At 72.9% G+C, this 57,671-nt stretch carries 44 protein-coding genes and 2 pseudogenes (1 of these 46 running past the window's edge); 18 read left to right on the top strand and 28 right to left on the bottom strand.

Annotated features, from left to right (window positions below; all coding sequences use genetic code 11):
* Positions 1–236 carry the 3' portion of a DNA-formamidopyrimidine glycosylase family protein gene (locus ACYVID_RS05390; RefSeq protein ID WP_460735172.1) on the top strand. Its footprint begins 565 nt before the window's first position, so 236 of the gene's 801 nt are visible here — the last part of the coding sequence; the start codon falls outside the window, past its left edge; its stop codon occupies positions 234–236.
* Between the two features lie 21 nt (positions 237–257).
* Here the strand turns inward: ACYVID_RS05390 and ACYVID_RS05385 are convergent, their stop codons facing one another.
* Positions 258–560 (bottom strand): helix-turn-helix domain-containing protein, encoded by a 303-nt coding sequence (locus ACYVID_RS05385; protein ID WP_300643084.1) that lies wholly within the window; start codon positions 558–560, stop codon positions 258–260.
* 48 nt (positions 561–608) lie between these two features.
* Positions 609–1,136, bottom strand: a complete 528-nt coding sequence (locus tag ACYVID_RS05380; RefSeq protein ID WP_460735170.1) for a CinA family protein — start codon at positions 1,134–1,136, stop codon at positions 609–611.
* A 32-nt stretch (positions 1,137–1,168) separates the two neighbouring features.
* On the opposite strand from ACYVID_RS05380, the gene ACYVID_RS05375 reads away from it, so the two are divergent.
* A complete protein-coding gene (locus ACYVID_RS05375; RefSeq protein ID WP_460735168.1) occupies positions 1,169–2,956 on the top strand; it encodes a glycoside hydrolase family 15 protein in 1,788 nt (595 codons plus the stop codon).
* Positions 2,957–3,026: 70 nt separating this feature from the next.
* Here the strand turns inward: ACYVID_RS05375 and ACYVID_RS05370 are convergent, their stop codons facing one another.
* From ACYVID_RS05370 to ACYVID_RS05335, 8 genes are all read right to left on the bottom strand, one after another.
* Positions 3,027–5,864, bottom strand: coding sequence for an ExeM/NucH family extracellular endonuclease (locus tag ACYVID_RS05370; RefSeq protein ID WP_460735166.1), 2,838 nt, complete (start codon positions 5,862–5,864; stop codon positions 3,027–3,029).
* A gap of 185 nt (positions 5,865–6,049) precedes the next feature.
* Positions 6,050–8,356, bottom strand: a complete 2,307-nt coding sequence (locus ACYVID_RS05365) for a bifunctional metallophosphatase/5'-nucleotidase (protein WP_460735164.1) — start codon at positions 8,354–8,356, stop codon at positions 6,050–6,052.
* Positions 8,357–8,563: 207 nt separating this feature from the next.
* Positions 8,564–9,187, bottom strand: a complete 624-nt coding sequence (gene pgsA, locus ACYVID_RS05360; RefSeq protein WP_460735162.1) for a CDP-diacylglycerol--glycerol-3-phosphate 3-phosphatidyltransferase — start codon at positions 9,185–9,187, stop codon at positions 8,564–8,566.
* A complete protein-coding gene (gene rimO, locus ACYVID_RS05355; RefSeq protein ID WP_460735488.1) occupies positions 9,184–10,605 on the bottom strand; it encodes a 30S ribosomal protein S12 methylthiotransferase RimO in 1,422 nt (473 codons plus the stop codon). The genes pgsA and rimO overlap by 4 nt, the downstream gene beginning before the upstream one ends.
* Positions 10,606–10,713: 108 nt before the next feature.
* Complete coding sequence (locus ACYVID_RS05350; protein WP_460735160.1) at positions 10,714–11,109, bottom strand: universal stress protein; 396 nt, start codon at positions 11,107–11,109, stop codon at positions 10,714–10,716.
* Positions 11,106–12,668 (bottom strand): tripartite tricarboxylate transporter permease, encoded by a 1,563-nt coding sequence (locus ACYVID_RS05345; protein ID WP_460735158.1) that lies wholly within the window; start codon positions 12,666–12,668, stop codon positions 11,106–11,108. The genes ACYVID_RS05350 and ACYVID_RS05345 overlap by 4 nt, the downstream gene beginning before the upstream one ends.
* Entirely contained in the window at positions 12,668–13,171 is a 504-nt protein-coding gene (locus tag ACYVID_RS05340) for a tripartite tricarboxylate transporter TctB family protein (protein WP_460735156.1), read from the bottom strand. The genes ACYVID_RS05345 and ACYVID_RS05340 overlap by 1 nt, the downstream gene beginning before the upstream one ends.
* A complete protein-coding gene (locus ACYVID_RS05335; RefSeq protein ID WP_460735154.1) occupies positions 13,168–14,166 on the bottom strand; it encodes a Bug family tripartite tricarboxylate transporter substrate binding protein in 999 nt (332 codons plus the stop codon). Before ACYVID_RS05335 ends, ACYVID_RS05340 begins: the two co-directional genes overlap by 4 nt.
* A 148-nt stretch (positions 14,167–14,314) precedes the next feature.
* Here ACYVID_RS05335 and ACYVID_RS05330 point away from each other — a divergent pair, with 148 nt between their 5' ends.
* Both ACYVID_RS05330 and ACYVID_RS05325 read left to right on the top strand, forming a co-directional pair.
* Entirely contained in the window at positions 14,315–15,979 is a 1,665-nt protein-coding gene (locus ACYVID_RS05330; protein WP_460735152.1) for a sensor histidine kinase, read from the top strand.
* The gene (locus tag ACYVID_RS05325; protein ID WP_460735150.1) at positions 15,976–16,665 is read left to right on the top strand and encodes a response regulator; all 690 of its coding nucleotides are present in this window, start codon (positions 15,976–15,978) and stop codon (positions 16,663–16,665) included. The genes ACYVID_RS05330 and ACYVID_RS05325 overlap by 4 nt, the downstream gene beginning before the upstream one ends.
* Before the next feature lie 19 nt (positions 16,666–16,684).
* On the opposite strand, the gene ACYVID_RS05320 is transcribed toward ACYVID_RS05325, so the two are convergent.
* From ACYVID_RS05320 to gcvT, 13 genes are all read right to left on the bottom strand, one after another.
* Complete coding sequence (locus ACYVID_RS05320) at positions 16,685–18,544, bottom strand: helix-turn-helix domain-containing protein (protein WP_460735148.1); 1,860 nt, start codon at positions 18,542–18,544, stop codon at positions 16,685–16,687.
* Positions 18,545–18,558: 14 nt separating this feature from the next.
* Positions 18,559–21,207, bottom strand: a complete 2,649-nt coding sequence (locus ACYVID_RS05315) for a DNA translocase FtsK (RefSeq protein ID WP_460735146.1) — start codon at positions 21,205–21,207, stop codon at positions 18,559–18,561.
* 79 nt (positions 21,208–21,286) lie between these two features.
* A complete protein-coding gene (locus tag ACYVID_RS05310; protein ID WP_460735144.1) occupies positions 21,287–23,065 on the bottom strand; it encodes an ATP-binding protein in 1,779 nt (592 codons plus the stop codon).
* A gap of 73 nt (positions 23,066–23,138) precedes the next feature.
* Entirely contained in the window at positions 23,139–24,824 is a 1,686-nt protein-coding gene (locus ACYVID_RS05305) for a ribonuclease J (protein WP_460735142.1), read from the bottom strand.
* Positions 24,825–24,868: 44 nt separating this feature from the next.
* Positions 24,869–25,768 (bottom strand): 4-hydroxy-tetrahydrodipicolinate synthase, encoded by a 900-nt coding sequence (dapA, locus tag ACYVID_RS05300; RefSeq protein ID WP_460735140.1) that lies wholly within the window; start codon positions 25,766–25,768, stop codon positions 24,869–24,871.
* A 10-nt stretch (positions 25,769–25,778) separates the two neighbouring features.
* Positions 25,779–26,720, bottom strand: a complete 942-nt coding sequence (locus ACYVID_RS05295) for an LLM class F420-dependent oxidoreductase (protein WP_460735138.1) — start codon at positions 26,718–26,720, stop codon at positions 25,779–25,781.
* Between the two features lie 23 nt (positions 26,721–26,743).
* Positions 26,744–27,229, bottom strand: coding sequence for a dihydrofolate reductase (locus ACYVID_RS05290; protein ID WP_460735136.1), 486 nt, complete (start codon positions 27,227–27,229; stop codon positions 26,744–26,746).
* 10 nt (positions 27,230–27,239) lie between these two features.
* On the bottom strand, positions 27,240–28,064 hold the full coding sequence (locus ACYVID_RS05285) for a thymidylate synthase (RefSeq protein WP_460735134.1): 825 nt from the start codon (positions 28,062–28,064) through the stop codon (positions 27,240–27,242).
* Between the two features lie 54 nt (positions 28,065–28,118).
* Complete coding sequence (locus ACYVID_RS05280) at positions 28,119–28,934, bottom strand: S1 family peptidase (protein ID WP_460735132.1); 816 nt, start codon at positions 28,932–28,934, stop codon at positions 28,119–28,121.
* A 30-nt stretch (positions 28,935–28,964) separates the two neighbouring features.
* Positions 28,965–29,801, bottom strand: coding sequence for a PhzF family phenazine biosynthesis protein (locus ACYVID_RS05275; RefSeq protein WP_460735130.1), 837 nt, complete (start codon positions 29,799–29,801; stop codon positions 28,965–28,967).
* A gap of 50 nt (positions 29,802–29,851) precedes the next feature.
* Complete coding sequence (locus ACYVID_RS05270) at positions 29,852–31,330, bottom strand: hypothetical protein (RefSeq protein ID WP_460735128.1); 1,479 nt, start codon at positions 31,328–31,330, stop codon at positions 29,852–29,854.
* Between the two features lie 17 nt (positions 31,331–31,347).
* Complete coding sequence (locus ACYVID_RS05265) at positions 31,348–31,617, bottom strand: hypothetical protein (RefSeq protein ID WP_300643050.1); 270 nt, start codon at positions 31,615–31,617, stop codon at positions 31,348–31,350.
* Position 31,618: 1 nt separating this feature from the next.
* Complete coding sequence (gcvT, locus tag ACYVID_RS05260) at positions 31,619–32,728, bottom strand: glycine cleavage system aminomethyltransferase GcvT (protein ID WP_460735125.1); 1,110 nt, start codon at positions 32,726–32,728, stop codon at positions 31,619–31,621.
* A 69-nt stretch (positions 32,729–32,797) separates the two neighbouring features.
* Between gcvT and ACYVID_RS05255 the strand changes: the two genes are divergently transcribed.
* On the top strand, positions 32,798–34,309 hold the full coding sequence (locus ACYVID_RS05255; protein ID WP_460735123.1) for a leucyl aminopeptidase: 1,512 nt from the start codon (positions 32,798–32,800) through the stop codon (positions 34,307–34,309).
* Between the two features lie 14 nt (positions 34,310–34,323).
* Here the strand turns inward: ACYVID_RS05255 and ACYVID_RS05250 are convergent, their stop codons facing one another.
* Complete coding sequence (locus ACYVID_RS05250; RefSeq protein ID WP_460735121.1) at positions 34,324–34,716, bottom strand: hypothetical protein; 393 nt, start codon at positions 34,714–34,716, stop codon at positions 34,324–34,326.
* 127 nt (positions 34,717–34,843) lie between these two features.
* On the opposite strand from ACYVID_RS05250, the gene lpdA reads away from it, so the two are divergent.
* The 9 genes from lpdA to ACYVID_RS05205 all read left to right on the top strand — a co-directional run bounded on the left by lpdA (position 34,844) and on the right by ACYVID_RS05205 (position 47,635).
* A complete protein-coding gene (gene lpdA, locus ACYVID_RS05245; RefSeq protein WP_460735119.1) occupies positions 34,844–36,259 on the top strand; it encodes a dihydrolipoyl dehydrogenase in 1,416 nt (471 codons plus the stop codon).
* 76 nt (positions 36,260–36,335) lie between these two features.
* Complete coding sequence (gene sucB / locus ACYVID_RS05240; RefSeq protein WP_460735117.1) at positions 36,336–38,228, top strand: 2-oxoglutarate dehydrogenase, E2 component, dihydrolipoamide succinyltransferase; 1,893 nt, start codon at positions 36,336–36,338, stop codon at positions 38,226–38,228.
* A gap of 240 nt (positions 38,229–38,468) precedes the next feature.
* Positions 38,469–42,044 (top strand): ATP-binding cassette domain-containing protein, encoded by a 3,576-nt coding sequence (locus tag ACYVID_RS05235; RefSeq protein ID WP_460735115.1) that lies wholly within the window; start codon positions 38,469–38,471, stop codon positions 42,042–42,044.
* 25 nt (positions 42,045–42,069) lie between these two features.
* Positions 42,070–42,984: a TIGR01777 family oxidoreductase gene (locus ACYVID_RS05230; RefSeq protein ID WP_460735113.1), complete on the top strand. Its 915-nt coding sequence runs from the start codon at positions 42,070–42,072 to the stop codon at positions 42,982–42,984.
* A 40-nt stretch (positions 42,985–43,024) separates the two neighbouring features.
* The gene (gene lipB, locus ACYVID_RS05225) at positions 43,025–43,777 is read left to right on the top strand and encodes a lipoyl(octanoyl) transferase LipB (RefSeq protein WP_460735111.1); all 753 of its coding nucleotides are present in this window, start codon (positions 43,025–43,027) and stop codon (positions 43,775–43,777) included.
* 66 nt (positions 43,778–43,843) lie between these two features.
* Positions 43,844–44,812 carry an ABC transporter ATP-binding protein gene (locus ACYVID_RS05220; RefSeq protein ID WP_460735109.1) on the top strand — a complete coding sequence of 323 codons (969 nt, stop codon included), beginning with the start codon at positions 43,844–43,846 and terminating at the stop codon, positions 44,810–44,812.
* The gene (locus tag ACYVID_RS05215) at positions 44,809–45,783 is read left to right on the top strand and encodes a hypothetical protein (RefSeq protein WP_460735107.1); all 975 of its coding nucleotides are present in this window, start codon (positions 44,809–44,811) and stop codon (positions 45,781–45,783) included. Before ACYVID_RS05220 ends, ACYVID_RS05215 begins: the two co-directional genes overlap by 4 nt.
* Positions 45,784–45,833: 50 nt before the next feature.
* Positions 45,834–46,814: a lipoyl synthase gene (lipA, locus tag ACYVID_RS05210; RefSeq protein ID WP_460735105.1), complete on the top strand. Its 981-nt coding sequence runs from the start codon at positions 45,834–45,836 to the stop codon at positions 46,812–46,814.
* A 62-nt stretch (positions 46,815–46,876) separates the two neighbouring features.
* Positions 46,877–47,635, top strand: coding sequence for a DUF4191 domain-containing protein (locus tag ACYVID_RS05205; protein ID WP_460735103.1), 759 nt, complete (start codon positions 46,877–46,879; stop codon positions 47,633–47,635).
* A gap of 40 nt (positions 47,636–47,675) precedes the next feature.
* Here the strand turns inward: ACYVID_RS05205 and ACYVID_RS05200 are convergent, their stop codons facing one another.
* Positions 47,676–48,515: a hypothetical protein gene (locus ACYVID_RS05200; RefSeq protein WP_460735101.1), complete on the bottom strand. Its 840-nt coding sequence runs from the start codon at positions 48,513–48,515 to the stop codon at positions 47,676–47,678.
* 52 nt (positions 48,516–48,567) lie between these two features.
* Positions 48,568–48,984 (bottom strand): RDD family protein, encoded by a 417-nt coding sequence (locus ACYVID_RS05195; RefSeq protein WP_460735099.1) that lies wholly within the window; start codon positions 48,982–48,984, stop codon positions 48,568–48,570.
* A 211-nt stretch (positions 48,985–49,195) separates the two neighbouring features.
* On the opposite strand from ACYVID_RS05195, the gene glnA reads away from it, so the two are divergent.
* Positions 49,196–50,614: a type I glutamate--ammonia ligase gene (gene glnA / locus ACYVID_RS05190; RefSeq protein ID WP_460735097.1), complete on the top strand. Its 1,419-nt coding sequence runs from the start codon at positions 49,196–49,198 to the stop codon at positions 50,612–50,614.
* Between the two features lie 181 nt (positions 50,615–50,795).
* Here the strand turns inward: glnA and ACYVID_RS05185 are convergent, their stop codons facing one another.
* Together ACYVID_RS05185 and ACYVID_RS05180 are read right to left on the bottom strand one after the other, a co-directional pair.
* Positions 50,796–52,082, bottom strand: coding sequence for a TIGR02679 family protein (locus ACYVID_RS05185; protein WP_460735095.1), 1,287 nt, complete (start codon positions 52,080–52,082; stop codon positions 50,796–50,798).
* Complete coding sequence (locus ACYVID_RS05180) at positions 52,079–55,303, bottom strand: SbcC/MukB-like Walker B domain-containing protein (protein WP_460735093.1); 3,225 nt, start codon at positions 55,301–55,303, stop codon at positions 52,079–52,081. Before ACYVID_RS05180 ends, ACYVID_RS05185 begins: the two co-directional genes overlap by 4 nt.
* 132 nt (positions 55,304–55,435) lie before the next feature.
* Between ACYVID_RS05180 and ACYVID_RS05175 the strand changes: the two are divergent.
* The 3 genes and pseudogenes from ACYVID_RS05175 to ACYVID_RS05165 form a co-directional block, all read left to right on the top strand.
* Positions 55,436–55,773 (top strand): annotated as a pseudogene (locus ACYVID_RS05175) (transposase); the annotation flags it as partial.
* 71 nt (positions 55,774–55,844) lie between these two features.
* Positions 55,845–56,084: pseudogene (locus ACYVID_RS05170) on the top strand (transposase); the annotation flags it as partial.
* 122 nt (positions 56,085–56,206) lie between these two features.
* Positions 56,207–57,538, top strand: coding sequence for an ISL3 family transposase (locus ACYVID_RS05165; protein ID WP_300401845.1), 1,332 nt, complete (start codon positions 56,207–56,209; stop codon positions 57,536–57,538).
* Positions 57,539–57,671 lie beyond the last annotated feature (133 nt).

The raw sequence follows: 57,671 nt of genomic DNA, 5'->3' as shown, positions 1-57,671 counted from the left end.
CCGCCCTGCCGCGGATGCTGCGCCGCGGCAAGCAGATGCTCGAGCTGAACAAGCAGCGCGCGGTCCAGTCGACCACCGGGGACCTGCGCGAGCGGGAGCGGATGTGGGTCTACCGCCGCGACCGCTCCCCGTGCCGACGCTGCGGCACCCCGGTCCGGGTGGACATGCAGGGACCGTCCGGTCTGGAGCGGGCGATCTACTGGTGCCCGCGCTGCCAGCCCGAGCCGCAGGCCTAGCCCAGGGCGGCTGAGCGGCGGCTAGGCCGCCGAGGCCACCACGGGGGGCTTGATCGGGACCACCGGGATGGGCGTGGGCGCCATCGCGGCCTCCTCGAGCGCCACGGCGTCGGAGACCGAGCGCAGCACCGAGGAGAGCGGGACGTCGAGGGCGCTGCACAGCGAGGCGAGCAGCTCGGAGGAGGCTTCCTTCTGGCCGCGCTCGATCTCGGAGATGTAGCCGAGGCTGACGCGGGCCTCCGCGGAGACCTCGCGCAGGGTCATGCCGCGGTCCACGCGGTGGGCGCGGAGCACCTCACCCAGGAGACGACGGAACAGCACCATGGGTCAACGCTAGCGGACGCCGTGACCTTCCCGGGTGACTATCCCCGCTCACGAACCCGCGTTCGCGCTCAGCAGAACCTCGCGCAGCAGCGCCAGCGCCTCCCGCACGGTGCTGGCGCGCACGGCGGCCCGGTCCCCCGGGAGCTCCAGACGCCGCGCGACCACGGTCCCCTCCGGCCCGGCGAGGCCCACGTGGACCGTTCCAGCCGGGTGCCCCTCCTGCCGGTCCGGGCCCGCCACCCCGGTGGTGGCCAGCGCCCAGTCCGCGCCGGTGCGCTCCCGCGCCCCCACCGCCATCGCCCGCGCGCACTCCGCGGACACGACGCCGTGCTCGGCCACCAGCGACTCCGGCACGCCCAGCAGGCGCACCTTCAGCGGCGTCGCGTAGGTGACCAGCCCACCGGCGTACGCCGCGGAGGAGCCGGGGACGGACGTCACCGCCCCCGAGAGCAGTCCGCCGGTCAGCGACTCGGCGGTGCCGAGCACCTCCCCGCGCTCGCGCAGCAGGCCCACGACCTCGCGCGCCAGGTCGAGCACGCCCACAGCCGGCTCAACGTCCCTGCCGTCGTCCACCACGGGGGTGAGACTGGCACACGTACGTTCGACGCATGGCCCTGCGCATCGAGGACTACGCCCTCATCGGCGACCGGCGCGGTGCCGCCCTGGTGGGCAACAACGGCTCGATCGACTGGTTGTGCCTGCCCCGCTTCGACTCCCCCGCCTGCCTGGCGGCGCTGCTCGGCACCGAGGAGCACGGCTGCTGGCAGCTCGAGCCGGTCGACGACTACACGGTCGAGCGGAGGTACGTCGGCGACACCGCGGTACTGGAGACGACCTTCCGCACCGAGAGCGGCGAGGCCACCCTCACCGACCTGATGCCGCGCCTGGACGGTCGCGCCGACGTCGTGCGCGTGCTGTGGGGGGTGCGGGGCCGGGTGCGGTTCCGCCACGTGTGGCGGGTGCGGATGGACTACGGCAGCGTCCGTCCGTGGGTGCGTCGCGACGAGGTCGACGGTGAGCCCGTCATCACCGCTACTGCGGGACCCGACCTCCTGGTCCTGCGCGGCCCCGAGCTCCCGGTCGCCGTCGACCACGTGCACGAGGGAGAGGTCGAGGTGCGCGAGGGCGAGGAGAAGCGCTTCTCCATGGCCTGGCTGCCCTCCCACCGGACCCTGGACGACCTGGCCGCGCACGACGACGTCATCAACCGCACCGTGGAGGACGACGAGGACTGGGCGCAGATCTGCCGCGACGACCTGCCGCACCTCGAGGTCGTGCGGCGCTCCCTCATCACCCTGCGGCTGATGACCCACGAGGAGACCGGCGGCATCGTCGCGGCGCCCACCACCTCGCTGCCCGAGTGCTTCGGCGGGGCCCGCAACTGGGACTACCGCTACTGCTGGTTGCGCGACGCTGCCCTCACCCTCGGCTCGCTCCTGGAGGCAGGGTTCACCGAGGAGGCGATGCTCTGGCGCGACTGGCTCCTGCGCGCGGTCGCCGGGGACCCCCAGGACCTGCAGATCATGTACGCCGTCGACGGTGCGCGCCGCCTGCCCGAGGAGGAGCTCGACCACCTCCCGGGCTACGAGGGCTCGCTGCCCGTCCGGATCGGCAACGGGGCGGTCGAGCAGCTCCAGCACGACGTGCTCGGCACCGTCATGGAGGCACTCACGCGGGTCCGCGAGCAGGGCGACGACCCCGACGGCAACGCGTGGTCCCTCCAGCGCGCGCTCGTGGACAACCTGGCCGAGCACTGGGACGAGCCCGACAGCGGCATCTGGGAGATCCGGGGCGAGCCGCAGCACTTCACGCACTCCCAGGTCATGGTCTGGGTCGCCTTCGACCGTGCTGTCCGTGCGGTCGAGGAGTACGGCCTCGAGGGCGACGTGGAGCGGTGGCGGGAGATCCGTGACCGGGTGCGCGAGCAGGTGCTCGAGCGCGGGTACGACGAGGAGCGCGGCACCTTCGTGCAGGCCTACGGCAGCACGGAGCTCGACGCCGCCCTGCTGCAGATCCCCGCTGTCGGCTTCCTGCCCGGCGACGACCCGCGCGTGCTCGGCACCATCGCCGCCGTGGAGGAGGACCTCGTGCGCAACGGGCTGGTCCTGCGCTACCGCACCGACTCCGGTGTCGACGGCCTCGACTGCGACGAGAACCCCTTCCTCGCCTGTGCGTTCTGGCTGGTCTCGGCGTACGCCGGCGCCGGCCGCCTCGACGACGCCCACGCCCTCTTCGACCGGCTGGTGGGCCTGGTCAACGACGTCGGCCTGCTCTCGGAGGAGTACGACCCCGACGCCGGCCGGATGGCCGGCAACTTCCCGCAGGCCTTCAGCCACCTTGCCCTGGTCCAGGCGGCCTTCGACCTCGCCGACGCGACCGCCCCGGCCACCGGCTGAGCAGCCCACGCGCGACGGCGCCGGCCGCACCGCGAGGGTGCGACCGGCGCCGGTGCTGCGGAGCGCCGCGTCAGCCGCGGACCCGGACCTCCACGGTCTCCTCCGAGGCAGCCGTCGCCTCGTCACCGGAGTAGCGGACGGTCACCGGGTAGGTGCCGGCCTGCTCGAACGGGTTGCGCATCGTCACGACGACCTTGCCCGAGCGCTTCAGCTCCGCGGCGACCTCCTCGCCACCGGCGGTGGCGGTGACGGTGCCGGACGGGGTGCCGGCCGCGCTGTCCACCTCGACCCGGAGCACCAGGCGGCCCTTGCCGGCCTTCGGCTCCCGCGGCCGCACCTCGACCTCGACCGACGAGGGGGCGAGCTCGGGTGCGTCGTCGACCAGGTCGAGACCGATCTTCACCGGGTCGTGGTCGCTGGAGCGGAACGGACCGGACTGGTGGAAGTCGGTCGCGTGGACGTTGAATCGGCTGTACTCCAGGGCCACCGACTCACCGGAGTTGATGTTCCAGGTGTCGACGCCGGTCAGCGCCTCCATCGCAGCGCCGTTGGCGAGGACGTGGTCCAGGGAGCCGGAGAGACCGCTGAAGGAGTAGGACCACTCCGGGGTCTCGGCGCTGTCGGTGGTGTTCTCGTAGCCCGCCTCGTAGAGGACCTGCATGGGGTCCTCCTGCGCGTAGCTGTTGAAGTCGCCGAGCAGGACGATCGCCTCGGTGCCGGTGTCGGCGGCGATGCCGGGCACCCAGTCGCGCAGGGCCGTGGCCTGGGCGACGCGGTCGGGGTTGGCGTTGCCCTGGCCGGTGTCGTCGTCCTCGCCCGAGCCCTTGGACTTGAAGTGGTTGACCACGACGAGGAGCTCCTCGCCGCCGCCGACCGGGGCGAAGACCTGACCCAGCGGCTCCCGGGCGTTGTCGAAGGCCTCGCCGGCTCCCGACTGCTCACCCAGGGCGCGCGACTCCCCCACCCGCTCGACCGCGGCGGGCTGGAAGATGATCGCGTTGGTGATGACGTCCTGCTCCGAGGTCGCGGGCAGCTCGCTCGAGGACGGGTTGGCCGCCCACTTCTCGAAGCCGGCCGCAGCGTTGAGCGCCGCGACGAGCGAGCGGGTCGCCTCGTCGGCCTCCTCGCCCAGGCGCGCGGAGTTCTCGATCTCCATCAGGCCGACCACGTCGGCGTCGAGGGCGTTGATCGCCGCCACGATCTTCTCCTGCTGGCGGGAGAAGTCCTGCGGGTCCCACGCGCCGCGCTGGTCGCAGCCACCGCGCACGTTGTTGCCGTCACCGGCACGGTCGGTGAAGGCGGTGCAGCCGCCGTCGCCGACGTTGTCGTCGTCGGCGTCACCGAGGGTGGTGAAGTAGTTGAGCACGTTGAACGAGGCCACCGAGACGTCCCCGCCGACCTGCTCGGGCGCCGCGGTGCGGGTGTCCTCGAAGACCGCCGGCGAGGTCGCGGTGTAGTCGGGCCCGCTGACGCTCACCGTCGGCTGGAAGCGGTACGTCGGGTTGCTGGGCGAGCCGCCCTCGGTCAGCACCACGGGCTCAGTGAAGGTGGCCGAGGCCCCGACCCGGACGGGCGCGGTGGTGGAGACGTACGGCGGGGTGAGGCTGCCGTTGCGGGTGTAGTCGGTGCTCGACCCGTCGTCGAGCACGATCGCGCGCGCGGCGTTGTCGGCCACGACCGCGGCGATCGCGGCGGTGTCCTGGGCGTCGGCGACCTCGGTCGGCTGCAGCAGCGGGGTGTCGCCCAGGGCCAGGCCGACCTCGCCGAACTGGTTGGTGGAGTAGGTGTTGGTGACGGTGAACTCCTCCGCCGACACGTCGACCAGCATCCCCTCCAGGGACTCCTTGGCCGCGTCGGTGGCGGGCCACTCCCCGGCGTACGCCGTCACCGGCTCGGCAGGGGTGTCGAGCCGCTCGACGTCGGCCTGGGAGCTGACGACCTGCGTGGCACCGGCGAACTCGGCGACCTCACCGGTGACCCGCACGTGCTGCCCCGGCTGCACGGTGACGTCGCCGGCGCCCCGCGGGAAGTAGACGAACACACCGTCGGAGGCCGCGCCCTGGGCGCGCTCGGCGCCACCGGTGCCCGGGGTCTGGAGGTAGAAGCCGAAGAGGAACTCGGGGACGGCGGTGACCACACCGGTGGTCACGACCTCGGTGCCCACGAGCGGGCTCTCCTCGCCGGTCCCCTGGATCTCGGGGATCGTCGCCGCGGTCGGGTCGGGGTCGGGCTCGGGCTCGGTGGGACCGCTGCTGCTCTGCGGCGTGAGCGTGCTCGAGGTCGTGAAGTCGGTGGCGTTCTGGTCGGTGTCGGCCCCGGCCGCGTCACGCGTCGAGGCTGCCGTCGCGCTCTGCGCGGGCGCGGGCCCGGTCCCCTCGTACGCCGCTGCGCTGCCGTAGCCGAGGTAGTCGATGAAGGCCGGGTTGCTCACGGTCCCGGCCGGGACCGGCGTGACGGCCGCGGTGCCCTGCACCAGGGCGAGCTGTCCGCTGCCCCCGGCCATGTTGATGCTGCTGGTCGTGTCAGGGGCTACCGGCAGCGGCGCGCCGTTGGTGCCGGACGCGCCGGCGACCAGGTACGTCGCTCCGGGCGCCAGGCTCACGTCGGGCAGGGCGAACACGTTGTTGCCGGTCGTGAATCCGCTGGTGTTGGAGGACGAGCGGTACTGCAGGCTCTTGCCCCCGAGCGAGATCGGAGCGGTCGAGGTGTTCCGCAGCTCGATGTAGTCGGTGGTGTACGTCGCGCCGGGGTTGCCCCCGGCACCGTAGACCTCGTTGATGACCAGGCCGGGCCCCGCGGCGTGGGCGGGGGCCAGGGAGAAGCCGGTGGCGAGGGTCGCGAGGCCGAGCGAGCCGGCGCCGAGCAGCGCGAGCGAGCGCCGGCGGGCGTCCCGAGAGGTGGTGGGCACGGGTGATGCCTTTCCGAGAGGGGGCCGAGATGGAGGCCGAGACGGGGGGGCCGAGACGGGGGGTGCGAGATGGGGGGTTCGCGCCCGAGGCTGCCAGCGCAGGTGCCGGGCCGCGGGAACGACGTGGGAACGCCTCCCGGACGTGGTGTGGACATCCGGGAGGCGTCCGGAGGAACAGCTGGGGCTCAGCGGACCTTGAAGCGGAGCGTGTCCGAGGCGTCGCCGTAGGAGACGGTGACGACCTGGGTGCCCTTGTCCTCGAAGGGACCGATGCGGGTCACCGCCCGGCCCTTCTCGTCGAGCTCGACGCGCTTGCGCACGTCCTCGCCGCGGAGCAGGACCTCGCCGGAGGCGGGCTCGCCGTCCAGGCGGACCTTGATGGTGACCTTCAGCTTCTTCGTGCCGGCCTTGAGCGGACCCTTCGGGTTGCGCTTGGCCGTGACGACGGCCTCGGCCTCGGGGAGCGGGGCCGCACCGACCACGGTGCCGCTCGGCTCCGCGACCACGCCGACGTCCCAGGTGCCGGTCAGCGAGGAGGGCGCGGTGAAGGCGACCTCGGCGATGCCGTCGGCGACCGGGAACTCCCCGATGTCGACCTGCTCCTCGCCCTGGCGCAGGTAGACCGAGACGGTCGAGTTCTGCGGCGAGCCGAGGGAGGTCAGGTCGAGGGTCTTGGCGTTGATCGGCACGACGGGGGCGGTGGTCTCACCGGCACCGAGGGTGAAGGCGACCTCCTCACCGGCGGTGACGCTCGGGTCGAACCCGGACTCGAAGACCTGCTGCCGACCGAAGTCGGGGCTCAGCGGGGCGTTGTCGGCGAGGTAGTCGCGCCACATCTGCGCGTCCAGCAGACCGGTGTCGACGAACTCGGCGTCGGTGAACGCGCGGAAGTTGTCACCGCCCTGGGCCAGGAAGGTCAGGGTCGAGACGGTGTACGTCGCCGCGGGGTCCAGCGGCTCGTCGTCGATGCGCACCGAGGTGATCCGCTCGCCGGCCGGCGCGGTCGGGTCGGCGGTGACCCGGACGTTGTCGGAGAGCCCGAGCTGGAGGTAGGGCCGGGAGGAGACGGTGCCGTCGGCCTGGGTCTGCCACTGCTGCTCGAGGACGGCCTCGATCTGGGCGCCGGTCATCTCGACGATGGCTACGGTGTTGTTGAAGGGCAGCACCCCGTTGGCCTCGGCGAAGGTGACCACACCGTCGGTGTTGGCGGGGTTCGAGGAGGTGTCGCCGGCGAAGAGCAGCTCGGCCCGCAGACCGCCGGGGTTGGTGATCCCCAGGTCGGGCTCGGCGAAGTCGCTGACGCCGTCGCGCAGCGCGTTGGCGACCAGGCCGCCCAGCGTGGACTCGCGGCTGCGGTCGTCACGCGTGCCGGCCTCACCGGCCACGTACCGGCCGTCGACGTAGCTGCCGCCGGCGAAGGCGGTCGTGATGTCGGCGGTGATCTCGCTGACCGGCCGGTTGCCGACCTCGGCCGCGAACGCCAGGGCGGCATCGGTGATCTCCTTGACCTCCGCGACGCGGGGCAGCGAGAGGTCCTCGGCGGCCGCCCGGGCCACGTTGCTGCCCTCGGCGGCGCTCACCTCGCCGGTGTCGGGGTCGACGGTGAGGTCGACGACGCCGACGTTGGCGCCGTAGGAGCCGGTCTGCACGACCGGGCGGCCCTCGATCTCCCAGGCGTACTCCTTGTGGGTGTGACCGGTGAAGATCACGTCGACCTCGGGGGCGGTCTGGAGCGCGATGTCGGCGAAGGCCCCGCCGGCCGCGACCTCCTCCTCCGGGGTCGACCCGTCGGGCGTGCCGGCGCCGGCACCCTCGTGGTACTCCGCGACGATGACCTCGGCCTCGCCGTTGCCCGGGTCGCCGTCGCTCAGCTGGGCGGCCACGCGGTTGACCGCCTCGACCGGGTCCCCGAACTCGAGGTCGGCGATGCCGCCGGGCGAGACCAGGGAGGGGGTCTCCTGGGTGACCGCGCCGATGACGCCGACGCTCACGCCGGCGACCTCGTAGACCTCGAACTCGTCCAGGGCGGGGGTGGTGGTGCCCTTCTCGTAGACGTTGGCACCGAGGATCTCGAAGTCCGAGGCCGGGACGACCCGGTCCTCGAGGTCGGCGAAGCCGCCGTCGAACTCGTGGTTGCCGACGGCCGAGGCCGCGAGCTCCAGCGCGTTGAGGACGTCGATGGTCGGCTGGTCGTCCTGGACGCTGGAGGCGAAGAGGGAGGCGCCGATGTTGTCGCCGGCGGAGAGGAAGAGCGTGTTGGCCTCGCCGCGGTCGGCCCGCAGCTGCTCGACGGTCGTGGCGAACTTGGTGGTGTTCGCGTCGATGCGACCGTGGAAGTCGTTGATGTTGAGCAGCGTGATGGTGACCGGGTCGGCGGCCTGGGCGGCGGGAGCGAGGGCGACGACGGAGGCCGAGGTGGCGGCGACCGCGAGACCGACTCCGATGGCCGCAGCGCGGCGGCGCTGCGGCGAGGACCCTGAGCGTGAGTGCACTGTGGGGGACCCTTCGGGTGTGTGAGGGGTGGTATGGACCGGCGCACCATAACCGCGCCAGGGGACGGTTCGGTCGCCTGGCACGTGAACGTCGGACGACCCCCGCGGGGCACTCCGGGATCCCGTGAAGGGTTGCCAACGCGCGCGCGTCGACCTCGACACGTTTCGCCACTGGCGGCCCCGGGTGGGCCGTGGTGAGGTGGCAGGTCAGCCGCGGAGCTGGTGCCGCTGGCGCCAGACGTCGCGGTAGAACTCCCAGCCCGACCACAGGGTCAGGGCCACGGCCACCACGAGGAGGGCCTGGGAGACGTAGAACAGCACCTCGCCCGGCGTCTGGAGCGCCTGGGGGAGGTCGGGGTCGCGCAGGGGCAGCACGAGACCGGCCAGCGCCACGCCCTGGACGGTCGTCTTGAGCTTGCCGAGGTCCTTGGCGGCGATGACCACCTTGGAGAGGATCGAGAGCCGCAGCAGGGTGACGCTCCACTCCCGCACGAGCACCACGATCGTGACCCACCACCAGATGTCGCCGACGATCGAGAGCCCGATGAAGGCCATGCCGGTGATGGCCTTGTCGGCGATCGGGTCGGCGATCTTGCCGAAGTCGGTGACCAGGTTGCGGGCCCGGGCGATGTCGCCGTCGATCTTGTCGGTGACCATCGCGACCGCGAAGAGCACCCACGCCACGGTCCGCCAGGTGCCGGACTCGCCACCGTCGACCAGCAGGGCCGCGCCGAAGAAGGGCACCAGGACGATGCGCAGCGTGGTCAGGGCGTTGGGGAGGTTCCAGTTGCTGGGCTTCTCCCCCGCCGGGACGGGCGTCGGCTCGCTCATGCGCGCTCCTCCAGGGCTCGGGCCACCAGGTCGATGCCCTCGGACGCGACGATCTCGGCGCGCACCAGGTCGCCCGGGCGGGCGCTCTCCTCCCGGACCTCCAGCCCCGTCAGCAGCGTCGTCCCGTCGACCTCGGGCCCCTGGAACGCCGTCCGTCCGACGACCTCGGGCCCGTCCGGGCCGTCCTCGACGTGCTCGACGAGCACCTCGACGAGCTCGCCGATCCGCTCCTCGGCACGCTCGGACGTGAGCTGCTCGACCAGCGAGGTGACGTGCTCGGCGCGGGCCCGCACCTCGTCCTCGTCCAGCTTGTCCTCGAAGCCGGCGGCCTCGGTGCCGTCCTCGTCGGAGTAGCCGAAGACGCCGGTGACGTCCATCCGGGCGGCGACCAGGAAGTCGCACAGGGTCTGCAGGTCCTCCTCGGTCTCCCCGGGGAAGCCGACGATGACGTTGGAGCGCACTCCCGCCTCGGGGGCGAGTCCGCGCACCTGCTCGAGCAGGCCGAGGAAGGAGTCGGGGTCGCCGAAGCGGCGCATCCGCCGCAGCACGGTGGCGCTGGCGTGCTGGAAGGAGAGGTCGAAGTACGGCGTCACGCCGGGCGTGGTCGCGATCGCCTCGACCAGGCCGGGCCGGGTCTCGGCGGGCTGCAGGTAGGACACGCGCACCCGCTCGACGCCCTCGACCGCCGCCAGCTCGGGCAGCAGCGTCTCCAGCAGCCGCAGGTCGCCGAGGTCCTTGCCGTACGACGTGGAGTTCTCGCTGACCAGGAAGAGCTCCTTCACGCCCTGGCCGGCGAGCCAGCGCGCCTCCTCCAGGACGTCGGTGGGTCGCCGGCTGACGAAGGAGCCCCGGAAGGACGGGATCGCGCAGAAGGAGCAGCGCCGGTCGCACCCGCTGGCCAGCTTGAGCGAGGCGGTCGGCCCGGAGTCCAGGCGCCGGCGCACGGACGCGGGGCCGGAGGCGTGGCCCGGGACGGCCGCGGTGGACAGCGTGCGCTCGACCGGGCTGATCGGCAGCAGCAGCCGCCGGTCGCTGGGCACGTGCGGCTGGTGGGCCTCCCCCGCCAGGATCGAGCGCAGCCGCTCGGCGATGTCGGGGTAGTCGTCGAAGCCCAGCACCGCGTCGGCCTCCGGCAGAGACTCGGCGAGGTCCTTGCCGTAGCGCTCGGCCAGGCAGCCCACGGCGACGACGGCCTGGGCCTTGCCGCCGTGCTCGGTCTTGAGGTCGGCGGCCTCCAGCAGCGCGTCGACGGAGTCCTTCTTGGCGGCCTCGACGAAGCCGCAGGTGTTGACGACGACCGTGTCGGCCTCCTCGGCGTCCTCGACGAGCGTGAAGCCGCCCGCCTCCAGGCGGCCGGCCAGCTCCTCGGAGTCGACGTCGTTGCGTGCGCAGCCGAGGGTCACCATCGCCACCGACAGCCGAGGGTGCCGGGGCGTGGTGGTGTCGGTCGACGCGTCAGTCACAACGCACGAGTATGGCGGCCGGGGCGGCCGGGGTGCGAACCCGCGACCGCCCCGCTCCTCGGCTCAGCGCGCCCCGCGGGCGGCCTTGACCGCCAGGACGGGGCACTCGGCCTCCAGCAGGATCCGCTGCGCGACGCTGCCCATGAGCAGCTTGCCGACCGGCGTGCGCCGTCGCAGGGCCACGACCACGAGGTCCGCGTCCAGCTCCTCGGCGACCGCCACGACTGCGTCGCCGACGTCCGGTGCGACCTCCTGGCGGACCTCGACGGCCAGGCCGGCGTCCTCGACCGTGCGCCGGGCGAGTGCCAGCTCGTCGTCGTCGGCCCAGCGCGGGTCGACGTAGGCGTCGCCGCGGGTGGCGTTGACGAGCACGACGCGCCCGCCGTGCCGCACCGCGGCCTCGACCGCCGCCCGGCCCAGCTCGCCGGGCGTCCAGGCCACCACGACCGTGCCGCTCATCGCAGCGCCTCCTCGTGCTCGCGCACCGGTCCGTCCGGTCGGGTCGGCCCCGACGCGGCCGCGGCCGAGGCCGGCGGGAGCAGGCGTCGCAGCACCGTGGGCACCACGACGACCAGGGCGGTGAGGACGTAGATGACGACCGCCAGCGGCTCGGACCACAGCCCGGCGGCCTCCCCACCGGAGATCGCCATGGCCTCGCGCAGCTTCGTCTCCAGGATCGGGCCCAGGATGACGCCCAGGACCAGCGGCAGGACCGGGATGCCGAAGCGACGCATCGCCAGGCCGAGCAGGCCGAAGACGACCAGCAGCGCGACGTCGAAGGGGTCCTGGTTGGTGGCGTAGGCGCCCAGGCAGGCGAAGAACAGGATGCCGGCGTAGAGCTGGGGCCGCGGGATGCGCAGCAGCCGGGCCCACATCGGCGCCAGCGGCAGGTTCAGCACCAGCAGCAGCGTGTTGCCGATGAGCAGGCTGGCCAGCAGCGTCCAGACCAGGTCGGACTGCTCGGTCATCAGCTGCGGGCCCGGCTGGATGCCGTAGCCCTGCAGCGCGGCGAGCATCACCGAGGCCGTCGCCGTGACCGGGACACCGAGCGCCAGCATCGGCACGAACATGCCCGCCGCCGAGGCGTTGTTGGCGGCCTCCGGGCCGGCGACGCCCTCGATGGCGCCGCGCCCGAACTCGTCCTCGCCCTGTCGCCGCCGTGCCAGCCGCCGCTCGGTGACGTAGGACAGGAACGTCGGGATCTCCGCGCCGCCCGCGGGCACCGCGCCGAAGGGGAAGCCGTACGCCGTGCCGCGCAACCACGGGTTCCACGAGCGCCGCCAGTCCGAGCGCCCCATCCAGGGGCGACCGACGGGGATGACCTGCAGCGGGCGCCGGCGCAGGTGGGCCGCGACCCACAGGGCCTCGCCGAGGGCGAAGATCCCCACGGCCACCACGACGATGTCGATCCGGTCGACCAGCTGCGAGACACCGAAGGAGAGCCGGGGCTGGCCCGTGTTGAGGTCGAGCCCGACCAGGCCGATCGTGAGCCCGAGGAAGAGCGCCACCAGCCCCCGCAACCGGCTGCTGCCCAGGACGGCGGTCGTCATCACCAGCGCCAGCACGATGAGGGCGGTGTACGACGGTGCGCCGATGTCCACAGCGACGCCGGCCAGAGCGGGGGCGAACAGGGCGACGAGCAGCGTGCCGATCGTGCCCGCGATGAAGGAGCCGATGGCGGCGGTGGCCAGCGCCTGGGCGGCGCGCCCGGCCTTGGCCATGGCGTTGCCCTCGAGCGCGGTCATGACCGACGCCGACTCCCCCGGCGTGTTCAGCAGGATCGAGGTCGTGGAGCCGCCGTACATCCCGCCGTAGTAGATGCCCGCGAACATGATGAAGGCCTGCGTGGGCTCCAGGCCGAAGGTCACCGGCAGCAGCAGGGCGACGGCCATGGCCGGACCGATGCCGGGGAGCACCCCGACGAAGGTGCCGAGCAGCACGCCGACCGCGGCGAAGAGGAGGTTCTCGGGCGTGGCGGCGGCCTGGAGGCCACCCCAGAGCAGTCCCAGGTCGCCCATCAGAGGATCCCGTCCAGGACGCCCGGCGCGAGGGGGACGCCCAGTCCGACGACGAAGGCGTACCAGCTACCGACGGCCAGTGCGAGCCCGACGAGGACGTCGCGCACGAGCGTGCGCGAGCCGAGGGACCAGGCGGCCCCGGCGAACAGCCCGGCACCGGTCAGCGCCCACCCCAGCCAGGAGACGGTGAGGACGGTCAGGACCAGCACGCCGACCAGCCGGCCCACGGTCTGCCAGTCCGTGGACTGGTCGAGGTCGACGTCCTCGCCGCCCTCGACCTCCCCGCGGGAGCCGGCCAGCGCGGCGACGCCCAGCGCGAGCCCGAGCAGCAGGCTGCCGGTGCCGACGACGTACGGGAAGGCCTGGGGCCCCACCGGGTCGGCGAAGCCGACCTCGAGCCGGGTGGTGTCCCAGAGGGTCACCACCCCGACCAGGACCAGGAACCCCGCCAGGCCCAGCTGGGCCAGGTCGCGGTCCTCGTGCACGATCTCGCGGGTCGTCACAGCAGACCCACCTCCTCCAGGGTCTGGGCGACGCGGGCGTCCTGCTCCTGCAGGAACTCCCCGAAGTCGTCGCCGGTGATGAAGGCGTCGATCCAGCCGTTGCGGGCCAGCGCCTCCTGCCACTCCTCGCTCGCGTGCATCTCCTCGACGTAGGCGATCAGCTCGGCCTGCCGCTCCTCGGAGATGCCGGGGGGCGCGACCAGGCCGCGCCAGTTGGTGAAGACCAGGTCGATGCCCGACTCCACCAGCGTCGGGACGGTGCCGAGCACGTCCCCGTTCAGCCGCTCCTCGCCGGAGACGGCCAGCGCGCGCAGCTCGCCGGCCTCGATCTGGCCCTCGAACTCCCCCAGCCCGGAGAAGCCCACGTCGATCTTCTCGCCGAGCAGCGCACTCGTGAGCGGGCCGCCGCCGTCGTACGGGACGTAGCGCTCCTGGACCTGCGACGGCTCGATCCCCAGCGCCGCGGCCAGCTGCATCGGGAAGAGGTGGTCCGGCCCACCCGGGCTGGAACCGCCACCGACGACGATGCCGCCAGGATCGGCGCGCCAGGCCTCGACGAAGTCGTCGATGGTGCGGAACGGCGAGTCCGCCGGGACCAGCACCGCCTCCTGGTCCTCGATGAGCTGGGCGATCGGCGTGGCGTCGCTGAGCGAGTACTCCTGGGCGAAGGAGTACGACGAGCCGACGACCCCGAGACCCACGGTCATCAGCAGGTGCTCGTCGCCCTCCTGGCCCATCAGCCGCGACAGCGCGACCGAGCCGCCCGCGCCCAGGATGTTGGTCACCTCGAAGGTCCCCCCGGTGACGTCCTCGGCCTCCATGACGCCCACCGCGGCCCGGCCGGTCTGGTCGTAGCCGCCGCCGGGGCTGTTGGGGATCCACATGGCCAGGTCGCGGTCGTCCTCGCCGCGGGTCACCCCGCAGCCGCTGGCCAGCAGCACCACGACGGCCGCCAACGAGGCGGCGAACCGGGTGCGGGTCAGGTGGGACACCATGACTCCCTCTTCCGACAGACTGGGCACCGGTCGCGAGGGCCGCGAGGCCCACCGCTGCCGGTGGCCGGGTCGACGACACCGGCCCGCCCACTGTGGCCGCCGTCACGTCGCGTCGTCACCGTTGAGGAAGCAAGGGAGGTTGTGGAACTTGTGGTCCCCGCGCCGACCGCGCCTGGCCCCCTCCACGCTGGTCCCCTCCACGCTGCGTCCCTCCACCCTGGCCGGGCAGCTGCTGCTCCTGCAGGTCGCCGTCCTCGTCGTCGTCCTGGCCGTCAGCGCCGTGGTCTCGGTCCGCCAGGCGGTCGCCGACTTCCGCGACACCCGCAGCACCCGCTTGACCGCGGCGGCCGAGGCGCTGGCCGGGATCCCCGCCGTCCAGGACGGGCTCGACGGGACCGTCGACCGCCGGGCGCTGCTGTTCTACGTCCAGCAGCGCAGCGACCAGGTGGGTGCCAGCGCCGTCCACCTGACCAGCCCCGACGGCACGGTGCTCGTCTCGACCGACCCGACCCGCGAGGGCGAGCAGGCCGACCTGGGCGAGGGTGACGCCCTGCGCGGGCGGCGATGGGTCGGCGACGTCCGCGAGCGCGACCGGCCCGCGCTCGCCGCGACCGTCCCCGTGCTGGCCAACAACGCCCCGGACGAGCCGGGGCCGAGGGCGGGCACGGTCGTGGGGGTGGTCAGCGTCGTGGAGGACGTGCCGCCGCTGCGCGAGCGCCTCGGGCGCACCTTCGGCGACCTGGTCCTCTTCCTCGGGATCGGTCTCGCGCTCGGGCTCGCCGGGTCCCTGCTCCTCTCGCGCCTGATCCGCCGGCGGACGCGAGGCCTGGAACCGGCCGAGATCGCGGCACTGGCCGACCAGCGGGAGGCGCTGCTGACCTCGATCCGCGAGGGACTGGTGGCGCTCGGCCCCGACGACGAGGTGGTCCTGGTCAACGACAGCGCCGTGCGGCTCCTCGGGCTCCCGCAAGGAGCCACCGGGCGCTCGGTCCGCGACCTCGACCTCCCGGACCGGGTGGTCGACCTGCTCGCGGGGCCGGGTGACGTGCTCGACGAGCCGGTCGTGGTCGACGGTCGCCTGCTGGTCCTCAACCGGGCGCACGTCCGGCAGCAGGGGCGCGACGCCGGCACCGTCACCACGGTGCGCGACCGCACCGAGCTGAGCGCCCTCCAGAGCCGGCTGTCGGCCCGCGAGAGCGTGACCGAGACCCTGCGGGCCCAGACCCACGAGTTCGCCAACCAGCTGCACACGATCTCCGGCCTGCTGCAGCTGGGTGAGCCCGAGGAGGCCGCGAGCCTCATCGGCACCCTGACCCGCAGGCAGGCCGAGATCTCCGACGCCGTCCGCTCCCGCGTCGCCGACCCGGCCGTCGCGGCACTCCTCGTGGCGAAGGTCAGCCTGGCCTCGGAGCGCCGCGTCTCCCTGGCCCTGGACCCGGGCTCCGCGCTGCCCCGGCTCCACCCCGGGCTGTCCGCGGACGTCCTGACCGTGCTCGGGAACCTGGTCGACAACGCCGTGGAGTCGAGCGCGGACCAGGTGGTCGTGCGGCTCACGGTCGAGGAGCCGGCCGGCGGGCCCTCCGTCGTGGTCGTCCAGGTCGCCGACACCGGCCCCGGCGTGCCGCCCGAGCACGTGCCCGACCTCTTCCGCCGCGGCTACTCCACCAAGCCCGCCGACGCGAGCGGGCGCGGCGTGGGGCTCGCGCTGGTGCAGCTGGTGTGCGAGCGTCGCGGGGGCTCGGTGTCGGTCCACAATGACGCGGGCGCCGTCTTCACCGCGCGCCTGGTCGACACGTGGGAGGAGCAGGCATGAGCGCCACCGGCGCCAACGGCGGACCGCTCCTGCGGGTCCTCGTCGTCGACGACGACTTCATGGTCGCCTCCATCCACACCCGCTTCGTCGACCGGGTCGAGGGGTTCGAGGTCGTCGGTGTCGCGGCCACCGCGAGTGCCGCGCGCGAGGAGGTCGCCCGGTTGCGTCCGGACCTGGTCCTGCTCGACGTGCACCTCCCCGACGCCAGCGGGATCGACCTGCTGCGGTCCTGGCGCGCCGCAGGCGAGGACGTCGGGGTGCTGGTCGTGACCGCCGCCCGGGAGGCCGACACCGTCCGGGCCGCCGCGGCCGCGGGGGCCGCGCACTACCTCGTCAAGCCCTTCGAGTTCGCCGACCTCGAGAGCCGGTTGCAGCTGTTCCGACGCACCCACGGCGCGCTGGGCGCCGTCACGACGGCCGACCAGGAGGTCATCGACAGCGTCTTCGCGCCGGTCGGCACCGGGCGCACCGCGCTGCCCAAGGGGTTGAGCGTCGAGACCGCGGCCGCGGTGCTCCGGGCCCTGAGGGAGTCGGAGCTCTCGGCCACCGAGTGCGCCGACGCGGTCGGCGTCTCCCGGGTCAGCGCCCGCCGCTACCTCGAGCACTTCGCGGCGACCGGTCAGGCGGTCGTCCGGCTGCAGTACGGCGGAGCGGGCCGGCCCGAACGTCGGTACCGGCCCGCGTGAGCCCTGCTCGGGGCCCGTCCTACTCGCTGACGAAGGTGTCCTGCGCCGCCCGCCCCGTGGCACCGAGGGCGCCGTGGTCGGTGTCGCCCACCTGCACCTCGAGGGAGCCGTCGGAGGACTGCACCCGCACCGGCTGGGAGACCTTGTCCAGGACCTTGACCTCGCCGAACGCGAGCGTGCCCTTGTAGACCAGCTCGTTGGCGCCGTCGCGGACCCACACCTCGGCCCCGCCCCCGGCTGCGGTGAGCACCACGGGGACCTTCGCCCCGCCGGTGGAGCCGCTGGTGGTGGTCAGGCTGGGCACCGGGTCGCGGAGCTGGACGGGGCTGTCGGTGACCAGGCGGGCCACCGACCAGGCCAGCACCAGCGCCATGACGGCGGCCACCAGCACCGACCAGTTCGGGCCGCCGCGGGTGCCGCGCAGGGCACCGCCCTGGCCGAGCTCGGCCTCGAAGACCCGGCGCGGGCTGACCGGCGCGTCGGCGTATCGCTCGTCGTAGGAGGCGACCAGCGGGGCGGCGTCGATGCCGAGGACCCGCGCCAGGGTGCGCAGGTGGCCGCGGGCGTAGAAGTCGCCGCCGCAGGGGGCGAAGTCGTCGACCTCGACGGCCTCGATGACGTGCGGGCGGATGCGGGTGCGGTCGGCCAGCTGGTCCACGCTCAGGCCGAGCCGGGTGCGGGCGGCGGCCAGCTCGGGCCCGATGACCGGGTCCGGGGCGGGCTCCTCGGCCTCCTCGAAGACGATCGGGTCGACGACCTGGCCCTCGCGCGCGATCGGGCGCACCCGCTCGCCCCAGACCTCGGTGTCCTCGACCAGGTCGACGCTGCCCGGGCGGCGCAGCTCGCGGGCCTCGGGCAGGCGGACGGCGGTCGCGTCGGTCTCCTGCTCCCCCGCGTCCAGGCGCAGGGCGGTGGCGCCGATGACGACGTCGCTGCGGATCTCCGCGCGGACGGCGGTGACCGGCTCGCGCAGGGCCGACGGGGTCGCGCTGGCCACGACGGTGGACGCGGTGGGCACCGGCCCGGCCGCGGACGCGGTCGCACCGGTCGCACCGGTCGCGCCGGAGCCGCCGGCACCGCGCTCGGGCAGGAACCGCGCCACGCTGTCGATGGCGTGCGCCAGCATCGGGCGCAGCCCGGCGGCCAGGCGCTCGGGCGCACGGGTGCGCGGCTCGTCCTGCATCACGGCCTCGGTTGAGCGGCTGGACCCGCCAGTGCCCCGGTCGTCGCCGTCCCGGTCGTCCCCGTCGCCGTCCCGGTCCTCGTCCCGGTCCTCGTCCCGGTCCGCGTCGGCGTGCTCCTCGACGACGTCGACGCGGACGTCGTGGGGCGCAGCGTCCTCGAGCCACTCCTCGTCGGCGACGTAGGTATAGCCGTCGATCTCGGCGACCTCGCAGCGCCCGGCCGCGAGCCGGTCCAGCGCGTCGACCAGGTCGCCGTCCTCGAGCCCGGTCACCCGGGTCGAGAGCGACAGCGGGACGCGCAGCGGCTCCTCGCCGCTCAGCACGTCGACGGAGCCGTCGCGCAGCACGCGGCGGCGCGGCAGCACCTCGACGGCGTCGATCTCGGTCCACGGCAGCCCGCGCCACTCCTTGCCGCGGCGCAGCCGCACGCCGAGCTCGTCGGCGACGAAGAGCGGGGCCCGCGCGTCGAGCACCCCGACCGCGTGCACGGCTGCGATGCCGAGCAGCACCACCGCGAGGACGCCGTCCAGCGCGGTGCCGCCGCCGAGCAGGCGCACGACGTACGCCGCTCCCACGAGGCCCGCGAGCACGCCGGTGCTCGCGGTGAGCAGCGTGTTGCGGTGCACCTCCACGGGCACCGGCCCTGCAGTCGCGTCCGACCCGTCCTGCCCGTCGATCATGTCCGTCCCGGGCACCTGCTCCTGAGCGTTCACATCTCCCCCTGCAGCACAGCGATGAGTCCATCGACCTCGTCGGGCTTGATCAGCACGTCGCGTGCCTTGGAGCCCTCACTGGGACCGACGACGCCTCGGGACTCCAGGATGTCCATGAGGCGTCCGGCCTTGGCGAAGCCCACGCGCAGCTTGCGTTGGAGCATCGAGGTGGAGCCGAACTGGGTCGACACGACCAGCTCCACGGCCTGGATGACCAGGTCGAGGTCGTCGCCGATGTCGTCGTCGAGCACCTTGTTGGAGGCCGCGGGCGCCGTGACGTCCTCGCGGTACGACGGCTCCAGCTGCCCCTTGCAGTGCTTGACGACCTGCGCGATCTCGGCCTCGGTGACCCAGGCGCCCTGCACGCGGATCGGCTTGGAGGCCCCCATCGGCAGGAAGAGCCCGTCACCCTGGCCGACCAGCTTCTCGGCTCCGGGCTGGTCCAGGATGACGCGGCTGTCGGTGACCGAGGAGGTCGCGAACGCCAGCCGCGAGGGCACGTTGGCCTTGATCAGGCCGGTGACCACGTCGACCGAGGGCCGCTGGGTGGCCAGCACCAGGTGGATCCCGGCCGCGCGGGCCAGCTGGGTGATCCGCACGACCGCGTCCTCGACGTCGCGCGGGGCGACCATCATCAGGTCCGCGAGCTCGTCGACGATGACCAGGAGGTAGGGGTAGGGCTGCAGCTCCCGCTCGGAGCCCAGCGGCAACTCGACCTTGCCCGCCCGCACGGCCTTGTTGAAGTCGTCGATGTGGCGGAACCCGAAGTTGGCCAGGTCGTCGTAGCGCAGGTCCATCTCGCGCACGACCCAGGCCAGCGCCTCGGCGGCCTTCTTGGGGTTGGTGATGATCGGGGTGATCAGGTGCGGCACGCCCTCGTAGGCGTTCAGCTCCACCCGCTTGGGGTCGACCATGATCATCCGGACCTCGTCGGGCGTGGCCCGCATGAGCACCGAGGTGATCATCGAGTTGATGAACGAGGACTTGCCCGAGCCGGTGGCGCCGGCCACCAGCAGGTGCGGCATCTTCGCCAGGTTGGCGACCACGAAGCCGCCCTCCACGTCCTTGCCTAGGCCGGCCACCATCGGGTGGTGGTCGGCGCGGGCACGGCCCGAGCGGAGGACGTCACCGAGGGAGACGATCTCCTTGTCGACGTTGGGGATCTCCACACCGACCGCGGACTTGCCGGGGATCGGGCTGAGGATCCGCACGTCGGCGCTGGCCACCGCGTAGGCGATGTTGCGCTGGATGTTGGTGATCTTCTCGACCTTCACGCCCGGGCCGAGCTCGACCTCGTAGCGGGTGACGGTCGGGCCCCGGGTGTAGCCGGTGACCTGGGCGTCGATCGAGAACTCCTCGAGCACCTGGGTCAGCCGCTCCACGACGTCGTCGCTGGCCTTGGACCGCGCCTTGTGCGGCGAGCCCTCCTTGAGGACCTCGTTGCCGGGCAGGGAGTAGGTGATGTCGCCGGACAGCGCGAGCTGCTCGACGCGCGGCGGCAGCGGCGTGTGCGGGGGAGGCTCCAGGTCGCTCTTCTCCTCCGTGCCCGCACCAGGGGCGGGCACGGCGGCCATCGCCTCGGTCGGCACGTCCTCGAAGATCGCCAGGCCGGCATTGCTCTCGTCGCTGACCTCCGAGGACTGCTCGAGCGCGACGTCGAGGGCGTCCTTGACCCGGCGCTTGCGGGTGCGCGAGGCGGTCTCCTCGACCAGGGGCGTGTCGTACGCCGGGTAGCCCTCCGGGTCCACGTCGAGGTCCTTGCGGCTGCCACGGCTGCCGGCGTCCTCCTCGTGGTGGCGGCCCAGCGCCCGGTCCCGCAGCGCGGCGAGCCGGTCGGGGACCTGGTAGACCGGCGTCGCGGTGATGACCAGCACCCCGAAGACGCCCAGGAGCAGCAGCAGCGGCACGACGAGGTACGACGTGCGCAGCAGGTCGAGCAGCAGCGAGCTGACGACGTACCCCACCGCTCCCCCGCCCTCCTGCAGCGGGGTGGCGTCCCCGGCGATCGGCTGGGGGCTGCCGTTGGCGACGTGCACGATGCCGAGCAGGCCGAAGGACAGGGCGGTCCAGCCGATGACCTGGCGTCCGGCGGGGCCGTGGCCGACCGGGTCGCGCATCGTGCGCCACCCCGCCCAGACCAGGGCCATCGGGACGAACCAGCCGATCTTGCCGACCGTGCCGGCGACCGCGACCCGCACCGGGTCGGTGACCGGGCTCTGCACCTGGAACCACACGGCAGCGGCCGAGACCAGCGCCAGCGCCACCAGCGCCAGGCCGGCCCCGTCGCGGCGGTGCTCGGGGTCCAGGTCGCGGGCGCCGCGACCGATCCCGCGGGCCACCGCGCCGATGCCGTGGGCGATCGCGAGCCAGAAGGCGACGACCCCGCGCAGCAGCGCGCCCAGCGCCAGCGCGACCGGGTTCGGCCCGCTGCGCACCGAGCGCGGGGCCGGACGCGCGCTCGAACCCTTGCGCGGCGCGGGCTTGCGCGCCGGGGGCCGCTTCGCTGCGGTCTTGGTGGTCGACGTCCTGGTGGACGTACTCCGTGGTCGGGTGCCCGTGCTCGATCCGGAACTGCTGCGGTTGCTGCCGCGGGTGGACGTGCTCGTGCTCCGCGACCCCGGCGGGGAAGACGTACGGGTCGCCATGGTCACGACCCTAGGTGACCGCCACACAGGTCACAGGGATTGACTCGTGTCCCACCCTCATCTTTTTGTTGAGGGTTGCTCAGGGAGCCTCGACCGGGACCACGAGGGTGAAGGTGCTCCCGCGGCCCAGCTCGGACTCCACGCGGACGTCGCCCCCGTGCAGCCGGGCGATCCGACGCGCGATCGCCAGCCCCAGGCCGGTGCCCGGGATGCTCAGGGCGTCGAGGTTGCTCGAGCGGTGGAAGGCGTCGAAGAGGTGGGCCTGGTCGGTGGCGGAGATCCCGATGCCGGTGTCAGTGACCGCGACGGTGGCCATGGCCCCGTGGCTGTCCACGACGACCTCGACCCGACCACCGGGGCGGGTGTACTTCACGGCGTTGCCACAGATGTTGTCGACCACCCGGCCCAGCTCCTCGCGGTCCCCCTCGACCACGACCGGGCCCTCGGCGCGTAGCGAGACCTCGAGGCCGCCCGCACGAGCCTGCATCGACAGCAGGTCGATACTGGCCCTGGCCAGCTCCACGAGGTCGACCGGACCCCGGACGATCTCGGGTCGCTCCTGCACGCGGGAGTAGCTCAGCAGCTCGGTGATGAGCCGGTCCAGCCTCCTGGCGCTGCGCATGATCGCGTCGGTGGACGCACCGCCCGTGCCGTCGTCCTGGAGCATCTCGGCGTGCCCGATGATCGTGGTCAGCGGGGTCTTGAGCTCGTGGCTGATGGTGGCGATCAGCTCGCCCTTGTAGCGGTCGAGCTGCTGCAGCTCGGCCAGCAGCCGGCGCTCCCGTTCCCGCACGCGGGCGTCCTGGAGGAGCCGGCCGAGCTCGCGGCCGACCGTCTGCACGGCGGCCACCTCCGCCTCGGAGAAGGCCGGGTCGCCGGCGCTGCGGGAGAGCCCGAGGTAGCCCAGGACCGCCCGTCCCATGACCAGCGGCGAGACCAGCCCCTCCTCCCAGCCGCGGCCGTCGAACATGACGCGCAACCGCTCGGCGGTGCGCCCCAGCAGCTGCCAGTCGTCGTGGTCGCGGCGCAGCCGCACTGGCCGCTCCCCCTCGCGGTCGACCAGGTCCGCGAGGTCGGCGAGCAGGTCGACCACCCAGTCGCCCCCGCGCGCGTCCCCGGGGTGGCCGACCGCCAGCTCGGAGCGGTCGCCGGACTCGTCGAAGCAGCGCAGCGTCACCTGGGTGACGCCCAGCCCGTCGTGCAAGGTGGCGGCGGCAGCGGCGAGGACCTCCTGCAGGTCGCGCTCGCCACCCAGCGCCGAGACCGCCTGCACGACCCCGCCGAGCCGCACCCGGTCGGCGAGCTCCTCGCGCTGCTGGGCGTTGGCGATGGCCAGTCCGGCCTGCACGACGAACATCTCCAGCAGCTCGCGCTGCGGGGCCGACGGCACCCGGCCCTCCGGCGGCAGGTCGACCGACATGTTGCCCAGCACCCGCCCGCTCGCGCTGAGCAGCGGGGCGTAGAGGGTGTCCATCGGGTGCCAGGCGTCCGGGTCGTCGACCGGCTCGTAGTCGGGCCGCCAGGCGTAGGTGGTGGTCTCGGGGTCGAGCCGGTGGTGCGGGACGTAGCGGAGGATCCCCCACTCGTCGGCGTGGGCGTACTCGTCGAAGACCTCCGCCATCGGCGTCCGGTAGCCCAGGATCGCCTCGCGCACGTCCTCGGGCCCGGCCACGGCCGTCATCACCAGCGTGTCCCCCTCGAGCACCGAGATCGCCGCCACGCCGTAGCCCAGCCCCTCCACGACGCCGTGGACGGCCTCGTGCAGGACCTCCGAGAGCTCGTGCTGGGAGTTGACCCGACGCATGAGCTCGTAGAGTCGCCGGATCCCGTCCGGGGACGCGGCGGTCGGGGTCGTCATGGGAACGGTCATACCCACTCAGGCTTGGTCTACCGGTCCTCGCCACGCGTGGGGGGGACCGGCGGAGCCGGCCTCAGGCCTCGATCACCACCGGGATGATCATCGGACGGCGACGGTGGGTGTTGGAGACCCAGCGACCGATGACGCGGCGCACGGTCTGCTGCAGCTGGTGGGCGTCGGTGGTGCCGTCGGCGACCGCACGGTTGAGCGCGTCGATGATCGCGGGCTTGACGTCCTCGAAGACCGAGTCGTCCTCGGCGAAGCCGCGCGCGTGGATCTCGGGCCCGCCGGCGACCTTGCCGCTGACCGAGTCCACGACCACGATCACCGAGATGAAGCCCTCCTCGCCGAGGATGCGGCGGTCCTTGAGGTCGGACTCGGTGATGTCGCCGACCGAGGAGCCGTCGACGAAGACGTAGCCGCACTCGACCTTGCCGGCCACCGACGCGACGCCGTCGACCAGGTCGACCACGACGCCGTCCTCGGCGATGACGACGTTCTCGACGCCGGTCGCGCGGGCGAGCGCGGCGTTGGCCTGCATGTGCCGGATCTCGCCGTGCACCGGCAGCACGTTGCGCGGCTTGACGATGTTGTAGCAGTAGAGCAGCTCACCGGCGCTGGCGTGGCCCGAGACGTGCACCATCGCGTTGCCCTTGTGCACCACGCGCGCGCCCCACCGGGCCAGGCCGTTGATCACGCGGTAGACCGCGTTCTCGTTGCCGGGGATGAGCGAGGAGGCCAGCAGGACGGTGTCGCCCTCCTCGATGTGCACGAAGTTGTGGTTGCGCTGGGCGATCCGCGACAAAGCCGACATCGGCTCGCCCTGCGAGCCGGTGGAGATCAGCACCTGGTGCTGCGGCGGCAGGTCCGCGAGCTCCTTGGCGTCCACGATCGTGCCGGGCGGGACCGTGAGGTAGCCCAGGTCCTTGGCGATGCCCATGTTGCGCACCATCGAGCGGCCGACGAAGGCGACCTGGCGCTCGTGGGCGTACGCCGCGTCAAGCACCTGCTGGACACGGTGCACGTGCGAGGCGAAGCAGGCCACGATGATCCGCTGGCTGGACTCGCGGAAGACCTGGTCGATGACCGGGGTGATCGCCTTCTCGGTCGGGGTGAAGCCCGGCGTCTCGGCGTTGGTGGAGTCGGTGAGGAAGAGGTCCACGCCCTCCTCCCCCAGCCGCGCGAAGGCCCGCAGGTCGGTGATCCGACCGTCCAGCGGCAGCTGGTCCATCTTGAAGTCGCCGGTGTGCAGCACCATGCCGGCCGGCGTGCGGATCGCCACCGCGAGCGCGTCCGGGATCGAGTGGTTGACCGCCACGAACTCCAGCTCGAAGGGACCGAACGAGACCCGGTCGCCCTCCTTGACCACGTGGTGCACGGTCTCGCGCAGGCGGTGCTCGCGCAGCTTCGAGCCGAGCAGTGCGAGGGTCAGCTCGGAGCCGACGAGCGGGATGTCCCCGCGCTCGCGCAGGAGGTACGGCGTCGCGCCGATGTGGTCCTCGTGGCCGTGGGTCAGCACGAGCGCCTCGACGGTGTCGAGCCGGTCGCGGATGGAGGACCAGTCCGGGAGGATCAGGTCGACCCCGGGCTGGTGGTCCTCGGGGAAGAGCACGCCGCAGTCGACGATGAGCAGCCGACCGTCGTACTCGAAGGCGGTCATGTTGCGACCCACCTCGCCGAGCCCGCCGAACGGGGTGACCCGCAGGCCTCCCTCGGCCAGCGGAGCAGGTGCGGTGAGCTCGGGGTGCGGGTGCGACATGAGGTCCTTGCTGTCGGGTGCGTGGTGGTGGGGCCCGGGTGGGCTCAGAGCAGGCCGGCGGCGTCGAGGCCGGCGCGCAGGGCGGCCAGCTCCTCGTCGTCGAGCTGCACCAGGGGGGAGCGGACCCGACGGTTGTCGAGCACGCCGAGCAGCTCCAGGGCTGCCTTCGCGGTGGTGGCGCCGTAGTTGGCGGGGCCCATGACGGCCTCGAAGGCCGGCAGCAGCCGCTGGTAGGTCGCCAGGGCGGCCGCATGGTCGCCGCCCAGGAAGTCACCGATCATCGAGGCGATCTCGGAGCCGGCCGCGTGCCCGACGACCGAGACCAGCCCGCAGGCGCCGTGGGCCAGGAAGCCCAGGGTGTTGACGTCGTCGCCGGAGTAGACCGCGTAGCCCATCTGCGCGAGCCTCGCGGCCCGCGGCATGTCGCCGACGGCGTCCTTGACCGCGACCACCGGCTCCCAGGCCAGCGCCTGCTCGTAGGTCTCCAGGCCGATGGTCGACCCGGTGCGCCCGGGCACGTCGTAGAGCATCACCGGCAGCTCGGCGGCCTCCACGACCTGGCGGAAGTGCTCGAGCATGCCGCGCTGGCCGGGCTTGTTGTAGTACGGCGAGACGAGCAGGACCCCGGTCGCGCCGCGCTCCCGCGCCTGCCGCGCGAGCACCAGGGAGGTGCGGGTGTCGTTGGTGCCGACCCCCGCGACGACCGGGACGTCGGGCCCGACCGCGTCGCGCACCGCGGCGAGGGTCTCCCCGTCCTCCTCGGTGGTGGTGGTCGGGGACTCCCCCGTGGTGCCGGAGACGACCAGGCCGTCGTGGCCGTGGGCGAGCAGGTGCTTGGCCACGCGCTGGACCCCGTCGAGGTCGACCGCGCCGTCCTCGCGGAACGGCGTGGCCATCGCGGTGAGCATCCGCCCGAAGGGCGCGGCTGGGACGGAGGCGGTCATGCGGCCAAGGTTATGGGATCTGCGGGACGACCTGCTCGGCGACCAGCCGCAGGTGGTCCAGGTCGCCCAGGTCGAGGGTCTGGAGGTACAGCCGCTCCTGCCCCGACGCGGCGTAGCGACCGATCTTCTCGACGACCTCAGGCACCAGACCGGCCAGGCCGTTCTCGCGCAGCTCCTCGACCTCGCGGCCGATCGCGGCGGCGCGTCGGGCCAGCTCCTCCTCGGTCTCCCCGACGCACAGCACCAGCGCGGAGGACATCCGGATCGAGCCCGGGTCCCGGTCGATGGCCTCGCAGGCGCGGCGCACCCGGTCCAGCTGCTCGAGCCCCTCCTCGAAGGGCGCGAACGGGAGGTTGAACTCGTCGGCGTACGCCGCGGCGAGGGCGGGCGTGCGGCGCTTGCCCATGCCGCCGACGAGGATCGGCGGACCGCCACGCAGGCCGTCGCGCTGCACCGGCTTGGGCAGCCCGGGCGAGTCGGTGACCGAGTGGTGGCCGCCCTCGAACGTGAACCCTGCCTCGGGGTCGGCGGTCCACAGCCCCGTGATGATGGCGAGCTGCTCCTCGAGCCGGTCGAAGCGCTCCTTGGTGTCGGGGAAGGGGATGGCGTACTTCTGGTGCTCCTGGAGGAACCAGCCCGCGCCGATGCCGAGCTCGACCCGGCCGCCGGACATGTCGTCGACGTTCGCGACCGAGATCGCCAGCGGGCCCGGGTGCCGGAAGGTCGCGCTGGTCATCATCGTGCCGAGCCGCACGGTGCTGGTCTCGCGCGCCAGCCCGGCCAGCGTGATCCAGGCGTCGCTGGGCCCGGGCAGGCCGGGGGTGCCCATGCCGAGGTAGTGGTCGGAGCGGAAGAACGCCCCGAACCCCAGCCGCTCGGTCTCCTGGGCGACCCTGAGCAGGTCGGCGTACGTCGCGCCCTGCTGGGGCTCGGTGAAGATGCGCAGCTCCATGCGCCCGACCCTAGGGCCGCTGCTCAACGCCGACGCAGCCACACCCGGTCGAAGCCGTCGAGCTCGTCGCGCCGGGTCTCGGTCCAGGCGTGCCGGTCGAACGCGGGGTAGTGCACGTCCCCCTCGGGCTCGAGCGGGATCTCGCTGATCACCTGCTCGGTGGCCAGCGGCATCGCGGCGGCGTACACGCTCGCTCCCCCGGCGACGACGATCTCGCCGGGCAGCCGGGTCGCCTGCAGCAGCGCGTCGTCGAGCGAGTGCGCGACGTGGACGCCCCCCACGTCACCGGCGGACCAGTGGGGGTCGCGGGTCAGGACCACGGTCTCGCGCCCGGGCAGCGGACGGCCGATCGACTCGTAGGTCGTGCGGCCCATGACCAAGGTGTGGCCCATCGTGAGGTGCTTGAACGCCGCCTGCTCCCCCGGCACCTTCCAGGGGATGTCGGGGCCGTTGCCGATGACGCCGTTGCGGGCGACCGCGGCGACCAGGACGATCCGCCGGCTGCTCACGGTGCCGCCCTCATACCGAGATCGGCGCCTTGATCGCGGGGTGCGGGTCGTAGCCGGCCACCTCGATGTGCTCGAGCTCGAAGGCGTCGATCTCGGTCACCGTCGGGTCGAGCACCAGCGTCGGCAGCGGTCGCGGCTCGCGCGTGAGCTGCAGCCGCGCCTGCTCGAGGTGGTTGAGGTAGAGGTGCGCGTCGCCGAGGGTGTGCACGAAGTCGCCGACCCGCAGCCCGGTCACCTGGGCGACCATGTGGGTCAGCAGGGCGTAGGAGGCGATGTTGAACGGCACGCCCAGGAAGACGTCGGCCGAGCGCTGGTAGAGCTGGCAGGAGAGCCGGTCGGGGCCGCCGTCGGCGTCGGGCGCGACGTAGAACTGGAAGAGCGCGTGGCAGGGCGCGAGCGCCATGTCGGGGATGTCGGCGACGTTCCACGCCGAGACGACGTGGCGGCGCGAGGACGGGTCGCGGCGCAGGGCCTCCACGACCTGGGCCAGCTGGTCGACGTGGCGGCCGTCGGGGGTCGGCCACGAGCGCCACTGGGCGCCGTAGACCGGTCCGAGCTCGCCGTCCTCGTCGGCCCACTCGTCCCAGATCGAGATGCCGCGCTCCTGGAGCCACCGCACGTTGGTGTCGCCTCGCAGGAACCACAGCAGCTCGCCGAACACCGAGCGGGTGTGGACCTTCTTGGTCGTCACCAGCGGGAAGCCGCCGCCCCGCGCCGGGTCCAGGACGTAGCGCGTCTGGTGGCCGAAGACCGAGAGCGTCCCGGTGCCCGTGCGGTCGGTGCGCTCGACGCCCTCGTCGAGGATCCGGCGGAGGAGGTCGAGGTAGGCCTGCACGGGGCAGACGCTACCCCGCGGCGGAGGACGCCGGGCGCAGTCCCGTCGGGCGGGTCAGGCGGCCCGCATCGTGGCGCGGATCCAGCTGAGGATCGTGGGGCTGTTGATCTCGGCGTACACACCCGGGAAGAGCGGGAGGGCGCAGCCCAGGCCGTAGGAGACGGCGCCGAGCTGGACCACGCGGCCGTCGGCGCGGGTGCCGAAGATCGGACCGCCGGAGTCGCCCTGGCAGGAGTCGCCACCCAGCTCGGCGGCGCAGAACTCGGTGGCCTCGGTGAACCCGAGGACCACGGTGTTGGTCACGCACTCCAGGTCGCTGGTGACCCGCACGTCGAGGGTCTTGAGCCGGTCCTGCACCGAGCCCGCCTGGTAGACCTCGTGGCCCCACCCGGCGACGGTCAGCGTGCTGCCCGGGGCCTCGAGGGCGTCGTCGGCGGCCGTCGGCAGCGCGATCCGGGGGGCCTTGATCTTCTTCGTGGTGCGCCATAGCGCGACGTCGCTGGAACCCGTGTCGGCGTAGTCGGGGTGGACCTCCATCCGGGCGATGCGCAGCACCTGGCCGCCGCCGGAGGTCAGGTCGGTGCGCCCGACGACCGCCTGGACGTCACCGGGCTCGAAGATCGTGCAGTGGGCTGCGGTGAGGATCCACCGCTTGCCGACGACCGAGCCACCGCAGAAGTGGCCGTCGCTGCCCCGCGAGCCCGCGGTCTGCAGGGAGACCATGAAGGGGTGCTGGCCGTCACGGGCCTGGCTGCCGCCCACGATCGCGGTCGCGGGCGCGGTGGCGCCGACCAGGGCGAGCGGGAGCGCCAGGCCGAGTGCGGCCAGGGCGGCGAGGATCAGGCGTCGGGTCCGCTGACGGGTGTCCATGGTGTGACCAACGGTCCCACCCCGTCCAAGTCACGGTCCCAGCCGCAGCGATCCCGCGGTGGTGGTCACGGTGGCGCCTCCGACGAGGACCGCGCCGTCGCGCTCCTCGACGTGCACGCGGCCCCGGCGGCGCAGCGCGGCGCCCTGCGCGGCGACGTACGGCGTCGTCAACCGTCCCGTGGCGGTGAGCCACTGCGCGAGGCCTGCCTGGAGGCTCCCGGTGACCGGGTCCTCGGTGATCCCGAGCCCCGGGCAGAACGCGCGCACCTCCAGCTGGACGTCGCTGCCCTCCGGGTGCAGGCCGGCCACCCCGATGTCGAGGCCGTCGAAGGCGGCCCAGTCGGGATGCAGCGCGGTCACCGCGGAGGCGTCCGGGAGCAGGACCCCGACCCAGCCGGGTCCGTTGTCGACCCAGGCCGCGTCGACGACGTCGCCGACGTTCAGGCGCAGCGCCGCGGCGATCCGCACGAGGTCGTCGGGGTCGACCGGTCCCGAGCGGCGCAGCGGCGGCGCCTCGAAGGAGAGCCGCTCCCCGGTGTGCACCCGGACCAGGCCCGCCGCGCACTCCTGCACCACCACGCCGTCCCGCCGCGGCGTGCCGCCGGCCTCGAGCCAGGCGTGCGCCGACCCGAGGGTCGGGTGCCCGGCGAAGGGCAGCTCCTCGCCCGGGGTGAAGATGCGCAGCCGGTAGTCGGCCGCCGGGTCGGTCGGCGCGAGGAGGAAGGTGGTCTCCGAGAGGTTGGTCCACCGCGCGAAGGCGGCCATCTGCTCGTCGTCGAGGCCGTCGGCGTCGTGCACCACCGCGACCGGGTTGCCGGTCAGGGGGCCGGAGCCGAAGACGTCCACGCAGCGGTAGGGGTGCTCCACTGTGCCCACCCTGCCACCTCGCCTCCGACGGGTCAGCGGGGTCAGCGGGGTCAGCGGGCCAGCAGCGCCGCGGTCTCGCCGAACCCGGGTCCGGAGGCGTGCACGACGCAGAAGTCCAGGCGGACCTGGCAGGTCCGCACCTCCACCGGACCGGTGCCCGACGCCCGGCCCACCCCGGACCCGTCGGGCAGGGAGGCCCGGTCGCCCAGGAGGTAGGTGATCTCGTCGGCCCCGGTGAAGCGCACGTCGAGGACGAGGTCCTCGGGCGTGGTGCCGGACGCGCGCTCCTCGCCGGTGCCGGCCTCGAAGACCCGCACGCCGAGGCCGCCCTCGCCGGTGCGGGTCAGCACGAACTCCTCGCTCGGGGAGACCTCTCCCCCGTCACCGGGCACCACCACCCGCGGACCGAAGGGCCCGTCGACGGCGACCCTGCCACCGTCGAGCTGGCGCAGCTCGGTGCTGCCGACCACGTCCACGAGCGACCCGCGGCTCGCGGAGGGACCCACGCTCTCGGTGCCCCCTTCCTCGGGCACCCACGCGGTCTCGCCGTCGGCCTCGGTGAAGCGCAGCACCGGGCCGACCATCCGCAGCAGCCCCACCTGCTCGGCGTCCCCCACCTCCAGCCGGTCCACCACCCGCCCGGTCCCGACGTCGGCGACCTCGACCTCGTCGTCCTCGGTGACCCACGCGACCCGGCCACGCACCGCGCTGCCCACCAGGCCCGGCCCGACCACCGCCTGGCCCAGGAGCGTGCGCTCCCCCGTGCCGGAGAGCGCCACCACCCGCCCGTCGACGTCGAGGTACACCGCCCCGGCCCCCATCTCGACCAGGGCCACCACGTCCGGCACCACGGCCGACCCATCGTCGAGGTGGACCCGGCCGGCGGCGTACCACGCGACGGGGGCGGGGTTGGGACGCCCACCGACGTCGACGGGGCCGAGCGGCGGCTCGGCGACGGGTCGCTCGTCCGGCCCGAGGACGGGCACGAGCAGCCCGACCGCCACCGCGGCGGCCGCAGCGCCGAGGACCAGCCGGCGCGAGGAGCGGGACCGCAGGGGCGTGCGCACCACCTCCGGCGGCACGGGTACGCCGGCAGCGACCCGCGCCACGAGGCCCGGCAGCCCCGGGTCCAGCGCACCGTGGTCGCCCGAGCCGGGCACGCCGGCCGGGTCGCGGCCCAGCGCACCCCACACGACCGCGGCCCGGGTGCGCGGGTCCAGCCGGTCGAGGGGTGCCAGCTCGGGCGGCAGCACCTCGTCGGGGCGGACGCGGTCCCACCACGCGGTGCGGTCGAGCGCGCGCTGCTCGAGCAGCAGGTCGACCAGCTGGTCGTCGGGGTCGCCCGCGATCAGCTCGGACCACCCCGCCCGGACACCGGCGAGGGTGCGGTCGGCCAGCACGGCGGCGTGGTCCGGCGGGGAGCCGAGCAGCACGGCGAGCCGCACCAGGTCGGGGCGGCGGGCCGCGGCGTACTCCTCGGCCTCGCCGGCGGCCTGCGCCCGGGCGCGGCGCGCCGGCCCCTGGACCACTGCCTGGACCGGCCGGCTCAGGCGTGGAGCGACATCGGGCCGTAGACCCGTCGGTCGAGCTCGAAGAGGGTGACGGCGTCGACGCCCTCGCGGGCCAGGTCGGCCCAGGTCTCGCCCACCCACGACTCGGCGTCGCCCTGGCTGGGGAAGCGCTGCCCATCGAGGTCGGCGGCGGCCTCCCCGGTCAGGCGCACCTCGGCGCCGGTCGCGTCCTCCAGGCGCCACCACCAGGGCAGCTCGGCAGGGGTGGGTGCGCGGAACGTGGCGGGCTGCTCGGGCAGCGACATCTCAGACCTCCCGGACCGAGGGCTCGACGAAGGGGGGCTTGGTGAGCTGGAAGACCTCGCGGCGCCCGCGCACGTCCACCGACACCTCGGCGTCCGCGGCGACGGTGGCAGCGACGAGCGCGAGCCCGACGCCCTTGCGCAGGGTCGGGGAGAAGGTGCCGGAGGTGACCTCGCCGACCGGCACGTCGGCGCTGAGCAGCACCCGCATGTGCGGGCGCGGGATGCCGCGGCCGGTCGCGACGATGCCGCGCAGCACCCGCTGCGGGCCCTCCTCGCGCTGGCGCAGCAGCGGCTCGCGGCCCCAGAACTCCGGCTTCGACCACCCGACGGCCCAGCCGAGGCGGGCCTCGACGGGCGTCACGTCGAGGGAGATGTCCTGGCCGTGGAGCGGGTAGCCCATCTCGGTGCGCAGGGTGTCGCGGGCGCCCAGCCCGCACGGCAGGATGCCGTGCTCGGCACCGGCCTCGAGCAGGGCGTCCCACAGCGACTCGGCGGCGGCGTTGGGGGCGAGCAGCTCGTAGCCGCGCTCGCCGGTGTAGCCCGTGCGGCACACGACGACCTCGTGGCCGGCGTGCTCCCCGAGCCCGAAGGCCATGTAGTCCTGGTCGACCGGAAGCCCCAGCGCGGTGAGCACCTCGTCGGACCGCGGGCCCTGGACGGCCAACACGACCATCTCGCGGTGGCGGTCGGTGACGGTGACGCCCGCGGGGGCCGCGGCGGCCAGTCGCCGCACGACCTCGGCCGTGTTGGCGGCGTTGGGCACGAGCAGCACGTCGTCGTCGGCGTGGAGGTAGGCGATCAGGTCGTCGACCACGCCACCGGTCCGCTCGTCGCAGCACAGGGTGTACTGCGCGCGCCCGGGGCCGATCCGGCCCAGGTCGTTGGTGAGGCAGGCGTTGACGAAGTCGGCCGCGCCCGGCCCGGAGACGGTGGCCTTGCCGAGGTGGCTGACGTCGAAGAGGCCCACGGCCTCGCGCACGGCGGTGTGCTCCTTGACGACCCCGGACCCGGCGTACTCCAGCGGCATCGACCAGCCGCCGAACTCCGCCATCTTGGCCCCGAGCGCCTCGTGCCGGGCGTGGAGCGGCGAGGTCAGCAACGGCGTCGACATGGCGTGGAACCTACCCCAGCGGGCACCGCGGGCCCCGTCCCGTCGTGCCCTGTCTCCTAGGCTGCCCGGGTGACCTCCTTCATCCTGCGCAGCGCCAGTCCCGCCAAGACCAAGGTCGACGCCGTGGTGGTGGGCGTCCTCGCCGGGGAGGACGGCGTCTCCCTGGCCGACGGCGCGCAGGACGTCGCCTCGGCGTACGGCCGCAAGCTGCGTCCGCTGCTGGCCTCCCTCTCGATCAAGGGCAGCCTCGGCGAGACCACCCGCATCCCGACCGCCGGCGCCATCAACGCCCCCGTGCTCGTGCTGGTCGGCCTGGGCCGCACCCCCTCGACCGCCGACCTGCGTCGCGCCGCCGGCGCTGCCGCCCGCGCGGTGCCCAACGCGGCGACGGTGGCCCTGGCGCTGCCGACCCCCGGGGCCGCCGAGGTGCGGGCCGTCACCGAGGGGTGGCTGCTCGGCGGCTACCGGTTCACCGCCTACCAGCGCGACACCGCGACGCCCACCGACGGCCCCGGCGAGGTCGTCGTGCTCACCCCCGCCGCCCGCAAGCAGGAGGTCGTCGACGCGCTGGCCCGCGCCCAGGTGGTCGCGCAGTCCGTCGCGGACTGCCGCACCTGGGTCAACACGCCCCCGGGCGACCTCACCCCGCCGCTGTTCGCCGAGGCCGTCCAGGCCGCGACCGCCCCGCTGGCCAAGGGTCGCGGCAAGGTGCTGACGGTGACCGTCCACGACGAGGTCGCGCTGGCCGAGATGGGCTGCGGCGGCATCCTCGGCGTCGGCCAGGGCTCCGACGCCCCGCCGCGCCTGGTCGAGATCACCTACGCCCCCAAGGGCCTGGCCAAGGACGCCCCCCACCTCGCCCTGGTCGGCAAGGGCATCACCTTCGACTCCGGCGGGCTGACCATCAAGCCGGCCACCTCGATGCACGAGATGAAGAGCGACATGGCCGGGGCCGCCGCGGTCGTGCAGGCCACGCTCGCGATCGCCCGCCTCGGCCTGCCGCTGAAGGTCTCCACCTTCGTGCCGATGGCCGAGAACATGGTCTCCGGCAACGCCACCCGCCCCGGCGACGTCCTGCGCCTGTACGGCGGCACGACCGTCGAGATCCTCAACACCGACGCCGAGGGCCGCCTCGTGCTCGGTGACGCGCTCGGCCGCGCCGTCGAGGTCTCCCCCGACCTCGTCGTCGACGTCGCCACCCTCACCGGCCACATGGTGCTGGCGCTCGGCACCCAGGTGGCCGGCGTCCTCGGCACCGAGGAGACCGTCGACCAGGTGCTGGCCGCCGCCGAGACCGCCGGCGAGGCGATGTGGCCGATGCCGATCCCCGAGGAGATGAAGCAGCGCATCACCTCCTCCAAGGTCGCCGACCTCGCCCAGCACGACTGGGTGCGCTGGGGCGGCGGGCTCTTCGCGGCCGCCTTCCTGCGCGAGTTCACCGGCGGCCTGCCCTGGGCGCACCTCGACATCGCCGGGCCCGCCTTCGCCAGCGGCGGACCCTCGGGCCACGTCACCAGCGGCGGCACCGGCTTCGCGGTCGCGACCCTGGTCGACCTCGCCGACGCGCTGGTCGCCTCCTAGGGGTCCGGCCCGTCCTAGGAGTCCAGCTCGTCGCGCAGCGCCTGCTTCTGGGCCTGGCGCTGCCGGGAGTTGTACTCCCGCATCCGCTGCGGAACCCCCACCACCGCGGCGTCGTACGACGGGACCTGGTGGCGGTTGCAGAAGTCGTGGGCCCACTTCACCGAGGGCACCCGGCGTCGGGTCCACTCCCCGTCGTGGGCCACCAGCAGCAGCGTCACGTCGCTCACCGCGGTGCGCGGCTCCACGAACCCCTCGACCCCGCGACGCTCACCCACCCAGGCGTTGAGGTGGTCGACGTCGGCGCCGTCGGCGGCGCGCACGCGCGTCGAGCCGGTGCGGTAGGCGTCCCGGGCAGGCTTGCGCATCTTCGCCCCGGAGCCGCGACGGAAGCGGTCGAGCAGTCCCATGGCACCAGTCTGCCCGACCCACCCTCGGGTCGGTGTCGGGAGCGGTCGCAGTAGTGCAAGGATGGGCGGCGCTCGCGGCAGACCCGTCGCCGCGGCAGCCCAGCCCGACACGAGCCGAAGGACCACGGTGGCCGACCCCGGACACGCACCCGCACACGGCACGGAGTTCGACGTGCTCATCCTCGGGGCGGGGTCGGGCGGCTACGCCTGTGCCCTGCGCGCCGCGCAGCTCGGTCTCTCGGTCGGGCTGGTCGAGGCGGACAAGGTGGGCGGCACCTGCCTGCACGTCGGCTGCATCCCGACCAAGGCCCTGCTCCACGCCGCGGAGGTCGCCGACTCCGCGCGCGACTCCGAGCGCTTCGGCGTCCGGGCCACGCTCGAGGGCATCGACATGGCCGGGGTCAACTCCTACAAGGACGGCGTCGTCGCCCGGCTGCACAAGGGCCTCACCGGCCTGGTGAAGGGCCGGGGCATCACCGTCATCGAGGGCCGCGGCACCATGACCGGCCCGCGCGAGGTCACCGTCGACGGCACGGCGTACTCCGGTCGCCACCTCGTCCTCGCCTCCGGCTCCTACGCCCGCACCCTGCCCGGCCTCGAGGTCGACGGCGAGCGGGTCCTCACCTCCGAGCACGCCCTGCGCCTGCAGCACGTCCCGGCCTCGGTCGTCGTGCTCGGCGGCGGCGTCATCGGCTGCGAGTTCGCCAGCGTGTGGCGCTCCTTCGGGGCCGAGGTCACCATCGTCGAGGCCCTCCCGCGCCTGGTCGCGGCCGAGGACCCGGCCTCCTCCAAGGCCCTGGAGCGCGCGTTTCGCAAGCGCGGCATCGCCTTCCGCACCGCCACCCGCTCCACCGGTGTCGAACGCACCGACACCGGCGTCCGCGTCGGCGTCGAGGACGACAAGGGCGGCACCGGCTCGATCGAGGCCGAGCTGCTGCTCGTCGCCGTCGGTCGCGGCCCGGCCACCGACGGCCTCGGGTTCGCCGAGCAGGGCGTGGCCATGGAGCGCGGCTTCGTCCTCGCCGACGAGCACGGCCGCACCAACCTCGAGGGCGTGTACGCCGTCGGGGACATCGTCCCCGGCCTCCAGCTGGCCCACCGCGGGTTCCAGCAGGGCGTGCACGTGGCCGAGCACATCGCCGGCCTCGACCCGGTCCCGGTGCCGGAGTCGAGCATCCCGCGTGTCACCTACTCCCACCCGGAGATCGCCTCGGTCGGGCTCGACGAGGAGACCGCCCGCGCGACCTACGGCACGGACGCCGTCGAGACCCTCACCTACGACCTGGGCGGCAACGGCAAGAGCCAGATCCTGCAGACCCAGGGCTTCGTGAAGCTGGTCCGCCAGGTCGACGGCCCGGTCCTTGGCGTCCACATGGTCGGTGACCGCGTCGGCGAGCTGATCGGCGAGGCCCAGCTCATCTGCGCCTGGGAGGCCCACCCCGAGGACGTCACCCCGCTCCTGCACGCCCACCCCACCCAGAACGAAGCGCTCGGCGAGGCCCACCTGGCCCTCGCGGGCAAGGCCCTGCACGCGCACGGCTGACCGCCGACCGCGCACAGCGACCCGCACCACCCACAGCAGACCGCAGACCCACGCAACCCGCTACCGAAGGAATCGCATGGCCACCGAAGTCACCCTCCCGGCGCTCGGGGAGTCCGTCACCGAGGGCACCGTCACCCGCTGGCTCAAGCAGGTCGGCGACACCGTCGCGGTCGACGAGCCGCTGCTGGAGGTCTCCACCGACAAGGTCGACACCGAGATCCCCTCCCCCGTGGCCGGCACCCTGCTGGAGATCAAGGCCGCCGAGGACGACACGGTCGAGGTCGGCGCGGTCCTGGCGATGATCGGCGAGGAGGGTGAGTCGACCGGTGGGTCGACCGACAACGCCACCCCCGAGGCCGAGCCTGCCGACGAGCAGGAGGCGGAGAAGAAGGCCGAGCAGGAGGAGGAGGTCGAGGCCGAGACCGGCGAGCTGCCCCCCGGCGACGAGACCCCCGAGCGCGAGAAGCAGGACGAGGCGCCCGCGGCGTCCGGCTCCGGATCCTCCGGCGGTTCCGGCGGTGGCGGCGGTGGCGGCGGCGGCACCTCGGTGACCCTGCCCGCGCTGGGCGAGTCGGTCACCGAGGGCACCGTGACCCGGTGGCTGAAGCAGGTCGGTGACGACGTCGCCGTCGACGAGCCGCTGCTCGAGGTCTCCACCGACAAGGTCGACACCGAGATCCCCTCCCCCGTGGCCGGCACCCTGCTGGAGATCAAGGTCGAGGAGGACGAGACCGTCGAGGTCGGCGCCGAGCTCGCCGTGATCGGCGACGGCTCCGCCGCGCCCGCCGAGGCCCCCCAGGAGGAGGCCCCCCAGGAGGAGAAGCAGCCCGAGCCGGAGCCGGAGCCTGCGAAGGCCGAGGAGCCCGCGAAGGCCGAGGAGCCCGCCCCCGCCGCCCAGGAGACCCCCTCCGAGCCGGCCGCGCGTGCCTCGGAACCCCCGAAGGAGGAGGCCCCGAAGCAGGAGGCCCCGAAGCAGGAGGCCCCGAAGCAGGAGGCACCCCAGCAGTCCGCGCCCGGAGGCGACGGCCCGGGCTACGTCACGCCGCTCGTGCGCAAGCTCGCCGGGCAGCACGGCGTGGACCTGTCCACCGTCGAGGGCACCGGTGTGGGTGGCCGCATCCGCAAGCAGGACGTGCTCGCCGCGGCCGAGGCCGCCAAGAAGCCGGCCGCTGCGCCTGCCGCACCGGCCCCGGCCGCCTCCGGCGGGTCCGCGCAGCGCGGCTCCTCGGGCACGCCGGTCCCGGTGAACCCCTCGCCGCTGCGCGGCACCACCGAGCCGCTGTCGCGGCTGCGCAAGATCATTGCGGCGCGGATGAACGAGTCGCTCGCGACCTCCGCGCAGCTGACCCAGGTCGTCGAGGTCGACGTCACCAACATCGCGCGGCTGCGCGAGGCGACCAAGGCCGAGTTCGCGGCCCGCGAGGGCGTGAAGCTGTCGTACCTGCCGTTCTTCGCCAAGGCGGCCGTCGACGCGCTCAAGCAGCACCCCAAGCTCAACGCCACGATCGACGACGAGGCCGGCGAGGTCACCTTCCACGACCACGAGCACGTGGCGTTCGCCGTCGACACCGACAAGGGCCTGCTGACCCCGGTGGTCAAGGACGCCGGCGACCTGTCGATCTCGGGCCTGGCCAAGAAGATCGCCGACGTCGCCGACCGCACCCGCACCAACAAGATCACCCCCGACGACCTGTCGGGCGGCACCTTCACCATCACCAACCTGGGCAGCGTCGGGGCGCTCTTCGACACCCCGATCATCAACCAGCCCCAGGTCGCCATCCTCGGCCCCGGCGCCGTGGTGAAGCGTCCGGTGGTGATCGACGACCCGAACCTCGGCGAGACGATCGCGGTGCGCCACATGGTCTACCTCGCGCTGACCTACGACCACCGCCTGGTCGACGGCGCCGACGCCGGTCGGTTCCTCCAGGAGGTCAAGCAGCGCCTCGAGTCGGGTTCCTTCGAGGTCTGAGCCTGTCCCGAGCTCGCTCGGGACAACGCGAGGAGGTCGAGCAAGCGCCACGACCGAGCCTGCGAGGTCGTGACGCGCGTGTCGAGACCCGGTCGATGAACTGAACAGCACCACCGCACGGCCCGCCCGGGACTCCCGGGCGGGCCGTCGCGCGTCCTCGCCCGCGTGCCGCCGCAGCGCCGTGACCCCACCGTTATTGTGGAGCGCATCGTCGGTGCCAGGACTTACGGTGCAAGCACCGTGACCAGCACCGTCTCACCGCCCACGAAGCGGCCACCCCAGCCCCGTCCGCCCGCCACCGCCCACCGCCAGCCCGTCGACTGGCGCCGGCTCCGCGGGCCGGTCGCCCTCGCCTGCGTCCTCGGCGCGTTCCTGGCCGCCGTCGGCACCAGCCTCGGCACGGTCGTCGCCGGCCAGCTGGCCGAGGACCCGACCACGGGCCTGGTCGGCCTGCTCGCGCTCTGCGTCGTCGGTGGCGCCCTGGTCGACACCGTGGCCCGCACCGTCTGGGCCGGGGTCGTGGACCGGGCCGCCGGGCGGCTGCGCGGCGACCTGCTCGACGCCGCCATGGCCCAGCCACTGGCCGAGCTGTCCGAGCAGGCCGTCGGCGAGGTCCTCGACCGCGTCGACGACGACACCCACGAGGTCGGCACCCTGCTGCGCCAGAGCGTGTGGATGGCGATGCGCACGCTGCTGGCCTCCGGGCCGCTGTGGATCGTGGCCGGCCTGACCTGGTGGCCGGCGTTCGTCCTCTTCCCGGTCTCGGCGGTGGCGACGTTCTCGTTCGTGAAGTCCCGGCTGCCCGAGATCTCGCGCCGCAAGGTCATCGAGGAGATGGCCTGGACCGACCACGCGGCGGCCATGGAGGAGGGCATCGCCGCCCGCGACGACCTGCGCACCAGCCTGGGCCAGGCCTACGTCGTACGCCGGTGCACCGAGCTGGCCGCGACCCTGCACCGCCGCTTCGACGAGGTCCTGGCCATGGAGGCCAGCGTGGGTCGCCGCACCGGCACCCTGCTGCACGCGATGCTCGCCGCCACCGGCGTGGCCGGCGTCGCGCTGGTGGTGGACGGGCGCCTCTCGACCGGGGCGCTGGTGACGCTCTTCCTGGTGACCACGCAGTTCGTCGGCCAGGTCGACCAGCTGGCCCGGCACCTGCCCGACCTCCAGGCCGGCTTCGGTGCCGTCCTCCGGCTGCGCCAGCTGCTCGCGGCCGCGCCCGAGCCGACCGGTGGCCTGCCGATGCCCGACCGCGTGCCCGAGGTGCGCTTCCGCGACCTGCACTTCAGCTACGGCGGCAACGCCACCTTCGCCCTCGAGGGCGTCGACCTCACCGTGCGCGCCGGCACCACCTGTGCCCTCGTCGGGCGCACCGGCTCCGGCAAGTCCACGCTGGCCTCGCTGGTCTCGCGCGCGGTGGAGCCGCGCCCCGGCACCGTGCTGCTCGACGGCGTCGACGTGCTCGACGTCGACCTGCAGCAGCTCCGCGCGCGGGTCGGCGTGGTCACCCAGCGCACCGAGATCCTCGCGGGCACCCTCGCCGAGAACATCACGCTCTTCGCCGACCTGCCGCGCGAGCGGGTCGAGTCGGCCGTCGCCGAGCTCGCCCTCACCGACTGGGTGGCCGGCCTCCCCCAGGGCCTGGACACCGCCCTCGGTCCTGGCGGCCTGACCCTCTCCGCCGGCGAGGAGCAGCTGGTCGCCTTCGCCCGGCTGCTGGTCCGCGACGTGCACGTGGTCGTGCTCGACGAGGCGACCGCCCGGATGGACCCGGTCACCGAGGCCCGTGTGGTGCGCGCCGCCGACCGGCTGCTGACCGGGCGCACCGGCCTGCTCGTGGCCCACCGCCTCAGCACCACCGCCCGCGCCGAGCAGGTCGTGGTCATGGACCACGGCCGCGTGGTGCAGGAGGGCACCCGGGCCGAGCTGGTCAGCCGTCCCGGCCCGTTCCGCACCCTGCTGGAGGCCTCGAGCACCGGCCCGGGCCACGACGCCCTCGACGACCGGGGCGCCGGCGACCCCGGCGACCCGGCGTCCGACGGCGACGAGCCGGTCGCACATTCCTCGCTGGACGTCGGCATCGGCACCGCGCGCCGCATCGGCACCCCGCCCGTGCCGCCCGCCCTGAAGCCGGTCCCGAGCCTGACCCGGGGCACCTGGAACGCGCTCATGATCGAGCCCCGGTGGGGCTTCGTGGCGATCTGGCTCTTCCTGCTCTCCGCCCTCACCGGGGCTTTCGGTGCGGTCACGGGCTGGCTGTGGGGCCTCGTGATCGCCGACCTGCAGGCCGGCGGCGCCCCGTGGGCACTGACCGGGGCGCTGGTCGTTTCGATCCTGGTGGCCCCGCAGCTGCTGGCCTCCGCCATCCGCCGCTACCCCCGCTGGTGGGTCGCGGTGATGCTGCGGGTGCGTGCGGCGGTCCTGCAGGGCCAGACCGACCAGCGACGCCTGCACCGGACGCCGCCCGGCGAGGCCGTGGCGCGCGCGATGGACGCCGACCGCTTCGCGCGGTACGCCGACCGCTGGGTCGACTTCAGCAACGGTCTGCTCATCGCCCTGGTGACCTCGCTCATCGCCCAGAGCCTGCTGGCCGGCGGCATCCTGCTGCTCGTCATGGTCGTCTCGGCCCTGGCCTCCTCGCTGGGACGCCGGGTGGCCGGTCGCTCGGCCGCCGCCTCCTCCGCGGCGCGGGCCCGCTTCGGCCGGTCCCTGGTCTCGGCGCTGGAGTCGGTGCGCACGGTGAAGCTGGCCGCCGCGACCCCGGCGGTCCACCGGCACCTGCGCGAGGTCGACGACGGCCGCGTCGAGGCGCAGGTGCGGGAGCACCGCGTGCAGGCGATGCTCGACGGCGTACCCATCGTGATGGTGCAGTGCGGCGTCGTGGCGGCCTGGGCGGTCTTCGTCGGCGGCGGCTGGGGCCTGGCCACCGCGCTGCTGGTGGCCAACGCGGTCAGCGGCTTCGACTGGTTCGGCCGGGTCGCCGGCGCCGTGGTCACCGAAGCCCCGGGCACGAAGGCCTGGATGCGCGCCACGAGCGAGCTGGCCGGGGGCGGCGACCTGATGGACCTGCCCGAGGGCCTGGACCTGGTCCACGGCACCTCCCCCGCTCCCGCCCCGGTCGAGCGCGAGCCGTTGCGCGCGCTGCGCCTGCGTGGCTTCACCGCGGTCCACGACGACGGCACCCTGGGCGTCGAGGACGTCGACCTCGACGTCGAGGCCGGTCAGCTGGTGCTCCTGCTGGGCCAGGTCGGGTCGGGCAAGTCCTCGCTGCTGGCCGCCCTGGCGGGTCTGATCGGCAGCACCGGCGACCTGCACTGGAACGGCCGGGCCCTCGACGACCCCCAGGTCCAGCTGCGCCCGGGTCGGGTCGCGCACGTGGCCCAGGTGCCGAGGGTGCTCTCGGGCACCTTCCGCGGCAACGTCGCCCTCGACCACCCCGACCGCTCCGTGGAGCCGGCCGTCGCGGCCGCGCGGCTGGGGTCGGACGTCGCCGAGGCCGGCGGGGTCGACGCGCTGGTCGGGCACCGCGGGGTGCGGCTGTCCGGCGGGCAGGTCCAGCGCCTGGCACTGGCCCGGGCCCTGGCCTGCGACGCCGAGCTGCTGCTGGCCGACGACGTCTCCTCCGCCCTCGACGCCGCCACCGAGATCGAGCTGTGGGAGTCGCTGCGCGAGCGCGGTGCCACGGTGGTCGGTGCGACCTCGAAGGCTGCCGCGCTCGCGCGGGCCGACCAGGTCGTCGTCCTGGCCGAGGGCCGCGCCGTGGACGCCGGCCCGTGGGACGAGCTGTCGGCACGCTGGTCGCACCTGGCCGGGTGAGCCGGGCCCCTGGCACGCTGGCGGCATGGCTCTCCACGTCGTCGTCGCCGGTGCCTCCGGGTTCCTGGGCACCCACCTGACCGCAGCACTGGACCGGGCCGGGCACCGCACCACCCGCCTGGTGCGGCGCCCGGCGAGCGGTCCGGGCGAGTCGACCTGGGACCCGTACGCCGACGTCTACGACCGCGACGTGATCGCCTCGGCCGACGTCGTCGTCAACCTGGCCGGCGCGCCGCTGGTCGGCAACGTCCACTCCCAGAAGTGGGCGCGCGACGTCATGGAGAGCCGGGTCACCACGACCCGGCTGCTGGCGCGCGCGATCGCCGAGGCTCGGTCCGACAAGCCGCCCGTCTTCCTGGCCGGCAACGGCATCGCCTACTACGGCGACCGTGGCGAGGAGGTCCTCACCGAGACCTCCGACAGCCGCGGTGACGCCCTGCTGACCCGGGTCACCCGCGAGTGGCAGGACGCCACCACCGTCGCCCGCGACGCCGGCGCGCGGGTCGTCGTCCTGCGCACCTCCCCGGTCATGGACCGGCGCAGCGCCCCGCTCGGCCCGCTGTCGACGCTGTTCAAGACCGGGCTGGGCGGCAAGCTGGGCTCCGGCAAGCAGCGGATGCCGATGATCTCCCTGCGCGACTGGGTCTCCGCTGTCCTGCACCTCGCCGAGGACGACGACGCCCACGGCCCGGTCAACCTGTGCTGCGTGGAGACCCCCACCAACGCGGAGTTCACCAAGACCCTCGCTAAGGCGCTGCGCCGTCCCTCCTTCGCCACTGTGCCGGCCAAGGTGCTGGAGGTCGCCGCCGGCGAGATGGCCCCCGAGCTGCTCGGCTCGGTCAACGCCCGACCCGCCGCGCTGCTGGACCAGGGCTTCGTCTTCCGCGACCCCGACGTCGCGAGCGTGGTGCGCGCGGGTCTGGACCGCCTCGACCCCTGAGCCCGACAAGGCGGCCCTTCGCGGGCGTAGGGTCGTGGGCATGACCGCCTTCCAGGTCGTCGGGCTCGGCGACTCCCCCGCGCGCGCCGTGGACTACCTCGAGGCCTGGGACCTCCAGCGTGCCGTGCACGCCGAGGTCGTCGAGGGCACGCGGCCCGGCACGGTCCTGCTGCTGGAGCACCCCCCGACGTACACCGCCGGCAAGCGCACCGACCCGCACGAGCGGCCCGCCGACCCCGGCGGCGCCCCGGTGATCGACGTGGACCGCGGCGGCAAGATCACCTACCACGGCCCCGGCCAGCTCGTGGCCTACCCGATCGTCCGGCTGCCCGACCACGTCAAGGTCGTCGACTTCGTGCGCCGGATGGAGGAGGCGATGATCGCCACCTGCGCGGCCTTCGGGGTCGAGACCGCCCGGGTGCCGGGCCGCAGCGGGGTCTGGCTGCGGGCCGACGCCACGCGTCCCGAGCGCAAGATCGGCGCCATCGGCATCCGGGTCTCGCGCGGGGTGACGATGCACGGCATCTCGCTCAACTGCGACGTCGACATGTCGTGGTACGACCGGTTCGTCCCCTGCGGCATCAGCGACGCCGGCGTCACGTCGCTGACCCTCGAGACCGGTCGCGAGGTGACCGTCACCGAGGTGCTGCCCGTCCTGCAGCGAGAGCTGGAGCGCCTCCTGCGCTGGGAGGAGTACGCCGCCACGCCCGACTACGAGGCGCGCCCCGAGCCCGGGCGCGCCGCCGTGAGTGGGCCGCGCATCGAGGTCCTGTCGCCCTCCAGGACCCCCTGACCACGGCTGACACGCGGGCGGCGCCGCTGGCGCCCGGCGGCGTCGCCCGCGTGGGACGCTGCGGCGGTGAGCAGCCACTCGGGGCCGGTCATCGAGACCACAGGCCTGCGCAAGGAGTTCCGGACCCGCCGCGGCACGCGGCTGGCCGTGGCCGGCCTGGACCTGCACGTCGAGGCGGGCGGCGTCCACGGCTTCCTGGGCCCCAACGGGTCGGGCAAGACCACGACGATCCGGATGCTCCTCGGGCTGGCGCGCGCCAGCGCCGGCACCATGCGGCTGCTCGGCGAGCCGGTGCCCGACCGGCTCCCGCACGTGGTCGACCGCGTCGGTGCCGTCGTGGAGTCGCCGAAGTTCTCCCCGAACCTCTCCGGCCGGCGCAACCTGCTGCTGCTCGCGCGCTCCATCGGGGCGCCGGACTCCCGCGTGGACGCCGCCGTCGAGACCGTGAGTCTGGCCGGTCGCGAGGGCGACCGCTACAAGGCCTACTCCCTGGGTATGAAGCAGCGGCTCGCGATCGCCGCGACCCTGCTCAAGCAGCCGACGCTGCTCATCCTCGACGAGCCGACCAACGGCCTGGACCCGGCCGGCATCCGCGAGGTGCGCGAGACCATCCGCACCCTCGGGGAGTCCGGCACGACGGTGCTGCTGAGCTCGCACATCCTCGCCGAGGTCCAGCAGGTCTGCTCCTCGGTCACCATCATCGGCCAGGGCCGGGTGCTGGCCTCCGGCGCGGTCGAGGGTCTCCTGGGCGCCGCCGACCGCTTCCGGGTGCGCAGCACCGACCCCGCGGCCGCCGCAGGCATCCTGCGCACGGCGGGGCTCGCGGTCACCGGGGGCGATCCCGACCAGCCCGCCGACGCCCTGGTGGTGCAGACCGACGACCCCGCGGCCGTCACCCGGCTCCTGGCCCGCGAGGACGTGTGGGTCACCGAGCTCGCCCCGGCGCGCCAGGACCTGGAGTCCTACTTCCTCTCCCTCACCGCCGGCGAGGGCCTGGCCGGGCAGGGCACCGTCGGCCGGGAGCAGGCCTCGTGAGCGCCTCGACGTCGGGACAGCTCCGGGTCGAGGTGACCCGGCTGCGCTGGCGACGCGCGGTCCTGCTGCTCCTCGTCGCCGCCGTGGTCCTGCCCGCGCTGCTGCTCGCGGGCACCGCCTGGGGCAGCCGCCCGATGACCGAGGCGGAGGTCGACGCGCTGCTCGCCGACCGGTACGCGCAGCGGGAGGTGACCCGGTGCGAGCGACGGCCGGAGGCTTACCTCGAGGCCGGCGCCGAGCCGGGTGCCTGCCGCGACGTCGTCGCCGGCTGGTACGGCGGTCGGCAGCCGCTCTCGGTCCAGGGCGAGCTCGACGACGGCCTGCTGGCCGCGAGCACCCTCGTCCTGCTCCTGCTGGTCCTGGCCGGCACCACCTTCGTGGGCCACGACTGGAACACCGGCTCGATGAGCAACCAGCTGCTCTTCGAGCCGCGACGCGGTCGCGTCTGGGCGACCAAGGCCGCAGCCCTGGTGCTGGTCGCCGGCCTGCTCGGGACCGCCGTGCTGGCGGCGTACTGGTCGGGACTGCTGGGCCTGGCCGCCAGCCGGGACCTGCCGGTGCCCGACGGCGTGGTCCGCGACGGCTTCGAGCAGGTGCTGCGCACCGGCGCGCTCGGCGCGGCCGCGGCGCTGGCCGGCTACGCCCTGACGATGCTCTTCCGCAGCACCGTGGCGACAGTCGGCGTGCTCTTCGCCCTCGCCGTCGCCAGCGGTGCGGTCCTCGGCATCGTCGGCCAGAGCAGCGCGCGCTGGACCCCGCCGCTCAACGTCCTGGCCGTCGTCCAGGACGGGGCCTCCTACTACGACGAGTCGTCGGTGCCCCCCGAGTGCTTCACGGGCCGCGGAGGCGGTCCCGAGTGCGACGGCGAGCGCACCATCAGCGCCGCCGACGGCGGGCTCTACCTCGGCACCGGGCTGCTGGTCGTCGTCGCCGCCTCGGTCGTCTCGTTCCGCCGCCGCGACGTCCCCTGAGCCGCCTCCTGGGCGCCGCCCCGGACATGCCGGCGGGCACCCCCTCACCGATGTCCGGTGACCTGGCCCACCGGCGTAGAGTCGAGGCCGTGGCACAGGCACCGGCACCCGACGGCAGGAAGCTCCTCCGACTGGAGGTCCGCAACGCGGAGACCCCGATCGAGCGCAAGCCGGAGTGGATCAAGACCCGGGCGAAGATGGGCCCGGCGTACAAGGAGCTCCAGGGCCTGGTGAAGTCCGAGGGCCTGCACACCGTGTGCCAGGAGGCCGGCTGCCCCAACATCTTCGAGTGCTGGGAGGACCGCGAGGCGACCTTCCTCATCGGCGGCGACCAGTGCACGCGACGCTGCGACTTCTGCCAGATCGACACCGGCAAGCCCGAGCCGCTGGACCGCGACGAGCCGCGCCGGGTCGCGGAGTCGGTGCGCACGATGGGGCTGCGCTACGCCACCATCACCGGCGTCGCCCGCGACGACCTCGAGGACGGCGGAGCCTGGCTGTACGCCGAGACCGTCCGCGCCATCCACGAGCTCAACCCCGACACCGGGGTCGAGAACCTCATCCCCGACTTCAACGGCAAGCCCGACCTGCTGGCTGAGGTCTTCGAGTCCCGCCCCGAGGTGCTGGCGCACAACGTCGAGACCGTGCCGCGGATCTTCAAGCGGATCCGTCCGGCCTTCCGCTACGAGCGCTCCCTCGACGTGCTCACCCAGGCTCGCGACTTCGGTCTGGTGACCAAGTCCAACCTCATCCTCGGGATGGGCGAGACCCGCGAGGAGGTCAGCCAGGCGCTGGTCGACCTGCACGCGGCCGGCTGCGAGCTCATCACCATCACGCAGTACCTCCGCCCGTCGCTGCGCCACCACCCCGTGGAGCGCTGGGTCAAGCCCGAGGAGTTCGTCGAGCTCGCGGCCGAGGCCGAGGAGATCGGCTTCTCCGGTGTCATGTCCGGACCCCTGGTGCGTTCGTCCTACCGCGCTGGTCGGCTGTACCGTCAGGCGATGGACGCCCGCCAGGGCGCCACCGTCTGACCCGTCCGCCCACCGGGCGTCCGCCCCCGGACCGCCAGAGAAGAACGAGGCACGCACCGCCGATGGCACGCAGCGAGAAGTCCGCCCGCACCCCGAAGGCCGCGAAGGGTGAGCAGTCCGCTCCCCCGGCGCCCGGCTCGATGAACCGCCGCCAGCAGCTGGTCGAGACCTACCGGATCACCAAGCGCAGCGACAAGCACATCGGGCTGGTCCTCCTGGCGGTCTTCCTGGTGGCGGGCCTGGCCGGGTTCGGGCTCTTCTGGATCCTGCCCGGCAGCGGCGTCCTGGAGTGGATCCTCGCGGTCGTCGGCGGCACGCTCTTCGGCACCCTCGCGGTGCTCATCGTCTTCAGCCGGCGCGCCCAGAAGGCGGCGTACTCCCAGATGGAGGGGCAGCCGGGCGCCGCCGCCGCGGCGCTCAACATGCTGCGCCGCGGCTGGAAGGTCGACCCCGCCGTTGGCTTTACCAAGCAGCAGGACGTCGTGCACCGCGTGGTGGGTCCCCCGGGCATCGTGCTCGTCGGGGAGGGCCAGCCCAGCCGGGTCCGCTCGCTGCTGGCCGCCGAGCGCCGCAAGCACGAGCGGGTCGCCTCGGAGATCACCATCCACGAGGTCGTCTGCGGCCGCGGCGAGGGCGAGGTCCCGCTGCCCAAGCTGATGCGTCACATCCAGAAGAAGAAGCGCACGCTGCGCCCCGCGGACATGACTGACGTGCTCAACCGGATCAAGGCCCTCGACGCCACCCGCTCGGCCGTCCCGCTGCCCAAGGGCCCGGTGCCGACGAGCATGAAGGGCCTGCGCTCGCAGATGCGCGGGCGCTGACCCTCCTCCGGCCCTCCTCCGGCCCTCCTCCGGCCAGGGCTCAGCTGGCGCCGGTCATGGCCCCCATGTCGGTGACCTGGCTGGCCGGCGGGGCCTCGATGTCGACGTCGGTGCCCCAGTTCTCGAAGCGCATCACGACCTCGCCGGCCGTGGCGCCCATGTCGACGACCATCTGGGCGAAGCGGCCCTCGTCGTCGAACCACAGGTCGTAGGTGACCTCCTCGGGCAGCGCGCCCGCGGCGGCGGGGTCGAGCTCCATCTGCTCGAACATCGCCTCGGAGTCCACGACCGCGGTGTAGCGGTCCCGGTCCTCGCCCCCGACCTCCTCCTCGCCGACGTACGTCGCGGAGACCAGACCGGCCTCGATGACCTCGGCCTGGGCGCGCGGGTCGAGCTGGTTGGTGAAGGTGTCGCCCATGGGGTTGGCGGGGTCGTCGAGGTCGAGCTTGATGAACTTGTCGTCCATCTGCGCGACCCGCATGTAGATCACGTTGTCGACCATGATCATCGTCATCTCGCCCATCCCGCCCATGCCGCTCATCTCCATCCGCATCGACGGCGGCTGGGTGCGGTAGTCGGCCTGGCCGTCGGACTCGATCTCCTGGCCGCCGGCGGTCATCTCCATGGTGATGTCGGCGGTGGTGGCCTTCTCGAACGCGGAGACCATCAGGTCGGTGAACTCCTCGGCGCTGATCTCCTCGCCCGCGGCGACCGAGACCTCCTCGGCGTCGCCGTCGTCCTCGGGGTCCGCCTCCTCCTCGGCACCGGTGCTGGAGCCGGCGGGAGCGGCGTCCTCGGCGGCGTCGTCACCCCCGCACGCGGTGAGGGCGGCGAGGCCGAGCGGGACGGTGAGGGCGAGCGTGGCGAGACGGGTGCGCATGGCCTCGAGCGTAGGCCCTCTGCGGGACCCGTAGGCGCCGTGGCGTCCCCGGCTAACGGACGGGTGCGGTCCGTCCGAGCGCCGTCTGCAGGGTCACGCACACGGTGCCGGTGGCCATGTCGTGCAGGCCGCGCCCGTCGGGGCGGAAGACCAGCGGCGGGATGACCAGGCCCACGAGCAGCTGCCGGCCGAGGGCCGGCAGCAGGTCGACGGGGCGGGGGTCGCCGTTGGCGCGGACGACGCGCAGCCGGGTCGCGACCTGGCCGAAGGAGCCGCCGACGGTCGCGGTGAGCAGGGCCGACTCCACGACGAAGATCCCCAGGACGACGAAGTTGGTCCAGTCACCGTCCAGCCACACGTCGCTGCCGACGAAGAAGATGAGGATCAGCGTGCACGCGAACCAGTCGACGGCCAGCGCGAGCATGCGGCGCGGCCAGCTGGCGGCCTCGAGAACGACAGGAGCGGTCACGGGCCCAGCCTAGGTGGCGGTCGGGAAGGCATCGTCGCGCAGGGTGGCACCAGCCCGGACATGCTGTTACATGCCGGAAACACTTCCGATACGGTCGAGAAACCCCCGCCCTCCTAGGGTGAGGGCACACGTCTGCGGCAACGGTGCCGAGGGCTGTCCACTCTTCACAGATCGGCCGGTTGCGCTGCTGGGGCGCGCCACAGGAGGACGAATGTTCCAGAGCTTCGACGAGCTCCTCAAGTACGTGAAGGACGAGGGTGTCGAGATGATCGACATCCGCTTCTGCGACCTTCCCGGCATCATGCAGCACTTCACGGTCCCGGCCTCCTCGTTCGACGAGTCGGTGGCCACGGACGGTCTGGCCTTCGACGGCTCCTCGATCCGCGGGTTCCAGGCGATCAACGAGTCCGACATGTCGCTGTTCCCGGACCCGACGACGGCCTTCATCGACACCTTCCGCACCGCCAAGACCCTCGCGGTGAACTTCTTCATCCACGACCCGATCTCGGGTGAGGCCTACTCCCGCGACCCGCGCAACATCGCCCGCAAGGCGCTGGCCTACCTTTCCACCACCGGCATCGCCGACACCGCGTTCTTCGCCCCCGAGGCGGAGTTCTACATCTTCGACTCGGTGCGCTACTCCACCGGTCCCAACGAGGGCTACTTCCACATCGACTCCGAGGAGGGGTGGTGGAACTCCGGCAAGGAGGGTGACAACCGCGGCTACAAGACCCGCTTCAAGGGTGGTTACTTCCCCGTCGCCCCCTACGACCACTACGGCGACCTGCGCGACGACATGGTCAAGAACCTCGAGGGCGCCGGCCTGCTCGTCGAGCGCGCCCACCACGAGGTCGGCACGGCCGGTCAGGCGGAGATCAACTACCGCTTCGACACGCTGCTCAAGGCCGCCGACGACGTGATGAAGTTCAAGTACATCATCAAGAACACCGCCTGGCACGCCGGCAAGTCGGTCACCTTCATGCCGAAGCCGATCTTCGGCGACAACGGTTCGGGCATGCACGTGCACTCGTCGCTGTGGAAGGACGGGGAGCCCCTGTTCTACTCCGAGACCGGCTACGGCGGCCTCTCGGACACCGCCCGGTGGTACATCGGCGGCATCCTGGCGCACGCCCCCTCGCTGCTGGCCTTCACCAACCCCTCGGTGAACTCCTTCCACCGCCTGGTGCCCGGCTACGAGGCCCCGATCTCGCTGGTGTACTCCTCGCGCAACCGCTCGGCCTCGGTCCGCATCCCGATCACCGGTGCCAACCCCAAGGCCAAGCGCGTCGAGGCGCGGTTCCCCGACCCGTCGGCGAACCCCTACCTCGCCTTCTCCGCGCTGATGCTCGCCGGCGTCGACGGCATCAAGAACAAGATCGAGCCGCCCGCGCCGATCGACAAGGACATCTACGAGCTCCCGCCGGACGAGATGGCCGAGATCGCCCAGGTCCCCACCAGCCTGGGGGCCGTCCTCGACGCGCTCGAGGCCGACCACGACTACCTGACCGTGGGCAACGTCTTCACCCCGGACCTCATCGAGACCTGGATCGACTACAAGCGCACCCACGAGATCGCGCCCGTGCAGCTGCGTCCGCACCCGCACGAGTTCGAGCTCTACTACGACATCTGATTCCGGGGTCTTCGTGACCTGCGGCTAGATGCCTGAAACGGCGTCTGACCTGCGAAAACGTCTTCCGACGTCTTCCAGCGTCAGGCGCCGTTTCTCATCCTTGTGCGTACCCACTGCACCCCACGCGGCGTAGGCATCAAGCGCCGGGTCGGGGGTTTAGACAGCGACGCGGGCGACGCCTCTAGAGGTCCGCGAGCAGCACGTTGAGGAGGGCCTCCTCATGGACTGCAACTCCGATGCGCGACATACTTACCGCGAGTTGCGGGTCCCAAGGTGTCGCACCTGGGGTCCCTGCGAGCGGCAGCTTGTTAGCCGAGCTAGCCGCCGCGACAGCGTCCTCGTAGTCGCTGGCGCCCATGCGCCACGGCTGCACCCCCGCAGCCAGGATGCGTCCGGCGATCACGACTCCGGGCCAGTCGAAGTCGCCGTGATAACGAACCAGTGCGCCTTGCCCTACTAAGCCGCGGAGTAGAACCCAGGCGGCGCTCGCGGGGTTGCCGGAGGTGCACACCAGAGCGCCCGCCGATCCTGCTCGTGCAGCCGCTTGGAGGACCTGCGGGTTCTCGCAGACCGACACGGTGGTCCCTGCGACCGTCCAGGCCAGCTTGGCGGCGACGCCGTTCAGTTCGTGCAACGTCAGGTGAGTGACCAAGCCAAGATCGGCTCGGGCGCGCATCATGACGGACCAGGGATCGTCGCCCGGTGGCCGTAGCGACCAGACCAGCACTGTTCCGGAAAGCTCATCAGGCACCACCCCGAGAAGGGTCCACATGCTCCGGACCTCGGCCGCCGACTCCGGTGGATGGAGACCGTGAGCGGCGGCCGCGGCACGCAGCACGAGGGCGGCGGCGACGCGGCCCGAGTCGAGCCCGTGCGCGTCACCGGTGCACTTGGTCGCCAGTTCAGCCAAGCCCCACTCGGTTGGTCGCTCGGACGCGGACCTTGATGGCTCAAGTACACCGGATGCCGCAAGCTCGGCCAGGACGGCACCCGCGTGCACGACGGCGGCGTTGGCGCCATCGCCGGCCTTAGTGAGGATGCCTGCCTGCCGGGTTCCCTGAACGAAACCCGCGACCCACTCCTGATCGCCGACCCCTGCGGCGGCGAGCGCACCGTCAAATAGGGCGGCTGTGCTGGCTCGCGCCTCGGTCCGAGCCACACGGGCGGCCTTGCGGTCCACGAGCGGCCCGATGAGCGCCTCGATGACGGTCACCAGCCCAGCTGCTGCAGCGGACCGCCGCAGGGCCGCGTCCACGTCTGCGAGGCGCACGCGGGCGGGGCTTGTCACGCGCCTGCCGAGGAGGCCGCTGAGACGGTCGACGCCCTGTTCGTTCAGGGTGACACTCACAGTGCCGGTGACCTGGATACCGTTTCGTTCGAGCCTGCCGCGAACGGCATCCCACAGGGGCATCAGGTCGAGGTGGAGCAGGTACTCGCGTGTCGCCGGCGGCAGGGCATGGTCGGTCATCGCGGCGCTGCCCGGAGGTGTCGGGTGTGTCCGTCCCAACGGACGTGGGTCGTCACAGCGGCCGACCCTTCGACTCGGCGGACTTCGTAACAGTCCAGCGCCGGCACCTGCGGGTAGTCACCCCACAAGGCGTGCCCGGTCATAGCGAAGTCGACGTCGAGCCGGACCAGCAGCCCCATGAGCTCACCGATGGTGCGGTTGTCGACCTTGGCGAACGCGTCGTCCAGTAGCAGCAGCCGGAGCGCACGCCCGGTGTCGGGCAGACCGGAAAGGTAGGCGTCGATGGCAGCGAACAGGGCCACGTAGGACACGAACCGCGTCTCGCCCTGCGAGAGTCGCGCCTTGCGGCTAATGCGTCGCTCCTGGCCCGGCTTCGGACCGAGAATGATGACCTCGACTGTGTGCCAGGACCGATAGTCCAGTGCGTCGCGCAGGTGGGTGGCGTAGCCCGCGGACTCATCGAGCTCGAACGCCTCGTTGACGCGGTCCTTAAGGAGCTCGGTCAGTTCGGCGGTCTGGTCGGCGGACCTCACCGCACCGGCGGTGGACACGAGCTCCTTGATGCGCACGACGGCCGGGTCGGAACTCTCCGATACCTTCCACCGCAGCTTGACCCCGATGCCGTGCGAGGTGCGGATGGTGGCCAGTGACGCGTTCATCGCGGCGATGAGCTCGTCGGCCTGGTCCAGTCGGCGGCGAAGCTCTTCGGCGACTCCGCCGAGCACGAACTCGGTGAAGACGCTCCGCTCACGTTCGCTGAGCGCGTTTCGGCCCTCTTCGACGGTCCGGGCGAGTTCGGCGGCGGCGGCGATGCTGCGTCGTCCGGTCGCGTCGGACAGTTCGACGAGGCGAACACCGTCGCGGACCTCGGTGATGACGTCGTAGGAGCCTGACAGGTCTCGGTCCAGGGTGCGCTGCGGACCGAAGAGCGAGTTCTCATCGGCGCCCTGGCTGTGTCGACGCAGGCCGGCGGCAACGCGGGTCACTGCCTTGCGTACGGCGGCCGGGGTGACCTCGGGTAGCTCGATGGGCTCCGGCGACTCGGCGAATGCTGCTGCTGCGATGCCCGGCAGCGCCAGCCGTCGACGGAACTTGTCGAACGCGGCGACAAGCTCCGCTTGGGTTGTTGTGACTCGTTCGGCGGCAGCGCGAGCCTCAGCTTCGGCGGTGCCGACCTCCACACCCAGACGGGAGTCGAGGTTCCGTGCGGACTCCAGCTCACCTTCGAGGGCCGTGCGGGTGGTCTCGCATTCGCGCAGCTCGGCCTTCGCCGCGGCCGCCTCCCGCCCGATGCTGGAACGGACCGACTCGAGCTCGGACGCCTCTCGATGCCAGACGGCCCACTCCGTCGCGGCGCGCGACTCGTCCTCGACCCGTTCGCCGGCGCGGTCTCTGACCTTTCCGACGGCCCCCGTGTGGTGGGCGACCGCGCTGATCAGCTGGCCGAGCAGGTTGCTCAGGTCACGGCATGCCGTCTCCGCTTCGCCGGTGGCCTGCCGGACGACATGTAGGTCGTCAGCGGTGTGCGGAAGGCTGAACTCGGCGCAGATCGCGCGGTGTTCGCTGACCTCACGGGACCAGGCCGTGCGCATCTCGCCTGCTTGCATTGCAGCGTCGTGGGCTCGCGACCGTTCCTTCGCGGCTCGGTTGGTCGCGTCGGTGACGCGGACCCTGGCGGAGGAGACAGCCTGTGTCCGTGGAGCGTTGTGGGTCGCGGCGCTGAGCCGGTCCCGGGCAGCGCGAGCCTCGGCCCGGGTAGTGGCCCGAACCTCGGCGGCGGCCGTGAGCTGGGCGAGCTCGACCTCGATGGCTGCCAGGCGCACCCGCCGCGCGTCTGCGCGGGCGGTAGCGCCGATGTGGCGGGCTATGGCGGGCAGGTGTCGGCCGGTCAGCGGACCTGAGCCCCACGACCCGCCTGGAGCCACCCACACCCCGCTAGGCGACGTGGCCCCTCCTCCGCGGCGGTCACCGAACCCGATGCGCGCAAGGACCGCTTCGACGACTTCGACGGGCATTGGGCTCCCCGGGTCGGCGACCAGCTTGCCTGTCACTGGGGTTTCGTCAACCGGACCGGTCGGGGTCAGAAGCAGCTGTCCGTCTTCGGCGTGCAGGGTCCCGTCTCGGTGCAGGTCGGCGAGAAGGAGTCCGGAGGCGAGGAGTGCTCCTTCGAGGCCGGCGCGGTCATTCGCATCGAGGTCGTCGCCGAAGTCGATCGCTCGCCACAGCGGGACGGAGTCGTCGCGACGTGGCCGGACCCAGGTCGGCGTGGCCGGGCTCGGGTCGATCGCGGACTCCAGCTGGGCGCGTTCTGCCTTCAGGTTGTCACGGACCGCGTTGTCGACCTGGTCGGCGGCGTCGAGTGCGGCGAGAGTGTGCGTGTGTCGTTCGCGCACGGGGTCGGCAAGCGACCCTGCGACGTGGTCCAGCTCGACCAGGTCGTCTTCGCTGAGGTCACCGATGAGGACAGTTGCGTCGGCGAGAACATCATCGATGCCTGTGCCGGTCAGGTCGGGCTCTGCGCCGAACGCAGCGACCGTCGCTTCGGAAGAGACCCAGTCGCGCCACCGGTTCGCGTACAACTCGACGGACGTCATGAGCTCGGACTGACGCTCAAGCTCGACCTGCTCGGCTTCGCCAGCCCGCTGGTCGGCTTCCTCGGCGCGCCGCTCGGCCGCCTCGACCTTCCCGTGTTGCACGTCGAGCGCCTTCGCCTTACCCAGACGCCCCGCAGCCTGGCGACCACGTTCGGTTGCGCTGACCTGCACCAGCCGCACCTGCTCGATCGCACTGCCGAGGTCGTCTGGGGTGACGGATAGCTGAACCGGGACCGGACGGTCCAGCGGGGTCGGGTCGCCGTCCCGGGTGAGGCGCACCGGCTCGGTGAGGACGCTGGCCGGAGCGGTCGTAGCGGCGATGCTCGCCGGGAGCCCACCAGAGACGCCAGCGGCGCCAACCTTCGCGCGGGCCTTCTCGACGGCTGCTGCGACTCGCGCACTCGTGCTGACCGCCCTCGCGGCTACCTCGTCGGTGGTGCGGACCTCACGAACCTCCGCGCCGCGTGCACGCTCTGCGGAGGCAAGCGCGGCGTCGGCAGCCGAGCCGAGGGCCTGGACCTTCTTCTCGCGCTCATCGAGGTCGCGGGCGTCGGCGTACGCGGAGGACTGCTTGATACCGGCGATGGTTCCGGTCAGGTCGGCGATCGTCTCGTCGAGTTCGCCCATGCGGGCCTTGTTCTCGGCACGTGCCTTGGTGTCTCGTGCCGGGTCTGATGGAGGCTCTCATTCCACGGAAGGATGAGAGTCATGGCAGCACCAAGGAAGTACCCCGAGGAACTTCGGGAGCGAGCGATCCGGATGGCGGTCGATCTGCGGCGTGATCCGGCCACGAGGTCCGGGGCGCTGCGTCGGGTCGCTGAGCAGTTGGGGATCAACCCCGAAACGTTGCGCAACTGGGTCGGCCAAGCCGAGATCGACGAGGGCCACCGCTCGGGGGTGACCACTGCGGAGGCGCGGCGCATCGCTGAGCTCGAGCGTGAGGTGCGTGAGCTGCGGCGGGCCAATGAGATCTTGCGGACGGCGTCGGCGTTTTTCGCCGCGGCGGAGCTCGACCGCAAGCTGAAGTGAGTACCGCGGTGCTGGTCGACTACATCGACTGCCACCGTGAGCGGTTCGGGGTCGAGCCGATCTGCCGGGGGGGCCTGACCCTGGTTCTTGGACACGCTGAATCCAGCACCTGCTGGGGAAGCGAGATGATCCAGGAATCATGGCCAGGAAGAACTACTCCGAGGAGTTCCGTCGTCAGGCCGTCGACTTGTACGAGTCCACCCCGGGCGCCACGGTCCGCGGCATCGCCGAGGACCTCGGCATCGTGCGCGGCACGCTACGGGGCTGGCTCGAGGTCTACGGGACCGGCAAGAAGACCGCCGCCGACGGAACGCTGACCTCCAGCCCGCTGCAGTCCAAGCCCTCGACCACGAGCCCGTCGGCGCCGGCTGATGAAACAGGCTCTTCGCAGATGAGGGTGTAGCGGACGACGCGGCTGGGGTCGGCGCGTCGGTACCGGGATAGAGGTCGAGGTCTTCCGAAGATGGCGGTTCCTACGCCAGCCACCCGAAAGACCTCGACGTGCACGACGCTACCCGTGCGGGCGCCTTCGCCTGCGCTGATCTGACGACCTTCTGCCGCCTCGATGAGCTGGGGCTGGTGGTGACCGGACAACGCCTCGAACCGAAGCGGGCGGTCCTAGCCTGCAAGGTCGTCGAACCCGAAGGCTCCCTGGAACGGTGGTGCCGTCGCTGTGGAGCCGAAGGCCTTCCGCGCGACACTGTGACCCGCGAGCTGGCCCACGAGCCGTTCGGGTGGCGCCCCACCACGCTGCGCATCACCGTGCGCCGCTACCGCTGCACCGGATGCGGGCACGTGTGGCGCCAAGACACCCACCGCGCCGCGCAGCCGAGGGCCAAGCTCTCGCGCCGCGGGCTGCGGTGGGCACTAGAAGCGATCGTGGTCGGCCACCTGTCCATGAGCCGCGTCGCCGAGGCCCTCGGGGTCGCGTGGGGCACCGCCAACGACGCCGTCCTGGCTGAAGGCAGACGGGCGCTGATCGAAGGCGAGCACCGCTATGACGGTGTCACCGCGATCGGGGTCGATGAGCACGTGTGGCGCCACACCAGGCGCGGCGACAAGTACGTCACCGTGGTCATCGACCTGACCGCGGTGCGCGCCGGCACCGGCCCAGCACGGTTGTTGGACATGATCGAGGGCCGGTCCAAGAAGGTGTTCAAGACCTGGCTCGCCGAGCGCCCCGAACAGTGGCGTCAAGGCGTGGAGGTAGTGGCGATGGACGGGTTCACCGGCTTCAAGACCGCCGCGGTCGAGGAACTACCCGACGCGGTCGCGGTCATGGACCCCTTCCACGTCGTGCGGCTGGCGGGCGACGCCTTGGACCGGTGCCGCCGCCGGGTCCAACAAGACCTCCACGGCCACCGCGGCCGCCGCAACGACCCGTTGTACCGCGCCAGGCGGACCCTGCACACCGGGTCTGGGCTGCTCACCGAGAAGCAGGCCGACCGGCTGCGCGCCTTGTTCGCCGACGACAGGCACGTCGAGGTCGAGGCGACCTGGGGGATCTACCAACGGATGATCACCGCCTACCGCGAACCAGACCGCCGCCGCGGCCGGGAACTGATGACCAAGCTCATCGAATCGGTCAGCACCGGTGTCCCGGCAGCGCTGGTCGAGGTCATCACCCTGGGCAGGACCCTGAAGAAGCGAGCCGAGGACGTCTTGGCCTACTTCGACCGCCCCGGCACCAGCAACGGACCCACCGAAGCCATCAACGGACGCCTCGAGCACCTACGCGGATCAGCACTCGGGTTCCGCAACCTGACCAACTACATCGCCAGAAGCCTCCTCGAGACCGGCGGCTTCAGACCCCAACTACACCCCGGATTGTGAAGAGCCATGAAACATCCGAACAGAAGATCGCCCGACTCGAAGCAAGAGTGAACGAACTCGAGGTCGAGACCACGAAGCTCGCCACCGAGCGGGAGATTCTCCAGCGGGCGGCCAAGTATTTCGCCGGGGAGAC

The sequence above is a fragment of the Nocardioides ginkgobilobae genome (assembly GCF_054781275.1).
Note: the sequence above shows the minus strand (reverse complement) of the source record. Positions and strands in the feature narration are given on the sequence as shown.

What these genes read in the sequence shown, in the direction of transcription:
- ACYVID_RS05385 (WP_300643084.1), bottom strand. Translation starts at nt 560, where the DNA reads ATGGTGCTGTTCCGTCGTCTCCTGGGTGAGGTGCTCCGCGCCCACCGC.
- ACYVID_RS05375 (WP_460735168.1), top strand. Translation starts at nt 1,169, where the DNA reads ATGGCCCTGCGCATCGAGGACTACGCCCTCATCGGCGACCGGCGCGGT.
- pgsA (WP_460735162.1), bottom strand. Translation starts at nt 9,187, where the DNA reads ATGAGCGAGCCGACGCCCGTCCCGGCGGGGGAGAAGCCCAGCAACTGG.
- ACYVID_RS05350 (WP_460735160.1), bottom strand. Translation starts at nt 11,109, where the DNA reads ATGAGCGGCACGGTCGTGGTGGCCTGGACGCCCGGCGAGCTGGGCCGG.
- ACYVID_RS05345 (WP_460735158.1), bottom strand. Translation starts at nt 12,668, where the DNA reads ATGGGCGACCTGGGACTGCTCTGGGGTGGCCTCCAGGCCGCCGCCACG.
- ACYVID_RS05335 (WP_460735154.1), bottom strand. Translation starts at nt 14,166, where the DNA reads ATGGTGTCCCACCTGACCCGCACCCGGTTCGCCGCCTCGTTGGCGGCC.
- ACYVID_RS05325 (WP_460735150.1), top strand. Translation starts at nt 15,976, where the DNA reads ATGAGCGCCACCGGCGCCAACGGCGGACCGCTCCTGCGGGTCCTCGTC.
- ACYVID_RS05315 (WP_460735146.1), bottom strand. Translation starts at nt 21,207, where the DNA reads ATGGCGACCCGTACGTCTTCCCCGCCGGGGTCGCGGAGCACGAGCACG.
- ACYVID_RS05310 (WP_460735144.1), bottom strand. Translation starts at nt 23,065, where the DNA reads ATGACGACCCCGACCGCCGCGTCCCCGGACGGGATCCGGCGACTCTAC.
- ACYVID_RS05305 (WP_460735142.1), bottom strand. Translation starts at nt 24,824, where the DNA reads ATGTCGCACCCGCACCCCGAGCTCACCGCACCTGCTCCGCTGGCCGAG.
- dapA (WP_460735140.1), bottom strand. Translation starts at nt 25,768, where the DNA reads ATGACCGCCTCCGTCCCAGCCGCGCCCTTCGGGCGGATGCTCACCGCG.
- ACYVID_RS05295 (WP_460735138.1), bottom strand. Translation starts at nt 26,720, where the DNA reads ATGGAGCTGCGCATCTTCACCGAGCCCCAGCAGGGCGCGACGTACGCC.
- ACYVID_RS05280 (WP_460735132.1), bottom strand. Translation starts at nt 28,934, where the DNA reads ATGGACACCCGTCAGCGGACCCGACGCCTGATCCTCGCCGCCCTGGCC.
- ACYVID_RS05265 (WP_300643050.1), bottom strand. Translation starts at nt 31,617, where the DNA reads ATGTCGCTGCCCGAGCAGCCCGCCACGTTCCGCGCACCCACCCCTGCC.
- gcvT (WP_460735125.1), bottom strand. Translation starts at nt 32,728, where the DNA reads ATGTCGACGCCGTTGCTGACCTCGCCGCTCCACGCCCGGCACGAGGCG.
- ACYVID_RS05250 (WP_460735121.1), bottom strand. Translation starts at nt 34,716, where the DNA reads ATGGGACTGCTCGACCGCTTCCGTCGCGGCTCCGGGGCGAAGATGCGC.
- sucB (WP_460735117.1), top strand. Translation starts at nt 36,336, where the DNA reads ATGGCCACCGAAGTCACCCTCCCGGCGCTCGGGGAGTCCGTCACCGAG.
- ACYVID_RS05230 (WP_460735113.1), top strand. Translation starts at nt 42,070, where the DNA reads ATGGCTCTCCACGTCGTCGTCGCCGGTGCCTCCGGGTTCCTGGGCACC.
- lipB (WP_460735111.1), top strand. Translation starts at nt 43,025, where the DNA reads ATGACCGCCTTCCAGGTCGTCGGGCTCGGCGACTCCCCCGCGCGCGCC.
- lipA (WP_460735105.1), top strand. Translation starts at nt 45,834, where the DNA reads ATGTCCGGTGACCTGGCCCACCGGCGTAGAGTCGAGGCCGTGGCACAG.
- ACYVID_RS05205 (WP_460735103.1), top strand. Translation starts at nt 46,877, where the DNA reads ATGGCACGCAGCGAGAAGTCCGCCCGCACCCCGAAGGCCGCGAAGGGT.
- ACYVID_RS05200 (WP_460735101.1), bottom strand. Translation starts at nt 48,515, where the DNA reads ATGCGCACCCGTCTCGCCACGCTCGCCCTCACCGTCCCGCTCGGCCTC.
- glnA (WP_460735097.1), top strand. Translation starts at nt 49,196, where the DNA reads ATGTTCCAGAGCTTCGACGAGCTCCTCAAGTACGTGAAGGACGAGGGT.
- ACYVID_RS05185 (WP_460735095.1), bottom strand. Translation starts at nt 52,082, where the DNA reads ATGACCGACCATGCCCTGCCGCCGGCGACACGCGAGTACCTGCTCCAC.
- ACYVID_RS05180 (WP_460735093.1), bottom strand. Translation starts at nt 55,303, where the DNA reads ATGGGCGAACTCGACGAGACGATCGCCGACCTGACCGGAACCATCGCC.